Source organism: Limosilactobacillus avistercoris, from assembly GCF_014836425.1.
Taxonomy (GTDB): domain Bacteria; phylum Bacillota; class Bacilli; order Lactobacillales; family Lactobacillaceae; genus Limosilactobacillus; species Limosilactobacillus agrestimuris.
In genome coordinates this window covers 57,464-115,134 of record NZ_JACSQW010000002.1, presented here as the reverse complement: position 1 = coordinate 115,134, position 57,671 = coordinate 57,464, and the positions used below count along the sequence as shown (strand labels likewise).

General features: G+C 40.9%; 60 protein-coding genes, 1 tRNA gene and 1 riboswitch (2 of these 62 running past the window's edge). Of the genes, 9 read left to right on the top strand and 52 right to left on the bottom strand.

What is annotated here, in order from left to right; all coding sequences use genetic code 11:
* The 3 genes in view from dnaK to hrcA are tightly spaced (at most 21 nt apart) and all read right to left on the bottom strand, a layout consistent with a single transcriptional unit that may run on beyond the window.
* Positions 1 to 233, bottom strand: the 5' portion of a protein-coding gene (gene dnaK, locus H9564_RS01300) for a molecular chaperone DnaK (RefSeq protein WP_191683771.1). It extends 1,639 nt beyond the left edge of the window; only the first 233 of its 1,872 coding nucleotides appear in the window; the start codon lies at positions 231 to 233; its stop codon lies off the left edge, out of view.
* Positions 234 to 254: 21 nt separating this feature from the next.
* On the bottom strand, positions 255 to 827 hold the full coding sequence (grpE, locus tag H9564_RS01295; RefSeq protein WP_191683770.1) for a nucleotide exchange factor GrpE: 573 nt from the start codon (positions 825 to 827) through the stop codon (positions 255 to 257).
* A gap of 12 nt (positions 828 to 839) precedes the next feature.
* Positions 840 to 1,889: a heat-inducible transcriptional repressor HrcA gene (gene hrcA / locus H9564_RS01290; protein ID WP_191683769.1), complete on the bottom strand. Its 1,050-nt coding sequence runs from the start codon at positions 1,887 to 1,889 to the stop codon at positions 840 to 842.
* Between the two features lie 115 nt (positions 1,890 to 2,004).
* Here hrcA and H9564_RS01285 point away from each other — a divergent pair, with 115 nt between their 5' ends.
* Positions 2,005 to 2,376, top strand: coding sequence for a hypothetical protein (locus H9564_RS01285; protein WP_191683768.1), 372 nt, complete (start codon positions 2,005 to 2,007; stop codon positions 2,374 to 2,376).
* Between the two features lie 54 nt (positions 2,377 to 2,430).
* Here H9564_RS01285 and ribF read toward each other — a convergent pair whose 3' ends face one another.
* The 19 genes from ribF to H9564_RS01190 form a co-directional block, all read right to left on the bottom strand.
* Positions 2,431 to 3,396: a riboflavin biosynthesis protein RibF gene (ribF, locus tag H9564_RS01280; RefSeq protein WP_191683767.1), complete on the bottom strand. Its 966-nt coding sequence runs from the start codon at positions 3,394 to 3,396 to the stop codon at positions 2,431 to 2,433.
* A gap of 14 nt (positions 3,397 to 3,410) precedes the next feature.
* Positions 3,411 to 4,310 carry a tRNA pseudouridine(55) synthase TruB gene (gene truB / locus H9564_RS01275; protein WP_191683766.1) on the bottom strand — a complete coding sequence of 300 codons (900 nt, stop codon included), beginning with the start codon at positions 4,308 to 4,310 and terminating at the stop codon, positions 3,411 to 3,413.
* 61 nt (positions 4,311 to 4,371) lie between these two features.
* Positions 4,372 to 4,737 carry a 30S ribosome-binding factor RbfA gene (gene rbfA / locus H9564_RS01270; protein ID WP_191683765.1) on the bottom strand — a complete coding sequence of 122 codons (366 nt, stop codon included), beginning with the start codon at positions 4,735 to 4,737 and terminating at the stop codon, positions 4,372 to 4,374.
* 15 nt (positions 4,738 to 4,752) lie between these two features.
* A complete protein-coding gene (gene infB, locus H9564_RS01265) occupies positions 4,753 to 7,041 on the bottom strand; it encodes a translation initiation factor IF-2 (protein ID WP_191683764.1) in 2,289 nt (762 codons plus the stop codon).
* 13 nt (positions 7,042 to 7,054) lie between these two features.
* Positions 7,055 to 7,366 (bottom strand): L7Ae/L30e/S12e/Gadd45 family ribosomal protein, encoded by a 312-nt coding sequence (locus tag H9564_RS01260; RefSeq protein ID WP_191683763.1) that lies wholly within the window; start codon positions 7,364 to 7,366, stop codon positions 7,055 to 7,057.
* Positions 7,356 to 7,658: an RNase P modulator RnpM gene (rnpM, locus tag H9564_RS01255; protein ID WP_191683762.1), complete on the bottom strand. Its 303-nt coding sequence runs from the start codon at positions 7,656 to 7,658 to the stop codon at positions 7,356 to 7,358. Before rnpM ends, H9564_RS01260 begins: the two co-directional genes overlap by 11 nt.
* An 18-nt stretch (positions 7,659 to 7,676) precedes the next feature.
* Positions 7,677 to 8,909: a transcription termination factor NusA gene (nusA, locus tag H9564_RS01250; protein ID WP_191683761.1), complete on the bottom strand. Its 1,233-nt coding sequence runs from the start codon at positions 8,907 to 8,909 to the stop codon at positions 7,677 to 7,679.
* A gap of 15 nt (positions 8,910 to 8,924) precedes the next feature.
* Entirely contained in the window at positions 8,925 to 9,407 is a 483-nt protein-coding gene (gene rimP / locus H9564_RS01245; protein ID WP_191683760.1) for a ribosome maturation factor RimP, read from the bottom strand.
* 113 nt (positions 9,408 to 9,520) lie between these two features.
* A complete protein-coding gene (locus H9564_RS01240; protein WP_191683759.1) occupies positions 9,521 to 13,849 on the bottom strand; it encodes a PolC-type DNA polymerase III in 4,329 nt (1,442 codons plus the stop codon).
* Between the two features lie 81 nt (positions 13,850 to 13,930).
* On the bottom strand, positions 13,931 to 15,673 hold the full coding sequence (locus H9564_RS01235; protein WP_191683758.1) for a proline--tRNA ligase: 1,743 nt from the start codon (positions 15,671 to 15,673) through the stop codon (positions 13,931 to 13,933).
* A gap of 18 nt (positions 15,674 to 15,691) precedes the next feature.
* On the bottom strand, positions 15,692 to 16,969 hold the full coding sequence (gene rseP, locus H9564_RS01230; protein WP_191683757.1) for an RIP metalloprotease RseP: 1,278 nt from the start codon (positions 16,967 to 16,969) through the stop codon (positions 15,692 to 15,694).
* A 22-nt stretch (positions 16,970 to 16,991) separates the two neighbouring features.
* On the bottom strand, positions 16,992 to 17,777 hold the full coding sequence (locus H9564_RS01225; protein WP_191683756.1) for a phosphatidate cytidylyltransferase: 786 nt from the start codon (positions 17,775 to 17,777) through the stop codon (positions 16,992 to 16,994).
* 17 nt (positions 17,778 to 17,794) lie between these two features.
* The gene (locus H9564_RS01220; RefSeq protein WP_191683755.1) at positions 17,795 to 18,562 is read right to left on the bottom strand and encodes an isoprenyl transferase; all 768 of its coding nucleotides are present in this window, start codon (positions 18,560 to 18,562) and stop codon (positions 17,795 to 17,797) included.
* A gap of 157 nt (positions 18,563 to 18,719) precedes the next feature.
* On the bottom strand, positions 18,720 to 19,280 hold the full coding sequence (frr, locus tag H9564_RS01215) for a ribosome recycling factor (protein ID WP_191683754.1): 561 nt from the start codon (positions 19,278 to 19,280) through the stop codon (positions 18,720 to 18,722).
* 3 nt (positions 19,281 to 19,283) lie between these two features.
* The gene (gene pyrH, locus H9564_RS01210) at positions 19,284 to 20,006 is read right to left on the bottom strand and encodes a UMP kinase (RefSeq protein ID WP_191683753.1); all 723 of its coding nucleotides are present in this window, start codon (positions 20,004 to 20,006) and stop codon (positions 19,284 to 19,286) included.
* A 76-nt stretch (positions 20,007 to 20,082) separates the two neighbouring features.
* Positions 20,083 to 20,958: a translation elongation factor Ts gene (gene tsf, locus H9564_RS01205; protein WP_191683752.1), complete on the bottom strand. Its 876-nt coding sequence runs from the start codon at positions 20,956 to 20,958 to the stop codon at positions 20,083 to 20,085.
* Positions 20,959 to 21,068: 110 nt separating this feature from the next.
* Positions 21,069 to 21,854 carry a 30S ribosomal protein S2 gene (gene rpsB / locus H9564_RS01200; RefSeq protein WP_191683751.1) on the bottom strand — a complete coding sequence of 262 codons (786 nt, stop codon included), beginning with the start codon at positions 21,852 to 21,854 and terminating at the stop codon, positions 21,069 to 21,071.
* 174 nt (positions 21,855 to 22,028) lie between these two features.
* On the bottom strand, positions 22,029 to 22,301 hold the full coding sequence (locus H9564_RS01195) for a GIY-YIG nuclease family protein (protein ID WP_191683788.1): 273 nt from the start codon (positions 22,299 to 22,301) through the stop codon (positions 22,029 to 22,031).
* Positions 22,291 to 23,052, bottom strand: coding sequence for a tRNA1(Val) (adenine(37)-N6)-methyltransferase (locus H9564_RS01190; RefSeq protein WP_191683750.1), 762 nt, complete (start codon positions 23,050 to 23,052; stop codon positions 22,291 to 22,293). The genes H9564_RS01195 and H9564_RS01190 overlap by 11 nt, the downstream gene beginning before the upstream one ends.
* A 90-nt stretch (positions 23,053 to 23,142) precedes the next feature.
* On the opposite strand from H9564_RS01190, the gene H9564_RS01185 reads away from it, so the two are divergent.
* Complete coding sequence (locus H9564_RS01185; protein ID WP_191683749.1) at positions 23,143 to 23,781, top strand: lysophospholipid acyltransferase family protein; 639 nt, start codon at positions 23,143 to 23,145, stop codon at positions 23,779 to 23,781.
* Positions 23,782 to 23,985: 204 nt separating this feature from the next.
* On the opposite strand, the gene H9564_RS01180 is transcribed toward H9564_RS01185, so the two are convergent.
* Positions 23,986 to 24,210, bottom strand: coding sequence for a YneF family protein (locus H9564_RS01180; RefSeq protein WP_003716917.1), 225 nt, complete (start codon positions 24,208 to 24,210; stop codon positions 23,986 to 23,988).
* A gap of 74 nt (positions 24,211 to 24,284) precedes the next feature.
* Positions 24,285 to 24,536 (bottom strand): DUF896 domain-containing protein, encoded by a 252-nt coding sequence (locus H9564_RS01175; protein WP_003716916.1) that lies wholly within the window; start codon positions 24,534 to 24,536, stop codon positions 24,285 to 24,287.
* A gap of 171 nt (positions 24,537 to 24,707) precedes the next feature.
* Between H9564_RS01175 and lexA the strand changes: the two genes are divergently transcribed.
* The gene (lexA, locus tag H9564_RS01170) at positions 24,708 to 25,340 is read left to right on the top strand and encodes a transcriptional repressor LexA (RefSeq protein WP_191683748.1); all 633 of its coding nucleotides are present in this window, start codon (positions 24,708 to 24,710) and stop codon (positions 25,338 to 25,340) included.
* Between the two features lie 32 nt (positions 25,341 to 25,372).
* Here lexA and cytX read toward each other — a convergent pair whose 3' ends face one another.
* The 3 genes from cytX to H9564_RS01155 form a co-directional block, all read right to left on the bottom strand.
* On the bottom strand, positions 25,373 to 26,545 hold the full coding sequence (cytX, locus tag H9564_RS01165) for a putative hydroxymethylpyrimidine transporter CytX (RefSeq protein WP_191683747.1): 1,173 nt from the start codon (positions 26,543 to 26,545) through the stop codon (positions 25,373 to 25,375).
* 81 nt (positions 26,546 to 26,626) lie between these two features.
* Positions 26,627 to 26,735, bottom strand: a riboswitch (TPP riboswitch).
* Between the two features lie 27 nt (positions 26,736 to 26,762).
* Entirely contained in the window at positions 26,763 to 27,926 is a 1,164-nt protein-coding gene (locus H9564_RS01160) for a hydroxymethylglutaryl-CoA synthase (protein ID WP_191683746.1), read from the bottom strand.
* Positions 27,923 to 28,600, bottom strand: coding sequence for a ribonuclease H family protein (locus tag H9564_RS01155; protein WP_191683787.1), 678 nt, complete (start codon positions 28,598 to 28,600; stop codon positions 27,923 to 27,925). Before H9564_RS01155 ends, H9564_RS01160 begins: the two co-directional genes overlap by 4 nt.
* A gap of 236 nt (positions 28,601 to 28,836) precedes the next feature.
* On the opposite strand from H9564_RS01155, the gene H9564_RS01150 reads away from it, so the two are divergent.
* The 4 genes from H9564_RS01150 to H9564_RS09070 all read left to right on the top strand — a co-directional run bounded on the left by H9564_RS01150 (position 28,837) and on the right by H9564_RS09070 (position 31,867).
* The gene (locus H9564_RS01150) at positions 28,837 to 29,574 is read left to right on the top strand and encodes a glucose 1-dehydrogenase (protein WP_191683745.1); all 738 of its coding nucleotides are present in this window, start codon (positions 28,837 to 28,839) and stop codon (positions 29,572 to 29,574) included.
* A 331-nt stretch (positions 29,575 to 29,905) separates the two neighbouring features.
* Positions 29,906 to 30,199 carry a DUF805 domain-containing protein gene (locus tag H9564_RS01145; RefSeq protein WP_191683744.1) on the top strand — a complete coding sequence of 98 codons (294 nt, stop codon included), beginning with the start codon at positions 29,906 to 29,908 and terminating at the stop codon, positions 30,197 to 30,199.
* A gap of 290 nt (positions 30,200 to 30,489) precedes the next feature.
* Positions 30,490 to 30,813 carry a hypothetical protein gene (locus H9564_RS09075; RefSeq protein ID WP_225209491.1) on the top strand — a complete coding sequence of 108 codons (324 nt, stop codon included), beginning with the start codon at positions 30,490 to 30,492 and terminating at the stop codon, positions 30,811 to 30,813.
* 142 nt (positions 30,814 to 30,955) lie between these two features.
* Entirely contained in the window at positions 30,956 to 31,867 is a 912-nt protein-coding gene (locus H9564_RS09070; protein WP_318241059.1) for an IS3 family transposase, read from the top strand.
* 216 nt (positions 31,868 to 32,083) lie between these two features.
* Here H9564_RS09070 and H9564_RS01135 read toward each other — a convergent pair.
* The 8 genes from H9564_RS01135 to uvrC form a co-directional block, all read right to left on the bottom strand.
* Positions 32,084 to 32,172: transfer RNA gene (locus tag H9564_RS01135), tRNA-Ser, on the bottom strand.
* A gap of 69 nt (positions 32,173 to 32,241) precedes the next feature.
* Positions 32,242 to 32,847 carry a DUF308 domain-containing protein gene (locus H9564_RS01130; protein ID WP_191683743.1) on the bottom strand — a complete coding sequence of 202 codons (606 nt, stop codon included), beginning with the start codon at positions 32,845 to 32,847 and terminating at the stop codon, positions 32,242 to 32,244.
* 25 nt (positions 32,848 to 32,872) lie between these two features.
* Positions 32,873 to 33,391, bottom strand: coding sequence for an adenine phosphoribosyltransferase (locus tag H9564_RS01125; protein ID WP_191683742.1), 519 nt, complete (start codon positions 33,389 to 33,391; stop codon positions 32,873 to 32,875).
* Between the two features lie 18 nt (positions 33,392 to 33,409).
* On the bottom strand, positions 33,410 to 35,734 hold the full coding sequence (gene recJ, locus H9564_RS01120; RefSeq protein WP_191683741.1) for a single-stranded-DNA-specific exonuclease RecJ: 2,325 nt from the start codon (positions 35,732 to 35,734) through the stop codon (positions 33,410 to 33,412).
* 86 nt (positions 35,735 to 35,820) lie between these two features.
* Positions 35,821 to 36,654 (bottom strand): SDR family NAD(P)-dependent oxidoreductase, encoded by an 834-nt coding sequence (locus tag H9564_RS01115; RefSeq protein WP_191683740.1) that lies wholly within the window; start codon positions 36,652 to 36,654, stop codon positions 35,821 to 35,823.
* Positions 36,655 to 36,678: 24 nt separating this feature from the next.
* Positions 36,679 to 37,608, bottom strand: a complete 930-nt coding sequence (gene rnz / locus H9564_RS01110) for a ribonuclease Z (RefSeq protein ID WP_191683739.1) — start codon at positions 37,606 to 37,608, stop codon at positions 36,679 to 36,681.
* A 33-nt stretch (positions 37,609 to 37,641) separates the two neighbouring features.
* Positions 37,642 to 38,955, bottom strand: coding sequence for a GTPase ObgE (gene obgE, locus H9564_RS01105; protein WP_191683738.1), 1,314 nt, complete (start codon positions 38,953 to 38,955; stop codon positions 37,642 to 37,644).
* 65 nt (positions 38,956 to 39,020) lie between these two features.
* Positions 39,021 to 40,832, bottom strand: coding sequence for an excinuclease ABC subunit UvrC (gene uvrC / locus H9564_RS01100; RefSeq protein ID WP_191683737.1), 1,812 nt, complete (start codon positions 40,830 to 40,832; stop codon positions 39,021 to 39,023).
* Between the two features lie 136 nt (positions 40,833 to 40,968).
* Here uvrC and H9564_RS01095 point away from each other — a divergent pair, with 136 nt between their 5' ends.
* Positions 40,969 to 41,112 carry an SPJ_0845 family protein gene (locus H9564_RS01095; RefSeq protein ID WP_191683736.1) on the top strand — a complete coding sequence of 48 codons (144 nt, stop codon included), beginning with the start codon at positions 40,969 to 40,971 and terminating at the stop codon, positions 41,110 to 41,112.
* 63 nt (positions 41,113 to 41,175) lie between these two features.
* On the opposite strand, the gene H9564_RS01090 is transcribed toward H9564_RS01095, so the two are convergent.
* From H9564_RS01090 to rpsO, 8 genes are all read right to left on the bottom strand, one after another.
* Positions 41,176 to 41,475: a nucleoside triphosphate pyrophosphohydrolase family protein gene (locus H9564_RS01090; protein WP_191683735.1), complete on the bottom strand. Its 300-nt coding sequence runs from the start codon at positions 41,473 to 41,475 to the stop codon at positions 41,176 to 41,178.
* Between the two features lie 6 nt (positions 41,476 to 41,481).
* A complete protein-coding gene (gene yihA / locus H9564_RS01085) occupies positions 41,482 to 42,072 on the bottom strand; it encodes a ribosome biogenesis GTP-binding protein YihA/YsxC (RefSeq protein WP_191683734.1) in 591 nt (196 codons plus the stop codon).
* 25 nt (positions 42,073 to 42,097) lie between these two features.
* A complete protein-coding gene (gene clpX / locus H9564_RS01080) occupies positions 42,098 to 43,351 on the bottom strand; it encodes an ATP-dependent Clp protease ATP-binding subunit ClpX (protein ID WP_191683733.1) in 1,254 nt (417 codons plus the stop codon).
* A gap of 162 nt (positions 43,352 to 43,513) precedes the next feature.
* Positions 43,514 to 44,830 (bottom strand): trigger factor, encoded by a 1,317-nt coding sequence (gene tig, locus H9564_RS01075; RefSeq protein WP_191683732.1) that lies wholly within the window; start codon positions 44,828 to 44,830, stop codon positions 43,514 to 43,516.
* A gap of 183 nt (positions 44,831 to 45,013) precedes the next feature.
* Positions 45,014 to 46,204 (bottom strand): elongation factor Tu, encoded by a 1,191-nt coding sequence (gene tuf, locus H9564_RS01070; RefSeq protein ID WP_191683731.1) that lies wholly within the window; start codon positions 46,202 to 46,204, stop codon positions 45,014 to 45,016.
* 186 nt (positions 46,205 to 46,390) lie between these two features.
* A complete protein-coding gene (locus H9564_RS01065; RefSeq protein ID WP_191683730.1) occupies positions 46,391 to 47,284 on the bottom strand; it encodes a hypothetical protein in 894 nt (297 codons plus the stop codon).
* Positions 47,285 to 47,360: 76 nt separating this feature from the next.
* Positions 47,361 to 49,154, bottom strand: a complete 1,794-nt coding sequence (locus H9564_RS01060) for a ribonuclease J (protein WP_191683729.1) — start codon at positions 49,152 to 49,154, stop codon at positions 47,361 to 47,363.
* Between the two features lie 165 nt (positions 49,155 to 49,319).
* Positions 49,320 to 49,589 carry a 30S ribosomal protein S15 gene (rpsO, locus tag H9564_RS01055; protein ID WP_102169068.1) on the bottom strand — a complete coding sequence of 90 codons (270 nt, stop codon included), beginning with the start codon at positions 49,587 to 49,589 and terminating at the stop codon, positions 49,320 to 49,322.
* 242 nt (positions 49,590 to 49,831) lie between these two features.
* Between rpsO and rpsT the strand changes: the two genes are divergently transcribed.
* Entirely contained in the window at positions 49,832 to 50,086 is a 255-nt protein-coding gene (gene rpsT, locus H9564_RS01050; RefSeq protein WP_003716879.1) for a 30S ribosomal protein S20, read from the top strand.
* A 99-nt stretch (positions 50,087 to 50,185) separates the two neighbouring features.
* Here rpsT and holA read toward each other — a convergent pair whose 3' ends face one another.
* From holA to H9564_RS01005, 9 genes are all read right to left on the bottom strand, one after another.
* Positions 50,186 to 51,223 (bottom strand): DNA polymerase III subunit delta, encoded by a 1,038-nt coding sequence (holA, locus tag H9564_RS01045; protein ID WP_191683728.1) that lies wholly within the window; start codon positions 51,221 to 51,223, stop codon positions 50,186 to 50,188.
* Positions 51,193 to 53,247, bottom strand: a complete 2,055-nt coding sequence (locus H9564_RS01040; RefSeq protein ID WP_318241058.1) for a DNA internalization-related competence protein ComEC/Rec2 — start codon at positions 53,245 to 53,247, stop codon at positions 51,193 to 51,195. Before H9564_RS01040 ends, holA begins: the two co-directional genes overlap by 31 nt.
* Positions 53,248 to 53,462: 215 nt before the next feature.
* Positions 53,463 to 53,948, bottom strand: coding sequence for a ComE operon protein 2 (locus H9564_RS01035; protein ID WP_191683726.1), 486 nt, complete (start codon positions 53,946 to 53,948; stop codon positions 53,463 to 53,465).
* Positions 53,949 to 54,011: 63 nt separating this feature from the next.
* Positions 54,012 to 54,656 carry a helix-hairpin-helix domain-containing protein gene (locus H9564_RS01030; RefSeq protein WP_191683725.1) on the bottom strand — a complete coding sequence of 215 codons (645 nt, stop codon included), beginning with the start codon at positions 54,654 to 54,656 and terminating at the stop codon, positions 54,012 to 54,014.
* A 105-nt stretch (positions 54,657 to 54,761) separates the two neighbouring features.
* Entirely contained in the window at positions 54,762 to 55,811 is a 1,050-nt protein-coding gene (locus tag H9564_RS01025) for a SepM family pheromone-processing serine protease (RefSeq protein WP_191683724.1), read from the bottom strand.
* Positions 55,795 to 56,316, bottom strand: coding sequence for a pantetheine-phosphate adenylyltransferase (gene coaD / locus H9564_RS01020; RefSeq protein WP_191683723.1), 522 nt, complete (start codon positions 56,314 to 56,316; stop codon positions 55,795 to 55,797). Before coaD ends, H9564_RS01025 begins: the two co-directional genes overlap by 17 nt.
* A gap of 5 nt (positions 56,317 to 56,321) precedes the next feature.
* The gene (gene rsmD / locus H9564_RS01015; RefSeq protein WP_191683722.1) at positions 56,322 to 56,879 is read right to left on the bottom strand and encodes a 16S rRNA (guanine(966)-N(2))-methyltransferase RsmD; all 558 of its coding nucleotides are present in this window, start codon (positions 56,877 to 56,879) and stop codon (positions 56,322 to 56,324) included.
* Positions 56,880 to 56,881: 2 nt separating this feature from the next.
* Positions 56,882 to 57,160, bottom strand: coding sequence for a DUF2129 domain-containing protein (locus H9564_RS01010; protein WP_191683721.1), 279 nt, complete (start codon positions 57,158 to 57,160; stop codon positions 56,882 to 56,884).
* Positions 57,153 to 57,671, bottom strand: the 3' portion of a protein-coding gene (locus H9564_RS01005; RefSeq protein ID WP_404804667.1) for an FtsW/RodA/SpoVE family cell cycle protein. It continues 690 nt past the right edge of the window; 519 of the gene's 1,209 nt are visible here — the last part of the coding sequence; its start codon lies off the right edge, out of view; it ends in the stop codon at positions 57,153 to 57,155. Before H9564_RS01005 ends, H9564_RS01010 begins: the two co-directional genes overlap by 8 nt.

Here is a 57,671-nt window from a genome sequence, read left to right as displayed (position 1 = left end):
TATCCTGCTTCACCCATGTGACTCTTGATTGATGAAATGGTGTTAGGGTTAGTAATCGCTTGACGCTTTGCGACTTCACCAACTTGAGTTTCACCATTCTTAAATGAGACAACAGATGGAGTTGTCCGACTACCTTCCGGATTTGTAATAATCTTTGGCTCGTTACCTTCCATAACGGCAACGGCGGAGTTAGTAGTACCTAAATCAATACCAATAATCTTGTTACTTGCCATTGTTTATTCCCTCTCTTATTTTTATTGTGCAACTACAACCATTGCGGGACGAAGAATCCGGTCCTTTAATTGATAACCGGCCTGCAGTACTTTAACTACTGTTTCAGCCTTCTGATCACCTTCAACCGGAACAGTTTGCACTGCCTGGTGGAGGGTCGGATCAAACGGCTTACCGTCAGCTTCAATCTCCGTAATTCCATGATCCTTTAACGCACTAATCAAGTGATCGTGAACCATTTGGATCCCCTTCTTTAGCTGTTGACCATTTTCATCATGAACTTCAATTGTCAACGCCCGCTTAAGGTTATCTAAAACCGGTAAAACAGATTTTGCTAAATCTTGACCATCGTACTTTAATAACTGAGCACGTTCTTTTTTAAAGTGAGTGTTCATATTTTGAATCTCTGCTTCAGCTCGTAAGTACTGATCATCCTTATCACTTAATTGTTGTTGTAGATCTTTAACTTGGTCTTTTAATTTCGTTACTTGACTTTGTAACTCTTTAGCATCAAGTTTATCATTCTTTTCAGGAGCAGCACTCTTAGATGCTTGCTTTTCATCCTTACTTTGCTTTGCAGCTTTGTCTTCTGCCAATCGACTCGCCTCCTATGAATCGTAATAGTGACGGTAAAAGTCCAAAAGTCGTTTGGCTAGTTCCTGACGAAATGCATTCACTAACCCAATTGTCCGTGAATAAGACATTCGTGTAGGACCTAGCACCGCAATAATACCCTTACCATATTGGTCAACATCATAGGTTGCCGTGATCAAACTATAGTTATCCAAGGCCTTATCCTTAGAAATCTCAGAGCCGATCTTAACGCTTACCTTATCACCAGAAACGTTTGAATCTAGTAAGTGTGATAATTGATCATTATGATCGAGCAGACTATACAATGTTTGCAAGTCTACAGCATCATGCTTTTCTGAGAAATCTAACAGGTTTAATCGGCCGCCAACAAAGAATTGTTCACGTGCTGCCCTTGACACGACACTATCAAAAAGATCCAAGAAGCCATCCGCACTTTGCATATAATGCATTACCCGCAGCGGAATATCATCATTCAACCGCTTCATTACATCAGCCAATGGTTGACCAACTAATTGATCATTAATCATTCGGATAACTGCTTGAAGTGCATCAGTATCATAATTTCGCGGTAACGTAAATGCCTGACTTTCAACATCCCCACTATCGGTAACCAGAATAGCAATAACTTTCCTATTACCTAACGGGACAACCCGAAACCCGCTTAAACGGACATCCGCTTGTTCGGGTTTCAAGGTAAAAGTAGTGTAGGAAGTAAGATCGGATAAAATATCAGCCGAGTGCGAAATGATCTCATCGATCTTTTGGAAACTTGTTCCTAACGAGTTTTGAATTACCACTAAATCATTGTTAGTAATTGCTTCTGAATCAAGCAAGTGGTCAACATAATAACGGTAACCTTTTTTTGATGGAACACGTCCAGAAGACGAATGTTCCTTAGCAACGAAACCCTTATCTTCAAGAATACTCATCTCGTTACGAACCGTAGCTGGGCTTACCTTAAATGGTAATTCCTCAGCCAAGTGTTTTGAACCAACGGGTTGACCGGTTGAGGTATATTGACGTACAATCGCTTGCAGGATCTTGTTTTGACGCTGTGTTAGCATTTTTATCACTTCCCCTTTTAGCACTCTATAGGGTTAAGTGCTAAACACATGTATAATATACCAATCTGGTTAGTAAAAGTCAAGAAACGTCAAATGAAAATTTAGGAGTTTTTCAATGAAGCATAAAAAGCAACGATATATTCAACCAAGTGGTCCTGAAGACGCCATGCGAATTATCCAGAAGCTCTTTAACAGTTACCGGAATGCTCCGTTAACTAAAGAGCTCTTGGACTACCACAATAATTTAATTAGTCGCCTTCAATCTGACATTCGTGAAGCAGCGGTTAAGAGCGATGACGAACATCTGCTCAAGCAACTTGACGGGATGACAGATATCCTACGACGTTGGGTTTCTATCCGCCTATCAAACCGTCCATTTAATGCTAAAATGCGTCATTTTAGGTTAATTTCTGATGGTGGAACAAAATTCAAACGCCATGTTCATAAGATTAACCAAACCAGTGGTCACCGTTCAAGTCGCCATTAATAGAATAGGGCTCCAAAGCTCGGGAAAAAGGCCGAATTTTGGAACCCTATTTTTCTATATTAAAGAATACTTTTTAGTATCCATCTTTTTAAGGTACTCGCGTGACGCTTGCTCATCACGATTCATCTGAGCAACCAATTCATCGGCACCGTTAAACTTTACCTCACCACGTTGGTAGTAAAGCCAACGTACTTGTACCTCTTCACCATAGACCATTTGGTTAAAATCAAAGAGGAAAATTTCAACTGTAAGCTTATTCTGATCACCAAAAGTAATATTGTGGCCAACACTTGCCATTCCGCCATACCACTTTGAGTCGATTTTTACCTGAACCGTATATACACCAATTCCGGGAATACGCTCAGCCTCTGGCGTTTCTACATTAATCGTCGGAAAACCTAAACTTCTCCCTCGCGCTAATCCATGCACAACAATCCCCGTTGTCATATATCGGTATCCAAGCATCCGGTTAGCTACTTCGATATTACCGTTATCAATTGTCTTACGAATAGTACTTGAACCAATCTTTTGTTCACCTTTACCGGTAAATTTAGGGACAGTCACCACATTAAAACGTCCCTTGGCATACTCCGGTAATTTTTCCATGGTTGCAACTGCTGCTTTACCATAAGTATGATCAAAGCCTGCTACCACTGTATCGGCATGAAAGCCAATCAAATATTGGTCAACAAATTCCTGGGGTGAAAGACTAGCGAAAGCAGAAGTAAAGCTAACGAGATATACTAAGTCAACACCAAGCTGTCTTAATAGAGACAATTTTCGGGTGGTTGTCGACAAGTATTTAAAGCCACCGGGATACTGTCGATAAACAATTCCAGGAGCGTGATCGTAAGTTAAGACAGCTAAAGGAAGGCCTTCTTTATTAGCAATTTCTTTGGCAGTTTCAATTACTTGCTGGTGGCCCCGGTGAACACCGTCAAAAAAGCCCATTGCTAGAACTACTTGTCCTGTAGGAACTAAATTTTTTTGCAATGGATGGTGGATTTTTACAACTTCCACTAGTCCTTCCTCCTTTATTTTACTGAGAACATTTTTGTTGGTTTATACCCTTGAGAGGTCAAATGATATAAGGCCTTAGTTGAACCATTATATTTTAAAACAACTTCATTGGCAGTCGTTGATAATTCATCCTTTTTCAACCATCCACCATGCTGAACAGCTTGCCATTGATCTTCGGTTAATTCCACCGATGGATACTCCTTCAAGGCATAGTCGATCGGGTAAAGGTGCCGATCAATTGTCTGGTGAGCAACTGCATCTTGGACATCGTTTAAACTCATGGTTTGGTCAAGCGTAAAGCCACCACTTTCTAGCCGCGTCAACCACTTCATTGCGCCGGGATAGCCAAGAGCACGGGCTAAATCAGCAACAAGCGTCCTGATGTAGGTTCCTTTGCTACATTTTACTTTGAAGTAAACATGTTGCTCTTGAGCCATATCATCATACTCATTCCGGCACATTGCAAATTCACTAATTGTTGCTTTCCTGCGAGGTCGCTCAACTTTTTCACCAGCACGGGCATATTCATAAAGGCGTTTCCCGTTAACCTTTACAGCTGAATACATCGGGGGGATTTGAATAATCTCCCCCGTCATTTTCTCCATCGCAGCCTTAACTTTTTCATCACTAATTGGCGCTTCAACTGGCTTTGTTTCTACAACATCACCATCAAAATCTTCGGTTGTCGTTGCTTTACCGATTACTAATTCACCCTGATATTCTTTTCCAGACTGCATCAGGTATTCTACTACTTTAGTTGTATTTCCCACACAGATTGGCAAAACACCATCAACTGAGGGATCCAACGTTCCGGAATGACCAATTTTTTTAGTTTTTAAAATTCGTCGTAATCGACTTACGCAATCAAAGCTTGTCATTCCCCGTTCTTTGTATAAAGGAATAATTCCGTCCATCCGCTTTCACTCCATAAAAAACGGGCCAAGGAGTCGTTCCTCCCAGCCCGTTCATCCTTAATTACTTATCTTGTTCTTGCTGGTGAAGCTTGTTGATCAATTGATCAATTCGACTTCCATAAGCAATTGACTTGTCTCGTTCAAATTTGATTTCGGGTGTCTTAAAGATGTTTAACCGTGCACCTAATTCACTCCGAATCAAACCGGTTGCCTTGTCTAAACCAGCTTGAGTCTTTTCCATATCAGAAGCCTTGTCAGACAAGATACTGTAGTAAATAGTTGCCTGTTGAAGATCTCCAGTAACATCTACTCCAGTAATGGTTACTCCTTGTACACGAGGATCGCGAACCCGTTTCAAAAGAATTTCGTCAACGTCTCGTTGAATTTCTTGAGATAACCGATCAACACGATATTGTTTGTTAGGCATTTTATTCACCTCGGTTTACTTAACTGGTACTTCCTTCATTTGGTAAGCTTCAATAACATCATTTTCCTTGATGTCATTGTAGTTTTGAATTGTCAAACCACATTCAAAGCCAGACTTAACTTCCTTAACGTCATCCTTAAACCGCTTCAAGCTACCAAGTTCACCACTGTAAACAACGATTCCATCACGAACTAACCGTACTTTTGCGTCACGGGTAATCTTACCGGATGTAACCATTCCACCAGCAATTGTTCCAACTTTAGATGCCTTATAGATTTGCCGTACTTCAACCTGACCAATTGTTTCTTCTTTGTAGACAGGTTCAAGCATCCCCTTCATAGCATCTTCAACTTCTTCAATTGCATTGTAGATAACTTGGTGAAGACGGATATCAATCTTATTGGAATCTGCTAATGACTTAGCAAGGGATGTTGGGCGAACATTGAAACCAATAATAACCGCATTTGAAGCTTCGGCCAATGTAACATCAGATTCATTAATTGCACCAACGGCTTGGTGAATAATATCAACCCGAACACCATCGACCTTAATCTTTTGGAGACTTTGGCTTAATGCTTCAACTGATCCTTGAACATCAGCCTTAATGATCAATGGGAGAGTCTTCATTTGCCCCTTCTTCATCGTATCAAATAAGTTGTCCAAAGTAACGTGAGAAGTCCGTTTCCGCTCTTCTTCTTGTGCTTGTTCGGCACGTTTTTCACCAGCAGCCCGGGCAGTCTTTTCATCATCAAAGACAACAAACCGGTCCCCAGCTTCTGGGACAGAATTTAGACCAGTAATTTCCACTGGGGTTGATGGTGTTGCTTCCTTGATCCGTCGACCATTTTCATTTGTCATGGTCCGAACACGCCCATAGGTATTCCCAACAACAATTGGATCACCGACATGCAAGGTTCCTTGTTGGACAAGGACAGTAGCAACTGAACCCTTACCTTGGTCAAGACGAGCTTCAACTACAGAACCAGCAGCATTTTGTTCTGGGTTAGCCTTCAATTCCATCATTTCAGCTTGAAGTTGAATCATATCAAGTAATTCATCAATATTCTTACCAAACTTAGCTGAAATGTTAACAAAGATGGTGTCACCACCCCAGTCTTCTGGGATTAAGTTATACTTAGCTAATTCTTCAATTACTCGTTCTGGATTAGCACCCGGCTTATCAATCTTGTTAACAGCAACAATGATTGGTGTCTTAGCAGCTTGAGCGTGGTGGATTGCTTCAACAGTTTGTGGCATAACCCCATCATCAGCGGCAACAACCAATACAGTAATATCAGTAATGTTAGCACCACGCGCACGCATTTCGGTGAAGGCCGCGTGTCCTGGGGTATCCAAGAATGTGATCAAGTTATCCTTGTAGTGAACTTGGTAGGCACCAATTTCCTGGGTAATTCCACCGGCTTCATGTTCAGTAACGTGGGAATGACGAAGCTTATCTAGTAACGTGGTCTTACCATGGTCAACGTGCCCCATAACTGTAACAACTGGTGGCCGACTAACTAGGTGATCCGTGTTGTTCTGTTCTTCTTCGAACATCTTATCGATATCAGAAATATCTTCTTCAACCTTTTCCTTAGCGTCGATTCCATAATCTGTTGCTAACAGTTCAATTGTATCTTTATCCAAGGATTGGTTTTGGTTAATCATTACACCAAGCATAAAGAGCTTCTTAATAATTTCAGCTGGTGAACGGTGTAAAATCTTACCAAGATCTTGAGCATTCATCCCTTCGGTGTACTCAAGAACATCTGGTAACGGCTTATCCTTCCGTTGAGTTGGTTGTTGGTGCTTAACCTCACGAAGTCGACCATTGTTATTGTGCTTCTTATTCCGCTTCTTGTTCTTCTTATTGAATCGTTTACCCTTTCGACCAGATTCATTTAAGCTACCGCCAAAGCGACCGTTGTTGTCATTTTGGTGACGGTTATTGTTTTGATTATTTTGCTTTGAAGAATAGTTATTATTCTCATGATGTTTCTTATTGTGATCATGATGTTCATTCTTCTTGTTGTTATGGTTATTAGGCTTGCTAGTTGGACGTTGGTTATCTTTATGACTAGCCTTAGCTTGAGAATTCTTCTCGTGCTTTTGAGACTGGTGCTTAGATTGGCCGCTGCTATTATTGTTTCCCTTAACAACTTGACGCAGCTTTTGAGCTTGATCTGGAGTTACGGATGACATGTGGCTCTTAATATCCATTCCTTGATCCTTAGCTACCTTTACTAAGCTCTTGCTTGGCATCTTGAGTTCTTTGGCTAATTCATAAATTCGTTCTTTGGCCATGTACTCACGCTCCTTAATTCATTGTTAGTAATTCCTCAAACTTTCTTGCAAATCCAGATTGCGTTACACAAATAACAGTTCTTGACTGTCCGATTGCTTGGCTTAGCTGTTGCTTTGTAAATGATTCACACAACGAAACCTGATAAAAGCTACATTTATCTGTAAACTTTTTTATCGTTGCTGAACCAGCATCCTTTGCTAAGAAAACAAACTGGGCTTTTCCTGTTTGAATTGATTTTAATACACTACCTTCGCCACTTTGAATTTGTTTGGCGCGACGTGCTAACCCGAGTAAATTTAAAACGGATTGTTGATTATTTTTCATTGTTACCAAATAATGCTTGCCGCGCTTGCAAATGATCTGTGTATTGGATCAACTCATCGTAGAATGAATCATCCATTTTAACATGAAAGGCTTTTTCAAAGGTTTTTTCATCCTTTGCGCGCTTTGCAATCTCAACATCAACTGCGATGTATGCACCCCGACCGGACTTCTTACCGGTTGGGTCGATTGAGACTTCACCTTCCTTGTTCTTTACTACCCGGATCAATTGTCGTTTAGGCATCATTTCACCAGTAACAATATCTTTTCGCATCGGTACTTTTCTCTTTTTCATTTATTTCACCCCGCTGCTTTATTCTTCTGAAGCGTCAGTTTCGTCTTCGTCTACATCGGCACTATCTTCCATTTCAGAAGCTGGCTTAATGTCGATCTTGTACTTTGTCAAACGTGCAGCTAACCGAGCATTTTGTCCCCGCTTACCAATTGCAAGAGAAAGTTGACTGTCAGGAACAACAACGGTACAAGAGCGTTCTACAGAAGTAATTGTTGCTGGTGCTTCTGAATTTTCTTCACTTGATACTTCACTACTTTCAGTAGCTGCTGAATCATCACTTGCTTCTTCTGCAGGTTGTTCTTCAGTTGTTGGTGATTCTGGTTCGTTAAAGATCACATCGAGAACTTCTGCTGGATTAAGTGCATTAGCAATAAATTGTGCTGGATCCTTAACATATTCAACAATATCCATGTTTTCACCATCAAGTTCATTAACAATGGCTTGAACACGTGAACCTCGAGGGCCTACACAAGTACCAACAGGATCAACGTTTGGATCATTTGAGTACACGGCAACCTTAGCTCGATCTCCAGCTTCCCGCGCAATATTTTCAATTAAAACAGTTCCATCCTTAATTTCAGGAACTTCACGTTCAAATAGCCGCTTTAATAATTCTGGGGCTGTCCGACTAACGAAGATTTGTGGACCACGACGATCATCATTTACCTTTGAAACATAAACCTGGATCCGGTCATGGATGTGGTAGTGTTCATTTGGCATCTTGTCACGATAACCCATTGCACCTTCAACACCATCACCAAGATCAACCCACGTAAAGCGCTTATCCTCACGGGAAACTTCACCAGTGATGATTTCGTTTTCGTAAGTCTTGTACTTGTTGTAAATGATCTTCCGTTCTTCTTCACGCAACCGTTGCATAACTACTTGCTTGGCAGTTTGTGCAGCAATTCGACCGAAATCACGTGGGGTAACTTCTTCACGGATTTCGTCACCAACATCGTATCCTTGACCGTGAGGCAACTTTCGTGCATCAGCAAGGCTCATGTATTCGTTATCGTCTTCTTCGACCAGGTCTTCATTATCGGTAATAGTCTTAACGGCATAAACCTTAATGTTACCGGTAACTCCGTCAAAGTCTACTTCAACGTTCTTTTCACCGTAGTTTTGCTTATAAGCTAATTCTAGAGCTTGTTCCAAAGCCTCAACTACAACATCCTTCTTGATCCCTTTTTCCTTTTCAAGGTAATCAAGAGCGGCGATCATTTCAGTGTTTACTTTTGTTTTGCTCACCTTTTAACACTCCCTTTAAATCTTACTAAAGTCGATTGCTAACCGTGCTTGTGCGATCACTTTACGGTCAATTTTTACTTGGCGCCGACGGGTCTTATCCATGTATTCCAATGTTAATTCATCCGGCTTAAGGTCAACTAATGTTCCTTCATAAGCCTTCTTCCCTTCAACTTGTTGGTAAAGGGAAACGTGAATATAATCATTCACTGCTCGCTCATAGTCGGCTTCCTTCTTCAATGGCCGTTCGGCACCTGGTGAAGAAACCTCAAGGAAATATGCTTGAGGGATCGGATCCGGTTCAGTATTGTCGAGTGCTTCACTCAATTCATCACTAATATCCGCACAGTCTTCTAGAGTTACTCCCCCATCCTTATCAACATAAACCCGTAAGTACCAGCTTTTACCTTCCTTAACGAATTCAAGATCATAAAGGTAGCAACCATGCTTTGCTAAGATTGGTTTTGCTAATTCAGTTACTGTTTCAACGACACTGCTCAACTGCGTCACCTCCATTGTTTGCAATAAAAAGAGCGAGCATCTCTGCTCACTCCAACGAGTTATTTACCATGTATATTATAGCATGAACAATTACAACTAGCAAGCCGCAATGCTTAGAAGAGGCTTAGCTGGTTTTCATCAGGTAGACCATCCAGAACATGATTCTGTGTTAGGAAGTCAATAATTGTTTGTGAAACCTTTCCCCGTTCAGCAAGGTCCTGCTTGGACAAGAATTTCTTTTCTTCCCGTGCAGCAACAATTTGCTTAGCAACGTTTAACCCTAAACCAGGGACTGCCCGGAATGGCGCAATTAATGAATCACCATCAATTAACCAGTCACTTGCATCTGACCGTTCGAGATCAACCATCTTGAACTTAAAGCCCCGCTCTAGCATTTCATTTGCCAATTCAAGGATTGTTAATAAACTCTTATCCTTTGCACTAGCATCATTCCCTTGGTCGTTGATTTCTTTCATCCGTGTCTTAACCGCATCCTTACCGTGAGACATGGCAACGACATCGAAATCATCAGCTCGAACAGAGAAGAATGCACAGTAATAAACTAGCGGGAAGTAAACCTTAAAGTAGGCAATTCGTAATGCCATTAAGACATAGGCTGCCGCGTGAGCCCGCGGGAACATGTACTTAATCTTCAGGCAAGAATCCATGTACCATTGTGGAACATTTACGTCCCGCATCTTCTTTTGCCATTCATCTGGAATACCGCGTCCGTGCCGCACTGATTCCATCACCTGGAAGGACGTTTCAGAATCAAGGCCATAGTGAATCAAGTCGGTCATAATGTTATCACGACATCCGATCACGTTGGCAATCGTTGCGACTCCTTGTTTAATCAGCTCTTGTGCATTATCCAACCACACACCTGTCCCATGAGAAAGTCCAGAAATCTGTAATAACTGAGAATAATTTTTCGGGTGGGTATCTTCAAGCATCCCCCGCACAAAACGGGTCCCGAACTCTGGCAATCCAAGTGTCCCTGTCTTACTTTGGATTTGTTCTTCGGTAACTCCTAAGGCTTTAGGACTAGAGAAGAGGCTCATCACACCAGGGTCATTCATTGGAATGGTTTGTGGATCAACACCAGATAAATCCTGGAGCGCACGAATCATCGTTGGGTCATCATGTCCCAGGATATCCATCTTCAAAATATTATCGTGGATTGAGTGGAAATCAAAGTGGGTTGTTTCCCAGGCAGCATTTTGATCATCTGCTGGGTACTGAACCGGTGTAAAATCATAGATCTCCATATCATCGGGAACAATAATAATTCCCGCTGGGTGCTGACCAGTCGTCCGTTTTACCCCAGTGGCACCGTGGGAAAGACGATCCTCTTCTGCCCCCCGGAACTGCTTATCGGTGTCTCGTTCGTAAGCTTTAACGTACCCGTAAGCAGTCTTATCAGCGACCGTACCAATCGTTCCCGCACGGAATACGTTCTTTTCACCGAACAGAACCTTCATGTAATTATGGGCAATCGGTTGGTAATCTCCGGAGAAGTTCAAATCAATATCCGGAACCTTATTCCCTTTAAACCCTAAGAAAGTTTGGAATGGGATATCATGACCATCTTTAACCAATAATGTCCCACAACGCGGACAATTCTTTTCAGGAAGGTCAAAGCCAGAACTATATTCCCCCTTAGTGTAGAAGTGAGAATAGTGACACTTTGGACACCGGTAATGTGGTGGCAACGGGTTAACTTCCGTAATTCCAGAAAGGGTTGCAACCACACTCGAACCAACAGAACCACGAGAACCTACCAGGTATCCGTCCTTATTCGACTTTGCTACCAACCTCTGGGCAATTAAGTAGATAACTGAGAACCCGTTTTTAACGATACTATTTAGCTCAAGTTCAACCCGGTCCTTGACAATTCTTGGCAACGGATCGCCATACCACCTTTTAGCGGTATCCCAGGTCCGGTCCTGGATTTCTTGTTCTGCACCCTTCATGTGTGGCGTATAAAGTTTATCCTTGACTGGACTGATATCATCATCAATCATATTCGCAACTTTATGGGTATTCGTAACAACAATTTGGTGTGCCAGATCATCACCAAGGAAGCTAAATTCATTTAGCATTTCGTCGGTTGTCCTGAAATGAACATCCGGCCGACTCGTTCTGTTTAGTGGATTTGCACCCCCCTGGGAATTAATTAAAATCTTCCGGTAAATTGCATCATGGGCATCCAAATAATGGACATCCCCCGTTGCAACAACTGGCTTATCTAGGTTCTCACCAAGTTTAACCATGTTCTTCAAAATATCTTCAAGGTGAGCATCATCAGCAATCACCTTTTGTTCCATCAACGGAAGGTAATTGGGCTTCGGTTGAACTTCAATAAAGTCATAGTATTTCGCCTTTTGTTCGGCCTCCGTGAAGCCCTTTTCCATCATTGCGGTAAACACTTCACCAGATGAACACGCAGTACCCAAAAGCAAGCCTTCCCGGTACTTAGTTAGAACACTCCGGGGAATCCGTGGCACCCGGGCAAAGTATTTAACATTCGACATCGAAACTAACTTATAGAGGTTCTTCAACCCCGCTTGAGTCTGGGCCAAAATAGTAACATGGAATGGTCGCGCATGGCGGTAAGCATCATTATCTGCCATATGCTTATTTAGTTCACTAATTTTCTTAATCCCATAACGCTTTTCTGCATCCTTCAAGAAAATGTGGAGCAGTTTTCCGGTCGCTTCAGCATCGTAATTTGCCCGGTGGTGGTGTTCAAGCGCAACCTTAAACTTTTTACTCAGAGTATTTAACCGGTAACCCCGCATGTGAGGGTAAAGAAAGCGCGCAAGAGGAAGAGTATCAATAACTGGTGCTGTAATTTCCTCCATATTGTGCCGTCGATATCCGGTATTCATGAACCCCATATCAAAGGAAACGTTATGTCCGGCAATGATGCAGCCCTTACAGAAGTCTTTAAACATTTTAAAGACCTCTTCCTCACTTTTCGATCCTTTGACCATTTCATCGGTAATTGATGTTAAATTGGTAGTTTCTTCAGAAAGTGGGAAACCAGGATCAATAAATTCATCGAACCGCTCTAAGACTTCACCATCTTTCATCTTTGAAGCAGAAAGTTCAATTACTTTATCATAAATTGCGGAAAGACCCGTTGTTTCCACGTCAAAGATAACGTATGTTTGACCATCAAGAGGGGTGTCATTTTCGTTATAAACTAACGGAATCCCATCATCAACAACGTTGGCCTCAACACCATAGAGCATCTTTATTCCAAACTTTTTGGCCGCCTTAAATGCTTCCGGAAAGGCCTGAACGTCGGCGTGATCCGTAATTGCGATTGCAGGATGTCCCCATGAATGAGCTCGACCAGCCAGTTCGGTAATTGAATTAGTGGCATCCATTTGGCTCATTTCAGAGTGAGCATGAAGTTCGATCCGCTTATCGTCAGCAGGAGCCTTATCTTGACGTTCCTCATGTTTAATTTCATTCACGTCAAATGCATTAATAACTAAATCATGCATCCAGGTATCCTCTTGGACAGGTCCGCGAACCTTAAGCCACATGCCAGCTTTAATATTAGCAAATTGGGCCTCATCTGCCTCATTCCGGGAGAACTTCTTTACGGCAAATGATGAAGTATAATCGGTAATTTCAAAAGTAAGCAGTTGTCTTCCCGAACGTAATTCACGGACCTCGGTATTGAAAACATATCCTTCAACAACGACCGAGCGTTCTTCTTCAACGATGTCCTTCATCTGCTTAACTTCTTGAGAATCATTTATTAGCCGACCAAGTTGAACTGGCCCGTCGGCAGGAGCAACCGCCTTTTGCTGCTTTTTCTTTTTGGCAACATTATTCTTTTTAATCTGCTCCATTGCCTTAGCCGCCAGTTTAGCATCCGCAGCTTCATGCTTAGCCTTTAGCTCCTTAATCCGTGCTTCAGAAGCTGACTCGTCAACAAAGGGGTGAATCCGAAACTTAGGAAAACCAAGCTCAACGTAGTACTCTTCAATTTTTCCAAGAACGTTCTTAGTAAGGAATTCCTTCATCATTTCGTTTTCAATAACAAGGGTAACCCGACCATCTTTTACTTCTGGTGCAGTCTGGGTGCAAACTTGCTGGGTCATTGGTGAATCAGGAGCAGTATGACGAACTACATATTCCCAGTAATCTCCAATTAACTTAGAATCAAGGTCAGTCATCGGACTACTAATTTTTACCTGTGTATTGGCAATGTCACGAAAACCCATTTTTAAGGCATTTCCAAAATCATTAAAGAGGTTAAACGGTAATGGTTGGCGTATCATTAAATGAAATTCCCATAGTCGTGAATCCTTATGCACCACAACTGATTGAACCTTTGCATCACGAAAGGCCGGATTATCTTTTTCTGGAAAGTGAATTTGTTCAAGTAACTTTTGAAATAATTCTTGTCGCGATAAGCTCACTTGTATCCTCCTACAATAAAAAAGTGGTGCGTTGATAAGTTAAACTTTACCATCGCTACCACAAATTAATGATTAGACTAATTATTTAGCTTCATTAGCATCTTGTCCACTAAGTTGCTTAAGCAAAATACCAACAGTATCAGCAACTTCTTCGGTCTTAACTTCGACTGTTTCACCAGTCTTCCGAATCTTAATTTCAACAATCCCGTCGGCAGCCTTTTTACCAACAGTAACCCGAATTGGTAACCCAATCAAGTCAGAATCAGCAAACTTGACACCGGCACGCTCTTTACGATCATCTAACAGAACCTCATAACCAGCTTTTTCTAAGTTAGCAGTGATTTCATTAGCCATTTCCATTTGGTCAGCCTTCTTGGCATTTACAGGAATAACGTGAACATCAAATGGGGCAATACTATCAGGCCAAACCAAACCATTTTCGTCAGCAGTTTGTTCCGCAACCGCAGAAAGTAACCGACTAACACCGATTCCGTAACTTCCCATAATAACGTCCACTAAGCGACCGTTATTATCAAGGACTTGAGCGCCAAGCTTATGGGAGTAGTGAGTCCCTAATTTAAAGATGTGACCAATTTCGATTCCGGGAGTGAACTTAATTGGGTGGCCGTCTGGGGCAATTTCACCTTCCTTAACGTTCCGGAAATCACCAAATTTATCAACACGGAAGTCCCGGTCAATATTAGCGTTAATGTAGTGGTAACCATCCTCATTTGCACCACAAGCCATGTTAACCATTACCTTAACGTAATTATCAGCATAAACCTTAATGTTGTCATCAACATTAACTGGTCCAAGTGAACCTGGATGTGCACCAAGGTACTTCACAGCATCTTCTTCACTAGCCAGAGTTAATTCCTCACAACCCAGTTCATCCTTCAACTTTGCTTCGTTAACTTCATCGTTACCACGCATTAAAACGAGAACTGGTTCTGATTCTTCTTCACTCATCTTAGCAATGTAGAACATTGTCTTAATGATTTGGTTTGAATCAATCCCAAGGCTTTCTGCCGCTTCATCTACACTGTGAGCGCCAGGAGTTGGCTTCTTTTCAAGTTCCTTGGGTTCATCAGTTTGTTGAACCCCAGTGAACTTGCTAGTAGCCTTTTCCAAGTTTGCAGCGTAGTCACCGTCAGTATAAGCAATAATATCTTCCCCAACTTCGGCTGGAGCGGAGAATTCTTGAGAGTTCTTACCACCCATTGTACCTGAATCAGCCAAGATTACCTTATAGTTCAAGCCAATCCGGTCAAAGATGTTCCGGTAAGCCTTAGCTTGAAGATCATATGCTTGATCCAATCCTGCTTGGTCAGCAGAGAATGAGTAACCATCAAGCATTTCAAATTCTTTACCACGGAGGATTCCATAACGTGGACGATCTTCATCACGGAACTTATCTTGCAATTGGTAAACAACAAGGGGTAACTTCTTGTAAGACTTAATGCTATCCCGGATAACTTCAGTAAAGGTTTCTTCATGAGTTGGTCCCATAATGAAATCGCGATCACGACGATCCTTTAGTTTAAAGAGGTTATCGCCATAGCTTTCGTACCGACCAGATTCCTTCCATAAGTCAGCAGGAAGTAATGCTGGCATCATCATTTCAACGGCACCTGCTTTATCCATTTCTTGGCGAATAATATTTTCAACTTTCCGAATAACCCGGTAAGCCATTGGCAAGTAAGCCCAGACACCAGCGGAAACTTGGTAAATATACCCAGCCCGAACCATCATCTTATGACTAAGTGCCTCTGCATCACTTGGTGCTTCCTTTTTTGTTGGAATTAAAATCTTTGATTGTAGCATACAAATACTCCTTTTCCCTTATCGAATGAAATAACGTTGAATGTCATTCCACGTAACCAAAATCATTAATACTAATAGCAAGAAAAAGCCGATCATCGTCACAATTCCTTCAGCCTTTTCTGGAATTGGGCGCCGGATAATCGCTTCGATGATGTTTAGTAATAATTTCCCACCATCAAGAGCTGGAATTGGCAACAAGTTAACAATCCCCAAGTTAATCGAAAGTAATGCTAAGAAGTTCAATACTCCCGTAAAACCAAGTGATGTTGCCTGTGATGCTCCAGCATAAATAGCAACTGGTCCCCCAAGATCATTTAATGAGAAACCATGGGTAAACATATGACCGAGGACACTAAAGATTAATGTTCCGGCTTCAACAAATCGTTGCCAGCCGAAATTAATTCGGGCTGAGAAACTCTTATCCGTTTCTTCAAGGATCCCAATTTGACCAATCTTTTGATTTGATTGTTTAACAGTCTTAGGAACCATTGAAGTGGTGTGCTGTTTACCATTGTGCTCATAATTTACCGTAATCTTTTTTCCAGGATGAGTTGAAATTGCGGTCGAAAGATCTGTCCAGTTCTCAATTTTAGTATGATTAACACGGGTAATTCGATCACCACTTGCAAGCCCTTCACGAGCTGCAATTGAGTTTGAATTAACGTGGCCAATCTTATTGCTATTTACCGGAACACCCCCGCTGAGAAGGAAACCAAGAATAATGAAAACGACAAGAGATAAGATAAAGTTATTCATCGGTCCCGCAAAGTTGGTCATCATCCGGGCTGGCAAACTAGCTGAGTTAAACTGAACATCCTTTGGCGCAATTTGGACAACAGTCCCATCGTGTTCCGTAATCAAAGCATCATGAGCAATATTATACGTCTTAAGATCATTCTCATCACTATTAACATATCCCTTAATCCACAAGCCATTGACTAAATCAGAATCAACAACTTGTAGTGGGATTCCTTGAAAAAGGGTTGTCTTTTGACTTGCGTTAATGTTAGTAACAAGGTCTTGATCGTTTAATTGAATTGTTACTGGCGTCCCAGGACGTAATTCATCTTCATCCTCGTCATCTGCACCAGCAAGGCGAACATAACCACCTAATGGTAAAATCCGGATCGTGTAAGTTGTTCCACCGGATTGTTTCCACCAGATCTTGGGCCCCATCCCAATTGAAAATTCACGGACGAGGATTCCCGCACGTTTTGCAAAATAATAGTGTCCAAATTCATGAACTAAGACTAATATTCCGAAAACGATTATAAAGGTGATGATTGTTATTATCACAAAATCCCTTCTTCTTTCAGAATTAAATAATACCTAAGAGGTGCATCATCGGCATAACGATTAACATACTATCAAACCGGTCAAGAATACCACCATGTCCTGGTAGAATCTTTCCGGAATCCTTCACACCATAAAAGCGCTTGAGTGATGATTCAATCAGATCACCAAATTGTCCCATAATTGATAAGACTAACGTCAAGCAAACCATTGGGATAAATGAACCACCAACCGGAATAAAGTATAGGTAAATAGCAAGAATGATTGTTGCGGCAACCGTTCCGCCAATTGAACCTTCCCAAGTCTTATTAGGACTAATCTTTGGTGCCAACTTATTCTTTCCGATTTTTCGTCCAATAAGGTAAGCCCCACTATCGGTAATCCAGACAATTAACATCCCATACAACAATGTTTGGAAGTTTATGGCCCGTGCTTCTACAAAGTAACGAAAACCAAGGCCAATGTAAAGCATCGCTAACGTTAATACCCCAGCATCATCAAAGGTAAAACGCTGTTTACGAATTACGGTATGTAATAGCAACAAGATTACTAAAAAGTAAAATGCAAACCACCGGGTAGCGACACTAGGTAAGAAATCTAGCCAACCATCAGGAAGGACTAATAATGCCACTCCTAAGTAAGAGACAATGGCCTCAAACGAAATCAGAAACATTTTCTTCATTGCCAGGATTTCACTCATTGCAACAATGCCCAGCACAATTGCGGCAATTGTTAATGGCCAATGACCATAAACAATTAGCGGAATGAAGATCGCTAAACCAACAACAGCAGTAATTATCCGTGTTTTCAATGTTTTTCTCCCCAAACTTAATTATTTTTTAAGCCGCCATAACGACGATGACGTCCTTGAAACTCAATAATGGCATCTTCCAAAGAAGCGCGATTAAAGTCGGGCCAGTAGACATCAGTAAATTCAAATTCACTGTAAGCAATCTGCCAGAGCATAAAATTACTAATTCGTTCTTCACCACTAGTTCGAATTAGGAGATCAGGATCAGCTAAATCACCTAACTTTGCTGACATCATATTCTGCGAAAGTAGCTGTTCATCAATCTGTTCACTACTAATCTCGCCAGCGGCTACCTTTTCGGCAATGTGTTTAGTGGCCCGAATAATTTCATCGCGACTGCCATAATTCAAAGCAAAATTCAAAATCATCCCATCACAATCGGCAGTATCTTTAATCGCATCGTTAACCGCCTTTTGAGTCCCAGCAGGTAACTTGGTGATATCTCCCATCACCATTACCCGGACGTTATGTTTAACTAGATCCGGAACAAAGGTTGAAAAGAACTTGATTGGTAATTGCATTAAATAATTAACTTCACTCGATGGTCGCTTCCAATTCTCAGTTGAAAAAGCATAGAGTGAAAGAACTTTTACCCCTAATTCACTAGCAGCAATCGTCACGGTCTTCACAGTCTGCATTCCCTGCTTATGACCAGCGACCCGTGGCAAGTGACGCTTTTGCGCCCACCGGCCATTTCCATCCATAATAATTGCAATATGGTTAGGAATTCGTGTTGGATCTAACTTTGCATTACTAGCTGAGGATACTTCTTTTTTGCCAAACAAAACAGTTCCTCCAGACAAAATTTTGGATTTAAAGTAAAAACTACTTGTCAATTATAAATGTATTGGGGCGAAAAGCCAACCCTAACTAAAAAAAGAGCGAAAACGAACTAGTTTCCCAACTCGCTTTTCGCTCTTCTAAAATAACGGGGATATTAAATTAACCCATTAATTCCTTTTCCTTATCGGCGGCAATGTCTTCAAGGTTCTTAATTCCATTATCGGTTTCTGCTTGAACCTTCTTTTCAAGATCATGGAATTCGTCATCATTGAAGTCACCATCTTTGTTACCCTTCTTCAAGTCGTCCATTGCTTCACGACGGACGTTTCGAACGGCAACCTTAGCCTTTTCGAGTTCAGCTTTAACATCCTTAACGAGTTCTTTCCGACGCTCTTCAGTGAGTTGTGGAATCAAAATTCGGATAGCTGAACCATCATTTTGTGGTGTCAAACCAAGATTAGCAGCATAAATTGCCTTTTCAATGTTGTCCAATGAACTTTCGTCATATGGAGTAACAAGCAATTGCCGTGCTTCAGGGATGGTAATTGATGCCACTTGGTTTAATGGAGTAGGTGCACCGTAGTAGTCCACCTTAACACCATTAAGCAAGCTTGCGTTTGCCCGTCCGGCACGGATATCAGCTAAGGTACGACGTAATGCATCGCCTGACTTGGCCATTTTATCCTTTGCTTCGTTTAAAATTTGCTTTCCTGTAGCCATAAGTTAATCCCCCTCAATTGTGGTTCCAACTTCTTGTCCCTTAACAACCTTCATAATATTGCCGGGAGTATTCAGGTTAAATACAACTAATGGAATATGGTTATCCATTGAAAGTGAACTTGCAGTGGTATCCATAACATGTAAGTTCTTTTCGATTAATTCCATGTGGGTTAAGTGATCAAATTTAACGGCGCTTGAATCCTTATTTGGATCTGCACTATAAACACCATCGACACCATTCTTACCCATAAGAATAGCATCGGCATTAATTTCAGCAGCACGCAATGCAGCGGTAGTATCAGTTGAGAAGTAAGGACTTCCAGTACCACCAGCAAAGATCACGATCCGATCCTTTTCAAGGTGACGAATTGCCTTCCGCCGGATGTAAGGTTCAGCGATTTGACGCATTTCAATAGAAGTTTGGACCCGTGTTGGAACATCAAGTGATTCCAATGCATCTTGAAGTGATAATGCGTTCATAATTGTTGCTAACATTCCAATGTAGTCAGCCTGTGCACGTTCCATTCCAAGTTCTGCACCTGTAACACCACGCCACATGTTTCCACCACCAACAACAATGGCAATTTGAACACCTAAATCATGGACTTCCTTTAATTCCTTAGCGACATCTTTAAGCACTGGTGGGTTAATTCCAAAGCCCTTTTCACCTGCAAGAGCTTCACCACTAAGCTTTAAAATGACACGATTGTATTTAATGTCTGACATAAACCTGCCTCCTAATGGTATTGTTTTCAAAAAAAGGCGCACTTCAAAGAGTACGCCCTTTCTAGCCGAACGTTGTTTAGTTCATTTGGTCCTTAACTTCTTGAGCAAAGTCATCTTGCTTCTTTTCGATTCCTTCACCAACTTCGTAACGAACAAATGACTTCAACTTACCATCGTTAGCAGATACGAATTCAGCAACGGTTTGGTCTGGGTTCTTAACAAAGTCTTGGTCAGCCAAGCAAATTTGTGAAAGGAACTTGTTTAAACGACCTTCAACAATCTTGTCAACAATCTTAGCAGGCTTGCCTTCGTTCAAGGTTTCTTCCTTGAAGACTTCACGTTCATGGTCAAGACGATCTTGGGATACATCGTCACGAGTCATGAATTCAGGGTTGATAGCAGCAACGTGCATAGCAACATCCTTAGCTGCATCTTCATTTCCGCCTTCAAGAACAACAAGGGCAGCAATTTGGCCACCTTGGTGAAGGTAGGCACCGAAACTGTCGCCGTCTTCCTTTTCAACAACTTCAAAACGACGAAGACTAATCTTTTCACCGGTCTTTTGAGTAGTGCTGATCAAGTCATCGTTTAAAGTACCGTTTTCAGTCTTCATAGCAAGAGCTTCTTCAACGTTAGCTGGCTTGTTTTCACTGATTAACTTAGTAACCTTCTTCAATAAATCCTTGAATGGGTCACTTGCAGCAACAAAGTCAGTTTCTGAGTTTAATTCAACGATAGCAGCTGTGTTACCACTAACAGCAATGTCAGCTAAACCTTCAGCAGCAACGCGGTCACTCTTCTTAGCAGCCTTTGCAATACCCTTTTCACGTAAGTAGTCCATTGCCTTATCCATGTCACCATCACTAGCAACTAATGCCTTCTTGGCATCCATGATACCGGCACCAGATTTCTTACGTAATTCCATAACTTGAGCAGCTTTAATTTCAGCCATGATTAGATCTCTCCTTCGTTAACTTTTTAATAAAAAAGGCCATTTGGTACTCAGGCCACAATGGTCCGTACGCAAACAGCCCAAGTATTTAATACTTAATTATCGTTTAATTACTTACCTTCAACACTGTTCTTAAGGTTCTTTAATGAATCTTCAGAAACTTCTTCGTGTTCTTCAGCAGCGTCGTTAGTATCAGCTTGCTTGTTGTCATCTTGACCTTGCTTACCTTCGATAACAGCATCAGCCATCTTTGAAGTGATAAGACGAACGGCACGAATAGCATCATCGTTTGATGGAATTACGTAGTCGATGTCGTCTGGGTCAGTGTTAGTATCAACCATGGCAACGATTGGAATGTGAAGCTTTTGTGCTTCCTTAACAGCAATTTGTTCCTTGTGTGGATCCACGATGAACATTACATCAGGAATCTTTGGCATATCTTCAATACCACCTAAGAAACGTTCAAGCTTTTCACGTTGCTTAGTCAAAACAGCAACTTCCTTCTTTGGAAGAACATCAAAAGTGCCGTCTTCAGACATCTTCTTCAATTCCTTCAAACGAGCAATCCGTGATTGGATAGTCTTCCAGTTGGTCAAAGTACCACCTAACCAACGGTGGTTAACGTAGTATTGACCTGCACGGGTAGCTTCTTCTTCGATTGAGTCTTGAGCTTGCTTCTTAGTACCAACAAAAAGAACAACACCGCCATTAGCAGCAACATCCTTCATGTAGTTGTAAGCAGTATCAATCAACTTAACAGTCTTTTGTAAGTCAATGATGTAGATACCGTTACGTTCAGTGAAGATGTATTCTTCCATCTTTGGGTTCCAACGGCGAGTTTGGTGACCGAAGTGAACACCGGCTTCAAGCAATTGCTTCATAGTAACAACAGACATAAAATATGTACCTCCAAAATGTTTTTTCCTCCCCAATAATCCTCTGGCAGTCAAACTGAATTAGCACATTGCCACCATCCTATTGGGTGTGAAATTGGCGTTTAACACCGAAATATAGTATACAAAAAAGCGGCTCATCTGACAAGCTTTTATCCATAACTTCACAGAATTAATTTAAATACTAATTCCTCTCAAGTGTAAGTAGTGTTCTTTTTGCTGTCTACTTTGGTGTTTGAAATGGTATTCAGCACTTAATGCATCATGTTTGGTTGGATATTCGCACCAGTAGATCAGCTTAAGTGGGTGGCGTGATTTTACCCGCGTATATTTTGCTCCCTTATATGTTTGATGAGTGTGAAAACGTCGGAGCACATTGGTAGTAAAACCACAATAAAGGCTTTGGTCGGCACAATGTAAAACATACATGTAATAATGTTTACTTTTTATCGCCATAAAGCAACCGTTGTACCTCAGTTCCGTACTCACCGTTAGCTTGATTAACCACTAATGGGGGAACGACCCGGATGCCACCATCCCCACCATCTTTAATTGCCTCAATCAATACGATATTTGCTTCCCGATCCGGTTTTGGATGGATAAAGCGGATCCGTTTAGGAGCAAGACGGTGACTTGTTAATGTCGTTAAAATTTCAGCTAAGCGATCTGGACGGTGGACTAGGTATCCCCGACCATTCATCTTTAAGAGGCCACTCATCTTTTCGACAACCATTGTTAAATTAGTTTTAATTTCATGACGAGCAATCGCTAAAGCTTGGTTAGGGTTCTTTTGACTATGCTCATTATTTGGAAAGTATGGTGGATTACACAAAACGATATCTGCTGAATCCTTTGGTATCTTCTCGTAAACGTCCTTAATATCCATATTTAAAACATCATAACGTTCTTCTAAATGGTTTAACTTGACGGTTCGCTCTGCCATATCTGCAATCGGCTGTTGAAGTTCTACCTCTGTGAAGTGACCACCAAGCTTCTGATGGAGAAAAAGGCCAATCGCCCCATTGCCAGCACACAGATCAACAATTTTTGCTTGGCGCTTCTTATTTGGCCGAACAAAATCAGCTAAGAGAACTGCATCTAGTGAAAACGCAAAGCAGTTTGGATTTTGAATAATTTGAACATCCTGGCTGTATAGTTGATCAATTCGTTCATTTGTTTTTAGTAATTTATCATTGTCCATTTACCACTCACCTCTTTTAAAACTTGCAAGGAGTTGATTTTTTCGTCATAATAATGCCAGTTATTATTCAGATTAAGATTGGATGATTTTATGCTATATTCATTTCTCGTTGCCATTGTTCAACCATTTTTAAACTTAATTAATGGCAAAGCTAAAATTTATAATAAGGAAAATATACCCGACGGCAATTATATCATTATTGCCCCCCACCGGACATGGATGGATCCGGTCCTAATTGCTCTAGCGATCTACCCAAAGAAGTTTAGTTTTATGGCAAAAAAGGAGTTATTCAAAAATCCTTTAGACGCCTTCTTCTTAAAACGGCTCCATGCTTTCCCAGTTGACCGTAAAAATCCCGGTCCATCTGTTATTAAGAAGCCAGTCCAGATCCTGCGGAAGACCGATCTATCAACAATTATTTTTCCATCAGGTTCCCGCTATTCAAGCAAGTTAAAGGGTGGTGCTACTTTAATTGCCAAATTAGCGAATGTTCCTCTCGTTCCGGTTGTTTATCAAGGGCCACTCAAGTTTGGTGAAATGTTTAAGCGACAACCTCGCCACATTGCCTTTGGTAAGCCAATCTATGTTGACCGCAAAAACAAATTAGATGATGAAAGCCAGGCAAAACTAGAAGATGAAATGCAAAAGGCTTTTGATGAACTAGACCACCAAATTAATCCAAATTACAAATACATTGTTCCACCAAAGCCAAAAGATGACGACTTTTAATTATAAATTGAAAGAAATCTGGGAATTAACCTTCTTGAGAGACAAATAGGCTTGCACCGCTGCATTAAGCTCTAAGGCCCTGGTTACGACGCAAAGCTAGCCTTTAGGATTCCCGTAATTAGACTTTATAAATTTGAAACTATTAAGAATAGATTAAGGGTGAGAAAAACAAAACGTTTTTCTCACCCTCTTATCTTTTAAAAATTACTTATTTGCTTTTTTGGCTTGCGCCTTCATGGTTTGCATCATTTGATGTAACTTTCGGCTAGATGGCTTCTGGCCCATTTGTAACATCATTGTCCGCAACATTTCTTCACTAATAGGTGGATTATTGCGAAGGTAGTTTTCCATGTAACGACGAGCACCAAAGAAACCGCCAACTAAACCGATTAGTAAGGCGAGGATTACCAATGAAATTGTTAATGCCACAACTACTTTCCTCCTTTTTTAGTTACTGTTCAATAGTACACGAAAGTAGTCGACTTGAAAAGGGCTAAACAATTTTAGTCATCCCGTAATCCCTTTTTCCGTTGAATTTCACGAACCTTTTCCGGAGTAACTTCCTTACCGTTATCATCAAAGATCCGCATCATTTCAATATTACTCCGCATTGCTTCACGGAAATTCTTAAGATATTCTTTTCTTAACTTTGCCCGTTCTTTTGTTTCGGCTTCCGTTAAACCTTCTTCTTTATTTTTGTGGGCAAGTTCATTAATTCGCTTTAATAACTTTTCCTGGTCTGTAGATTCAGCCATAATTATCTCCTCACATTCCATATATTCTTAAATTACTACCTTGATCTTAGCTAAATTGGTAGCTATTTTCAAGATATCTACTAATTAGCTTTTATCGCGAACGTACGTTTGAAAATCGTCATTCACTATGATATTCTAAGAATAATATCAATAGCCAAATGAGGTGTCAAAATGGCAAAAGCTGCAAGTCAAAAACAAATTGCCGTATTAAATTGCATTTACAAACACGTTAAGGATCACGGTTACCCACCAACAGTCCGCGAAATTTGCGGAACCGTTGGCCTCTCTTCCACCTCAACCGTCCATGCTCACTTAACTAACTTAATTAAGGAAGGCTACCTCCAAAAGGATCCTTCCAAACCACGGGCATTAGAAATCACTAAGCAAGGGCTTGATCTTCTCGGAATCGAGCCAGAGCAAAAGGAGATTCCAATGCTCGGTGTAGTCACAGCTGGTCAACCGATTTTAGCCGTTCAAGATACCACTGACTACTTCCCTCTCCCTCCTTCGATTAAGGATGCTTCTGGATTATTTATGTTAAAGATTCACGGGACAAGTATGATCAAGGCAGGAATCCTTGACGGGGATGACGTCATCGTCCGCAAGCAATCAACTGCAAAAGACGGTGAAATTGTGATCGCCATGACGAGTGATAATGAGGCCACTTGCAAGCGTTTCTACCGCGAACCAGAAAATAAACGCTACCGTCTTCAGCCCGAAAACGATACGATGGCACCGATTTACTTAGATAACGTTACAATTCTTGGGAAAGTGATTGGTTTATACCGTGATCATATATTCTAATAGATATATCACCATTAAAGCATAGCAGAAACTTAAAGTAGTTCTGTTGTGCTTTTTCTTTTGCGCTCAACTAACCATACCAGAAGCATCACAATCATAACATCTGGCAAGGTATTCCCGACCGGTAAGTCGATCAGCATCAAGCACCGGTAAACGATGAAGCCAATCAACCATAGATTGAAGTTTCGCCAATTAACCTGTTGATTACGATTATCAAAATGGAAAACAAAGCGGTCCATAATCTGAATTGTAATCATTGGAGTAAACACGGAACCAATAATATAGAGAAAGTTACTGAAATTATCCATCGGCAAAATAATCGCTCCCAGAACGCCAAAGACCGTTACCAAGATCCCAGTTGAGCGGGATGACCACTTAACTTTTAGTGTCTGGGCAGAAACACCAGCAGAATAAGCATCCATAAAGGTCGTGGTGACTGTCGAGAGGAGAACAATGGCTAAGCCACTGAGACCCACTCCAGCACCAAGCATTATTTTAGCGATGTTCGTTTCACCGGTTAAGAGGGTTGCACCTAAGCCAACGATTGCCATCCAACAACTAATCACCCCATACATAACCGCACTAACACCGCTCGCTTGTGCCGGCTTCTGGGCTACCGAAGTATAGTCTGAAATTAAAGGTAACCACGAAAGAGGCATCGAAATGGCTAATTCTAGTCCTTGACCAAACGACAGGCTGCCTAGACGACTGTTGACATGTGGCTCCGTAAAGATGAGGTAGCAAAGGCCAACCGTTAGTAGCAGCAAAGCAGCTAGTGCAACCAAATTAAGCCATTTTAGTCGTCGAATCCCAATAACCAACCATAAAATGATCAAAATCCCAATTAACAGGCACCATGTCGGTTGACCAAGTTGCCAGAGTCCATCAGCCGCTAATGAACCATCATAAATCATAATCCCGGTCCAACCGACTAGCTGGAGGACATTCAATAATGCAAAAAACAACGCCCCAATTTGACCAAAGCTAAGTTTAACGGATTCCATTGCACTAATCCGTAACTGACCACCAATTACTCCCGAAAGGAAAAGAAGGCTACAACCAATAAGGTGGCCTAAAATAATCGCGATAATTCCTTTCGTCATTCCTAATGGTGCCAAATACGTTCCTGTCAGGATCTCGGCAATTGAGATTCCTGCTCCACACCAAATCATTCCATTTTCAAACAGTGATGTCCTATGTTGCATCAGTTCCACCATCCTTTACATGATTAGCGGAACTTGATCCTGATAAAGAAAAGTTGACCAGGTTTAAAACCTGATCGACTTTAAAATTCTTAATTGAATTCCCTCCGTTGGCATTATCCAAATCAGGTCCCATGGGTCGAAGATCACATCTTCCTCTCAGCCTGTTATACAAGCTCCCCGTTTATTGTTAATTACAGTATAACACTTTTATCTAAGATTAATTTTCGCCCTTGCCATAAATCCGCTTGTAATCTTTTTGTCCCTTAAGAACAAACGGTGCTGGATCCTTTTCCCAGTCAAGCTCTACATCATCAGGATTCATCCCTAATTGAGAATTAAATTGCTGTTCGTATTCTTCAATTGATACCTGGTGACGATCAGCTAAGTCCGCGTTAACGTTACTGAGGTATTTTTCAAAACCAGCTTGTAAAATTCCACTGTAGAATTCACCTTCAGCTCCGGAACCATAGCTAAAGAGGCCAATCCGGTCACCAGCTTTAACCTGGCCATTTTGCAATAGCGACATCAAGCCAAGGTAAAGTGAACCGGTATACAAGTTACCTACTTCACGACAATACTTTTGACTTGCGGTTAATTGCTCCCGCATCTTCTCCGCAATTGGGGAATGATCATCCTGGAGTAATCCTTCAAGAGCCTTCTTCCCCATCTTGGTAAAGGGAAGGTGAAATGCAAGCGCAGCAAAATCATCGAGTTGGCGCCCCGTTAATTGACGATAGCGTTGCCAGCATTGGAGGAAAAATTCAATGTAGACGTTAGTCGAGTACTTCCCATCAACATGCGCTTCAGTGGCATATAGTGGCCGCCAGAAGTCCATTAAGTCCTTGGTGTATGAAACTGTAGTATCTTCAAGAGCCAAAACATGTGGGTTAGCAGTAACCAACATTGCGACTGCACCAGCACCCTGGGTCACTTCTCCGGATGTTTCCAAACCGTACCGGGCGATATCAGCAGCAATCACTAAGACAGCTGATTGCGGATTCATGGCAACTAATCCCTTGGCAAATTGGATCCCGGCTGTTGCGGAGTAGCAGGCTTCCTTTAACTCTACAGTCCGTACAAAGTCATCCAGGCCTAATAGATGCTTTACATAAATTGCACTAGCCTTTGAATTATCAATTCCTGATTCCGTGGCTACAATGACAGTCGACAAGTGTTTCTTATCCTCACTTGTCAGTAGCTTTTCAGCCGCCGTAGCGCCTAGTGTTACGATATCTTGACTCATTGGCACAACGACTTGACGATCTTGGCCAATTCCAATCGTGTACTTGTCTGGTTCATCTCCCCGCTTCCGGGCCAATTCCCGTAAGTCAATGTATTCATCGGTTGTAGCAAACGCCATTTTATCAATTCCAATTTTCATTTTTCTTCCCCCATCTTATCCATCGTTTCATTTAAGAGGTGGTCAACAATAATATTCCCATCATTATCAGCGTGACCCTTTGTCCACTGAAATTCGAGCCGGCTAAATTGTGGCAACAGTTTGACAACCTCCTGCCATAACTCCTTGTTAGCGACTGCCGAACCGCTACTTGTTTTCCAGCCCCGTTTTCGCCAACCATTTAACCAGTGCTTCATAATTGGATCCAAAACGTAATGAGAATCAAGGATTGCAATAATTGGGCTATCCTGCTTCTTATTTTTCAACAGGATTTGAAGAGCATTCCGCAATGCCATTAGCTCCATCCGGTTATTCGTTGCCCCAAATTCCCCACCAGTTTTGGTAAAGGACTTGTCACCTTTCTTAATCAATAATGCCCAGGCAGCTTTATCCGTCTTTTTAACGTGTTGGCCTAACTTATTTCCGTGGTTCCGCGATCCACCATCTGTAAAAAGGTAAATCGCATCAGGGTTATTTTTATTTATTTTTTTCTGATCGGTATCCCATCCATCAAGCCACTCGGTTGCGGTTTGCATATCCAAAAAGCTTTTATATACCGCACCAGGATAACCGCTAATTTCCCGCTGACACTCAGGCCAGGTTTGGTAGATCCCGGAGTGCCGCCCCTTCTTTACTGCATAGTACTTACTCATAATCAACCTCTTTAGAAACTAATACTCTAATTATAACGGAAAAGCTGAAGAATTTTAACCAGGCTACATTAGCAAAGCATTAAACACCGATCGGGTTAGCAACAATTAACTCAAATATTATTTACTAATATTAGTTGTTTTATCTATTTATTAGTGCTATTCTAAACATGTAAGCGTTATCAACTAGATGGTATGTTTTATTTTTTCTCCTGTTTTATTTTTAGAAAGGATGTTTCTTTATGGGTGAACTAGACGGTAAAATTGCAATCGTAACTGGTGCAGCAAAAGGGTTCGGTCTTGCAAGTACCAAGGCATTTATCAACGAAGGCGCCAAAGTTGTAATGACTGACGTTGACGATGCTGAAGGGCAAAAGCAAGCGGACAAACTAGGCGACAAGGCAATCTTTATCAAGCAAGACGTTTCAGACGAAAACTCTTGGCCAGAAGTATTCAAGAAGGCTGAAGAAACTTTCGGTCCAGTAAATGTGCTATTAAACAATGCCGGAATTCTCCTCTTCGATAATGCCGAAGACGTCAAGATGGAAGACTTCCACAAGATTCTTTCCGTTGACCTGGACGGGGTTATGCTTGGGCAAAAGTATGCCATTAAGCACATGAAAGAAAACGGTGGTTCAATTATTAACCTTTGTTCAATTGCCGGCCTAATTGGGATTCCAAACCTCTTCTCTTACAACGCTGCGAAGGGTGCCGTTCGTCTGATCACTAAGTCAGCCGCCCTCTACTGTTGCGATAAGAAGTACCCAATCCGAATTAACTCTGTTCACCCTGGTTACGCTCATACCCCAATGGTTGATGCTTACCCAGAAATGCGGACTGATTTGGAAGCATTGCACCCAATGGGCCGTCTTGGGGACGCAGATGAAATTGCCAACATGTGTGTCTTCCTTGCTTCTGACCGTTCCTCCTTCAGTACCGGTTCAGAATTCGTCACTGACGGTGGATACACTGCTCAATAATTAGTCAACTAATTTTTAAACCATTAATATCAAAATAAACTGCCGCTCGAGTTAATTCGAACGGCAGTTTAATTATGTTGTTATTAGGAATTACTTTCCGTGAACCTTTGCAAAAATGCAAATTGGTAAAGCAATTGCACCGGTAATTAAACTAACAGCAGCAACTTTTTGCTTCTTTGAAAGTGGCTTGTCAACTATTTTCATTTGAAACAACTCCTTTGCATAAACAACCATCTAATCCTTTCCACACCCTTATTTTACTGGGGATTAACAATAATATAAAATGATATGCATTCTAAGTATGGTATAGTAGAATTGGAGGAGTTAAACTATGTTTAAAGCTTATAAATATTATTGGGAAAACTCATTTAAATACCAGGCTACCTCTACGCGAGCTGATTACTGGTGGCCCGTGTTAGCTAACTTAATTATTTACGCAATTCTATGGCTATTGCTCGTTGCTTGCGGTGTCTCATCATTTAGTTCATTAATTAACGGGAGCACTCAGGGATTAGGAGCAATCCTAATTATCGCGGTCTTAATGGCAGTCTTTGGGATCGCTAACATCTTCTCCGGAATCGCAATTACTGTTCGTCGGCTTCGGGATGTTGGCATCTCCAGTTGATTCTTATTTGCAGCTTGGTTGCTTTCAATCATCTTAGGCAATGTTGACAACGAATTCTGCAACGGCTTAATGGCCATCCTAGAAATCGTTATCTTGGTTTTTATGTGCCTACCAACCAACTCCATCAGTAAGCAAGGCTGATGGAGCCCAAACAAGAGTGAGGATAAAGAAATCCCTAGTTTGCGGAATGAAAATGAATAAAATTTGAATAGTATAACCAAAATAGCCACCTAGTTATTAAGTCTTGACGTGTACCCCCAGAGTTGGAAATCAACTCTGGGGGTATTTTTATGACTAAAATTAGTATTAACACTAAGATTAAAGCCGTTGAGGAGTATGCCAATGGAACAGCTAGCTTAACTGCTATAAGGAGCAAATACGGAATCTCTAAACTAGAATTTCAAATTTGCGTGGGAATTTATGCAAAATTTGGTAAACAGGCACTGCTCAATCCACCTAAAGTGACTGGGGATTTCCGGCTGAATCTGGTAAAGTGGAAACAAGAAAATTTGGCATCAATTTCTGAAACTTGTATTCACTTTGCCTTTCGATCGCCCGGTTCAATATTTAAATGGGAAGCTCTTTATAATAAGCAAGGCCGCAAGCTTTATTAGAATTACGCCGCGGAAGGAAACCTAAAAATGGTCACACAACACGACAAGGATCGAGACCAACAACTACTTCAACTCCAAAAACAGAATCAAGCTCTACAAAGAGAAAACTTATTATTAAAGATACAACTCGACGCCTCAAAAAATTGACAGCCTTGAGAAAGCATCCAAAAAAGAACTTGCGCAAGTAATTAATGAACTCAAGGCTAAATACCTGTTAAAGGACTTAATTGATGCGCTCCCAATTTCGATGTCGACTTACCAATACTGGCAGAAACAGTTTAAGTACCCTAACGAAGATGAACTTGAGCTTAAAGCGGTAATCAAAGGGCTGTTTAACTACTATGAAGCCGAGTATGGAGTGCGACGACTTAGCGCCCAAGTGCGCGCTTATTATCAGCTAATCGGTAAAACAGCTCCTAATCACAAGCGAATCCAACGCCTCATGCATGAGATGAATCTTAAATGTACTAAATACAATCAGCGGCGGCGCAAATACGATTCTTCCAAGGGTCCTAACGGTAAGAAGGCCAAGAACAAGCTTAATCGTCGCTTTATGAGTAATCGTAAATATCAGAAAATGGTCTGTGACATTACTGAATTTAAGGCATATAACGGCCAAAAAGTCTATCTGGAAGTCATTAAAGATCTCGCCACTAAGCAGATTTTAACTTGGGCCATCGGTCAAAGCCCTACACTCCATTTTGCCTTAACACCACTGCAAAAGTTACTAGATCAGTTACCATATACTGGTTATCAATTAACTCTTCACACCGATCAAGGATGGCACTACCAACATCACGCTTGGCGAAAGCTTTTGCGTGAAGGACACATTCGACAAAGCATGTCTCATCGAGCAACCTGTTTAGATAACGCCGCTTGTGAAACGGTCTTTAGCAAACTTAAAGCTGAGATTGGCCAGGATACTAGTTATCGAAGTCGCGATGAATTAATCCAGGCAATTGAAGAATGGCTTCATTTCTATAATGAACGACGAATACAGACAAAACTAGGCAACCAAACACCACTCCAATACGAGCAGAATTTAGTTGCCTAAGAAAAATAATTATTCAATTTACAAGTAAGAACATACAAGTTCCAACTTTAAGGGTACACGTCATTTCCGTACTAATAAAATAAGGAACCTTTATATTTGAGAACATTTTGAGAACACTTACTTTGTCTTTCTTAAAGTTAAATAAAAAAGAAAATCCTCAAAACGCTATTATATCAACGTATTTGAGGTTCCTTAAACTTACATAGAATTTAAATAAGGAGAGTACAGGATTTGAACCTGCGCGCCCGCTCTACACGGGTTCGCCGGATTTCGAGTCCGGTGCATTACCACTCTGCCAACTCTCCATAATTGGTTATTCAAAATAACTCCGAACAACCAAATTGTATCAAAATTGTGTCCCACAGTAAAGGTAATTATTGGTTTGCAATGTCGTAAGTTGTCTTACCATTCTTTGCTGTATACATAGCTTGACTATCATCGCCTGGATTCATGATACTGATTGAGTAATCAGTCCCAATTGCCTTGTCGATGTCCTTTGAGTTCTTCTTGAAGGAATCAGTCAACTTACTCCAACCCATCTGCTCTGCCTGGCTTGGATCCTGGGCCAACTGCTTAAGCGCATTGACAGTATTACCATCGGTTGGTGTTACCTTGTAGGTCTTAGTCTTACTATCAAAAGAAACATCCCCAAGCTTAGCATATCCCTTTTGTAATTGTCGCAAGATTGCCATTTCCTTATTTTCTTGAGAAGCTGAACCATTTCCAGAGCCGATATTTGCTTTGTTAGAAAAGGCTGCGCTCCCGCTAGTAGTCGTTACTTGAGAAGAGCGGGCTTCAGAAGAGTGCTGCTTATTATGGTTAAATGCTGGCAAATTAATTACCCCATAGATAACCGCAGCTAAACTAAGGGCAACGATGATCGTTCCACCTTTCCACTCACGGTATTGTTGCCATGAATTAGCAAGGTAAAAGCCACCCAAGATTAACATTAAGCCACCAAAAACAATCAAGAAAATCATTAATAATTACCCCTATTTTTTGACACTAGAATTCCATTAAGGCCTTCATATCATAGTCCTTGATCTTTTCTCGACCATGAAGATCCTTTAATTCAATCAAGAAGGCACATCCAACAACAATTCCACCCATTTCTTCCACCATCTTAATGGTTGCAGAAATAGTACCACCAGTAGCCAAAAGGTCATCTACGACCAAAACACGTTGGCCTGGTTTAATTGAATCGGCTTCCATTTGAAGGGTTGCTTGACCGTATTCCAGATCATAACTTGCACTAACGGCCTTCCGTGGTAGTTTGCCCTTCTTTCGGGCTGGAGCAAACCCAACCTGCAACTCACGGGCAATTGGGCAACCAACAATAAAGCCCCGTGCTTCAGGACCAACAACCATATCAACTTGCTTATCCTTTGCGTAGTCACAAAGTTCATCAGTTGCCTGCTTAAAAGCTGCTCCATTAGCCATTAACGGTAAAATATCCCGAAAAGTTACTCCCTTTTCTGGAAAATCTGGAACACTCGCAACGTACTTGTAGAGGTCTAAAGTCATAAGAAAAAATTGTCTCCTTTAATGTATGTTTAGACAGTTTAATACCCACTTTGCCAGGGACTTACTATCGCTAAATAATAATACTTGTTCAGCTTTATACTGAGCGATGCGCCGCTGATATGGGCTTGTTTCTTTAATGTCAGTTTTATCCACATCACTGACTGGTTTTAAAATACCATCTTTTATTGTAACAAATCCAGCCGCAGAAAACACTCTTAACATAAAAATTAATCGTTCTGCATTAATCCTTAACCGCGTACTTAATTGGTTCAACTGGCGGTTTAAATCAATCTGCGGTACCTGGACTACAAGCCGATATAATCGGGCAAATTCATCCCGAACTGGCATCCCGTTTAGGTAGACGCTGTGCGGTTGAAATAGAAATAAGCGGATCAATGACGGGGCATGCTGATCATTACTAAATAGTTTTTCAAATTCTTTCAAACTTGGCGGACAGTCCACCAATGTTACCTGTTGTCCAGAGAAATCGGTCCCCACTGCTTCTTCTGGTGATAATGCCTGCCCGTTTGGAAGGTGGGGCTGGATATTATCTCGTAATTTTTTATCAAACGCAATGTAATAGCCTTGTTCATTAAAAAGTTGGGGATTCAGTTTATTGGTTCGTTGATCAAGGATTACCGGACCATCAACACAAATATCCGCAAGCATTAATTGGACCGTCCGCTTCCCCCGCCACTCATTAATTGAAAGCTTAACTGCCAGATTAACTTGGCTTGCGACTGCTGATTTTAGGATTGGCGCTAATTGTCCCTTTCCAAAGGCAATCACCGTAACTTTCGTCTGACCATCACTTACCGTAAATTTTAGGTGTAAATTATCCTTCCCCATGGTCACAATATCACCAATTTGGTCAGGAGCTAATTCAAAAATTGGTTGTTCATTTCCCGGTCCAAATGGCGAAAGAGCTACCAATTGTTCATACAACTGCATATTAATCTCTGCTGGATTAATCGAGCTAGCAATCTCTAATGGCTGTTTTTCCCGATCATCAAATCCCTGCTTCTGTGCTTCTTCAACTAGCACATTCCGCAGAGCTTCAAGATTACTAACATCAAAGCTCAAACCGCACGCAGCCGGGTGACCACCAAATGACGTCATCAATCCCCGATGACCATCCAATGCCGCAAATAGGTTAAAGCCATCAACACTCCGACCGGAACCCTTGGCAATTGATTGATCATCATTGGAACTAGCAACAATTACCGGCTTACCAGTTTGATCCATCAAGCGACTAGCAACAATTCCTAGTACTCCTTGATGCCAGTCATGACCGACGATTAAGAATACTGGTTGAGCTTGGTCTAATTGACTTAACTGCTGCTGAGCCTCAGCCATAATTTCATTTACTAATTCCTGGCGCTTATTATTCGCCTGATCAACCATCTTGGCTAATTTTCCCGCCTGGTCTTCATCAAGAGTCGTTAAGAGCTTAACGCCATCGTTAGCATCCGCGATCCGGCCTAATGCATTTAGCCGAGGAGCAATCACAAAGCCAATATCCTGGTCGGTCAAATATTGCTCACTGACCCCGGCTTCCTTGATCAAGGCATGTAGTCCCGGTCGCATCCCCTGACGAAGCTCTTGGATCCCAGCCATAATCAATGGCCGATTTTCATCAGTCACACTAACCACGTCGGCGATTTCACCAATGGCAACTAGGTCAAGAAAGTCTTCAGGGAATTCATCCATCAGCGCCCAAGCAACCTTAAATGCTACCCCAACTCCAGATAGATCAGCAAATGGGTAATCACTACCTGGGTAACGAGGGTGCACAATTGCATAAGCATCGGGTAATTCTTCTGGCATTTCGTGGTGATCTGTTACAATCACATCAATTCCCTGCTTCATTACTGGGTCAATCACCGCTTTACCACTGACACCATTATCAACAGTGATAATCAACTTGGTCCCCTGCTCGACAATTCGTTGGTATGCATCCGCATTGGGACCATATCCATCACGAAAGCGGTTAGGAACATAATAATTAACATTTGCTCCGGCATCCCGGAGGACCTCATACATCAAAGCGGTACTGGTGATGCCATCCGCATCGTAGTCACCATAAACAGTAATCTGTTCTTCATTTTCCACTGCTTCCCGGATCCGTTTAACTGCCTTATCCATATCATGAAGCTGGTGTGGATCATGGATCATCTCCATTGACGGCTGAAGATAACTATGAGCCGTATCTAAACTAGTAATCCCCCGCTCAACTAATAAGCGGGCAATCACAGGACTTACCGAGAGTTCTTGACTCAGTTGGCTAACTACCTGCTTATCCGGTGCCTTTACCCGTTGCCAATCATACTGTGCTTTTACCATTCAAACCACCATTCATTTTTAAAATCAAGAAAGAAGCTGGGAAAAACAAGCCATTTTTCCTAGCCTCCCATTACCACGAGAGTCAATTATAGTTCTCGCTTATTTTGTTGAAAATCAAAGAACTTTTTAATCGCCCAGTCACCAAGTCCTGGAATGATACTGTAGATCCAGCTGAGACAACCCATGTAACCCGGCAGGTTAATTTCGCGTGTCTTATAGCCAACATTATTCCAAATCTGTTCAGCAAGTTCAGTTGGTGAAACAAACATCCATCTTGGCAAGTGTGCACGGTATTTCCCTTGGACATCAGCTTTCTCGAAGAATGGTGTATCAATTGGACCAGGATTAACAGTTAAGACCTGGACTCCATAATCAGCTACTTCCATTCGTAAAACATTATCAAATTGGTTTACACCTGCTTTGGTTGCAGAATATGCAGCACTGTTAGGGGTTGGAATTTTTCCAGCAATTGAACCCAGATTAATAATTGCTCCATAACCTTGATCCATCATTTGCCGGGCAACACAACGACTAATGTACATGAGGGCAAGGAGGTTCACATCAGTCATTCTTTTAAGAGTGGTAAATGATTCGCCGGTTGCTGGTGCAAAATCACCCAATCCCGCAGAATTAACAAGGGCATCAATCCCACCAACCTCATGTTGGATTTGGGATAATACCGCATCAATCTGGTCAGGATCAGTAACGTCTAATTCATAAGAAAATGCTGGACGACCAGACAAAATCAAGCATTGGTTAGCAACCTTTTCTAGACGCTTCTTGTTACGTGCGACCACAATAACAATCGCACCCCGACGAGCAGCTTCAAGGGCTAATGCTTTACCAATCCCACTATCGCCACCAGTGATCAATACAACCTTATTTTTTAGGAATCGCAGTTGTTTGAACCTCTTTTTCATCTTAAAGGCCTCCTTGCCAATTACCTATTTTTTAAATGGTATATCAATAACATCAAAATCATTTACTACCCTGGTATCCCGAACAACGTCACGTACCTGGTATGCCAACTGGTAAGCGGCCTTCCCGGTATAACGTGCTGAAATATGTGTTAGCAATAATTTCTTTGCGCCTGCTTGCTTAGCAACTTCTGCCGCTTGAAGACTAGTTGAGTGGTAGTAGTTATGAGCCATCTTCGCCTCGTTCTTAGCAAATGTTGCTTCATGAACAAGGACATCTGCCTGATGGGCAAGCACAACTGCATTTGGTGTCTGCCGAGTATCACCGAGGATGGCAACAATCCGTCCTGGTTGCGGCTTGCCAATATAGTCTTTTCCGTCAACCACTCTACCATCATCGAGTTTTACTGTCCTACCAGCTTTCAACTGACCATAAACTGGTCCAGAAGGAATATGAGCTTGACGTAATTTTTCAACCTGTAATTCACCAGGGTGGTCTGCTTCTTCGATCCGGTAACCATAACAAGCGATCTTATGGTCAAGTGACATGGTAGTCACTTTAAATCCCCGTTCGTTAAATAACTCCTGGTTATGATCAATTTCCACAAATCTTAGTGGGTAACTTAACCGTGATTCACTTACCTGAAGGGACGTTGTAACAAAGCGCTTAATCCCAACAGGTCCGTAAATCGTGAGTGGCTCATTTCCGCCTTGGAACGACCGTGAGCTTAAAAAACCTGGTAGTCCAAAGATATGATCCCCATGAAGGTGGGTAATAAAGATCTTTGTAACCTTTCGTGGCCGAATGGTTGTATGGAGAATTTGGTGTTGGGTTGCTTCTCCAGCATCAAATAACCAAATCTCATTTAGTTCTTCCAAAAGTTTTAAGGCAACACTAGTAACATTTCGCTGTTTACTCGGTGAGCCGGCTCCAGTTCCTAAAAATTCAAGCTGCATGCTCTTTCCTCAATTCCTTCTGATTTTTATTTATTATTGTACAAATTCAAAAACAAACTTATCAATTCGAACGGTATCGCCATCCTTGATCCCCTTAGCCCGTAATGCTTCATCAACACCCATATGACGGAGTTGACGGGCAAACCGTAATTGACTTTCTTCGTGGGTCAAGTCGGTCATCTTAAACAACCGTAGAAGCTTTTCCCCACCAAGGACCCACGTACCGTCTTCATCACGACTAATCGTAAAGTCGGCTTGATCCTTCTCTGGTGCTTCAGCCTTGTAGACCGCTTCAAGTTGTTCGTCATGACTCTCACTATCAAACGCTGGCGTCTTATCTAACAAGTCAGCCGTTAATTGCATTAACTGTTGAACCCCTTGGTGAGTAACCGCAGAGATTGGGAAAATCTCAGGTTGCTTTTCAAGAGTATCATCAGCAGCAAGATCCTTTTTAAAGGCTGCCAAATTCTTCTCAGCATTCGGCAAATCCATCTTCGTCGCAACAACAATTTGTGGACGCTTTAATAGTTCAGGATCATAGTTAGCTAATTCATGGTTAATCTTCTTAAACCGTTCAATTGCTTGCTTAGGATCATCACTGCTCATGTCTACTAAGTGAAGGAGGACCCGGGTCCGTTCAATATGCCGGAGGAACTTTAATCCAAGGCCAACACCCTTAGATGCTCCTTCAATCAATCCTGGCATATCAGCCATTGCAAAGTCACGGCCATCAGGCAACAGCACCATCCCCAAATTAGGGACCAATGTCGTAAATTCATACGCCGCAATCTTTGGCTTAGCACCCGTGACAACAGATAACAGGGTAGACTTCCCAACAGATGGGAATCCAACCAGTCCAACGTCTGCTAACATCTTTAATTCAAGTTCAAGGTAACGATCTTGTCCAGGTTCACCATTTTCCGCAATTTCTGGTGCCGGATTCTTCGCACTTGCAAAGTGAATGTTACCACGACCACCACGGCCACCCTTAGCCACAACTAAGGTCTGACCGTTTTCAACGAGATCACCAATGATTTTACCAGTGTCCAGATCGCGAACCGTCGTCCCTTGAGGAACACTGATTACGGTATCTTCAGCACTTGGGCCAGTCATCTGCTTGCTCATCCCGTTTCCACCATTCTTTGCCTTAAAAATTCGGTGGTAGCGGAAGTCCATCAGGGTTCGTAATCCCTCATCGACTTTTAAAACAATATTGCCTCCATGGCCACCATCACCACCGGATGGTCCACCATTAGGTACGTATTTTTCACGCCGGAAGGAAACCATTCCGTTTCCACCCTTTCCAGCGTGAGCTTCAATTTTAATTTGATCAACAAAAGTGTTCATAAGTTGATTTCTCCGTTCCTATGTTCTAAATACAAGTATATTGGAAAAAATTACCAGCGTCAAAATCAATCGTGACTACTGCCCTTGGCCACGTCCGCATTTCCTTGAAGTGAAACTTTAATTAGTTGCGCAGTCTTCATGTTAATTCCTAATGAATGGATCTCTTCTACTGAAGCCGCAGCAATTTTAGGAATTGAACCGTAATTCTGCAGTAACTTGGTCCGTGTTCGTGGTCCAACACCCTTAATTGCATCGAGCCGTGAAGCCATCGAATGTCGAGCATGAACGCGCCGGTGGAAGGTAATTGCAAAGCGGTGAACCTCATCCTGAATCCGCTGAACTAGGTAAAATCCCTGGCTTCGTGGATCAAGGTTAATATGTTCATCGTGCTCACCAAAAAGAAGATCAGCCGTCTTGTGCTTATCATTCTTAACCATTCCAACTACCGGAATATCGAGACCTAGTTCATTTTCCAAGACGTCCTTAACGGCATTCATTTGAATTTCGCCACCATCCATAAAAATCATATCCGGCATTGGCTTATTTTCCTTCAACAGACGCGAATAGCGACGACGAATTACCTCGCGAGTACTTGCGGCTTCGTCCGCGTGGTTAATCACACTTTTCAGTTTATACTTCCGGTAAAGTTTCTTTGCTGGTTCACCATCGACAAAAACAACCATTGCACTAACCGGATCCGCCCCTTGAATGTGCGAATGATCAAATGCTTCAATCTTGTGACCCTCTGGTAAGCCAAGGGCATCCGTAATCTCTTTCATCGCCCCGGTTGTTTTTCGGGTATCCAATTCAAGAAGGCGGAACTTTTCATCAAGAGACAGCTGGGCATTTTCACGAGCCATTTCCATTAGATCACGCTTTTCACCGCGTTCTGGCGTTCTTACTGGCACCCCTAAGATTTCACTAATTTCCTTATTTGGCAATCCCTTGGGGAGTAAAATTTCCTTGGGCAAAACATTATTCCGTCGGTTATAAAACTGAAGAATAAAACTGGTCATTTCTTCTACGTCCGTATCAACTACCGGGAATAACCTTTTTTCTCTTTTCATGAGCCGGGCCTGGCGGATAAAGAATACTTGGATTGAAAGCCAACCCTTATCCATATAGAAATTAAAGAGGTCGCGGGGCGTTTGATCGTTAGAAATAATCTTTTGTTTTTCAACAGTTACCTTAATGTAATGAAGTTGGTCGCGAATTTCAGCTGCTCGTTCAAACTCTAACTTTGCAGCAGCATCATTCATTCGTTTTGTTAACTGCCGCTTTACATTTGCAGTATTTCCATTTAAGAAGGATTTGATCCGTTTAATCTGCTCATCATATTTTTCTTTGGGAACCGTCTTAAAGCAGGCACCTAAACACTGCCCCATATGGTAATACAAACATGGACGGTTTTGAAAACCATTGCACCGCCGTAATGGATAAACCTTTTGGATAAAATGCAAGGTCTCTTCAGCCGCATATACATTTGGGTATGGTCCAAAGTAATAGGCACCATCCTTTTTTACTTGACCAGTAATCATTGTTCGCGGATCACGTTCATTTGTGATCTTAATATACGGATAGCCGGTTCCTCGCTTTAACTTGATATTAAAATAAGGCTGGTGCTTTTGGATTAGCGTGATTTCAAGCAAAAATGATTCCTTATTTGTTGAGGTAACAATCGTTTCAAAATCTGCCACCTCAGAAACCATCTTGGCAACTTTTCCCGTATGTGAACTCTTAAAGTAAGAGCGAACCCGATTTTTTAAGTTTTTGGCTTTGCCGACATAGATAATCTGATCATTGATGTTTTTCATTAAATAACAACCAGGTTTATCTGGTAATAATGCCAGTTTATGTTCAAGATGTTCACTTGCCATAAAGATTCCTCCACTTAAATTGCTAGGTATTAATTATACGTTAAATTACGGAGGCAACGCAAAGGATCTGTCCACATAATTGTACTTTCCTGACTTTTTATGCTAGAGTATGAAAAAACTAGAGGAAGTGTTAATAATGGGACTTGTTACTCGCCGAAGTATGCAGCTAGATAAACTTTTTGATCAGTTTGCGGTTGACCCCAAAAAGACGAAGAAACAACCAAAAGATTCTGCAAAGGATAAAGATAAAGCTGACAAAAAGGACGGTAAGAAGGATTAAATTAAACATTACTATTAATAATTAGAGGCCAGAAAACAAATTGTTTTCCGGCCTCTTTCTTTGTTAATCCTGCTTTTTAAACCCTTGCGGATAACGCTTATTTAATTCTTCAATATTTGTCGTTGCAACTTCATCAAATGGAATGTCAGCCCATTCTGCGACCTGTGAAAGGTACCAGAGGACATCGCCCATTTCATGGATCAGTTGCCGACGATCAAGCTTCCGTCCACGGAAAGTATAGTTTTTTACTAGATCAACGACCTGACCAGATTCACCAGCTAGTCCCAAAGCACAATTAGTTAATACTTGTTCATTACCGTAGAGCGTTCGCTTTGCCGCATTTTGATATTGATTAAAATCCATTTGGCATTATTCCTCCCCAATTCGCTGTTCGATCCAATTCCAAACTTGATCTTTACCCTGTTTTTTTACCGCAGAGAAAAGAACCAATGATGTTTCAGGCGCCAGATCTAATGTTTTAACAATATCATTTTTTACCCGATTTCGAGCATTTGGCTTAACCTTATCAATCTTCGTTCCCACGATTAGGGTCGGAATATTATAATAGGCAAGCCATTGATACATTGAAACATCATCAGCTGTAGGCTTATGGCGACCGTCAACTAACTGAATTACTCCCCGCAATTGCTGCCGTGTTGTCAAATACTCTTCAATCATCTTTCCGAAACGTTCCCGTTCTTTCTTGGAAACTTTGGCATAACCATAGCCAGGAACATCCACAAAGTATAGTTGATCTTCAACGTTATAGAAGTTCAAAGTTTGGGTTTTACCCGGTTGACTGGACGTATGAGCAAAGTTACGGCGATTAATAAGGACGTTTGTTAGTGACGATTTACCAACGTTAGAACGGCCCACAAGCGCAATTTCTGGGTAATCAGTTGCGGGATACTGTTTTGGTTCAACGGCACTAATTGTTAAATCAACATTATTGACTTGCACTAGCTTGCACTCACCTTTCTCTAAATTATGAAGCTTCCTTTTCACCCTTCATAATATAACGTGGTTCTGTGTGTTGAGTTACGCAACGTTTGTCGATAATTACCTTTTCAACATCTTTACGACTTGGTAAATCAAACATGACATCACGCATTACATCTTCAATAATTGAACGAAGGCCCCGAGCACCCGTATTACGCTTGATTGCTAATTGAGCCATTGCCCGTAAAGCACCATCAGTAAAGCTTAATTCACTTCCATCCAAACGAATTAACTCTTGGTACTGCTTAACAAGGGCATTCTTTGGTTCGGTTAAGATCCGAACAAGATCATCTTCATCAAGCTTTTGCAATGCCGTCATTACCGGGAGCCGTCCAATAAATTCTGGAATTAAACCAAACTTTAACAGATCCTCAGGGATAACATGTTGCAAAATGTTCTTTTCGGTAACATTGGCTGCTTCGTCTGAGTTAGTACCAAATCCGATTGTCTTATCCCCAAGACGTTCTTTGACGATTGTCTCAATCCCGTCAAAGGCCCCACCAACAATAAAGAGGATATTCTTAGTGTCGACCTGGATAAATTCTTGTTGTGGGTGCTTCCGTCCCCCTTGAGGCGGAACATTAGCAATTGTCCCTTCAAGAATCTTTAATAGGGCTTGTTGAACCCCTTCACCGGAAACATCACGGGTAATTGAAACATTCTCGCTCTTCTTGGCGATCTTATCAATTTCATCAATATAAATGATACCCTTTTCAGCAGCTTCAACATCAAAGTTTGCAGCTTGAAGGAGCTTCAAAATAATGTTTTCAACATCTTCACCAACGTACCCCGCTTCAGTAAGAGTGGTAGCATCCGCAATTGCAAAGGGAACATTCAAAATCCGCGCTAATGATTGAGCCAAGTAAGTCTTCCCCGAACCAGTAGGCCCGATCACTGCAATGTTACTCTTTTGTAACTCAGTATCATTATTATCACCAGTTGTCATTGCATTAACCCGCTTATAGTGGTTGTAAACCGCAACTGATAATGTTTTCTTGGCGTCAGATTGACCAATTACGTAATCATCCAACTTACTCATAATTTCTTCAGGAGTTGGCACCTTGAATGTACTATTTTTCCGGTCCTCTTCAAGTTCCTGATCAATAATTTCTTGGCACAGAGCAACACATTCATTACAAATGTATACCCCAGGCCCTGCAACAATTTTCTTTACTTCATCCTGTGACTTCCCACAAAATGAACAGTGGACTGAATCCATACCACTAGTATCTTCAAACATGGATTGTAGCCTCCTATTAAATCTACTGGTCTTATAATAACAAACTTATATGATTAATTCGAATTATTAGTTTACGAAAATAATCAAAGTTAGAAGAAGGGACTGTAATGGAGTACTCCACTACGGTCCCTTTTCTAAAAGTATTTAGCTGATAAGAAGAGATTACTTATCTTCCTTCTTGTCGTCAGCCTTTTCAACTTGCTTTGCAGAATCAGCAACCAAGTCAACGGCCTTACGAATCTTAATATCATGTGTAAGCATGTCTTCAGACAAGGCATTCTTAACTTGGTCTTCCTTCATGCCGTATTGCTTAGCAAGATCACTGATTTCGTTCTTAATTTCGTCATCAGTAGCAGTTAACTTAGCATCGTCAACGATTGCTTCAAGAACAAGGTTAGTCTTAACACGTTGTTCAGCATCAGCAGCAAATTGCTTCTTCAAATTATCTTCCTTAGTACCAGTGATTTGGAAGTACATTTGTGGGCTGATACCTTGTTGTTGCATACCAGCTAAGTATTGTTGCATTTGACGGTTGGTGTCTTCATCCAACATTGATTGTGGAATGTCTTGGATTTCAGCATTTTCAACCGCTGCGTTAATAGCTGCGTCTTCAATAGCAGCCTTAGCTTGGTTATCCTTATTTTCTTGTAATTGCTTCTTAGTCTTGTCCTTTAATTCGGCAAGAGTATCAACGTCTTCATCAACGTCTTTAGCAAAGTCATCGTCAAGTTCTGGCAATTGCTTTTCCTTGATTTCGTGAACCTTTACCTTGAAAATAGCATCCTTACCAGCTAATTCCTTAGCGTGGTAGTCTTCTGGGAAGGTTACCTTAACAGCAACATCATCATCGGTGTTGTGGCCGATTAATTGATCTTCGAAACCAGGAATAAATGAGCCTGAACCTAATTCAAGGGAGTAGTTGTCAGCAGATCCGCCGTCAAACTTCTTACCATCAACGCTACCTTCGTAGTCGATAACAACAGTGTCACCCTTTTCAGCTGGCTTGCCTTCCTTCAATACAAGTTCAGCTTGTTGTTGACGCTTCTTTTCAAGTTCAGCGTCAACATCAGCATCACTAACAGTGGTATCTTGCTTTGGAACTTCCATACCCTTGTAGTCGCCAAGCTTTACTTCAGGCTTAACGTCAACAGTAGCAGTCAATACCCAAGGTTGATCCTTTTCCATGCTCTTAATGTTAATTTGTGGTTGAGCAACTGGTTCAATCCCAGCTTCCTTAACTGCATCACTGTAAGCTTGTGGCAATACCTTGTTCAAAGCATCTTGGTAAAGAGATTCTTCACCGTACATTTGGTCAAAGATTTGACGAGGTACACGACCCTTACGGAAACCTGGAACAGTAATCTTCTTCTTGGTTTCTACGAAGGCTTCGTCAAGTCCCTTCTTAATAGTGTCGACATCAATTTCAAATGTCAAAGTACCTTTGCTGGCGTCGCTATCGCGTTCCCATTTTGCTGACATTTTATTTCCTCCAATATACATCAGATTGACCAAACACTAATCAGGCTGGTCTTTACATACTCTACTAGTTTACCGTACGTAAGTAGTAATTGCAACTAATCAAAGAATTCGATCAGATTAAAATTTAAAAAAGAAAAAGGTCCGGAAAACCGAACCTTTTTCTCACTGAAACTAATAATTAAATTAGTCTAAGACGTCGGATACAACACCTGCACCAACAGTGTGTCCACCTTCACGAATAGTGAACTTAAGACCCTTTTCAAGGGCAACTGGCTTTTGTAATTCAACAGTGAATGTAACGTTATCACCAGGCATAACCATTTCTACACCATCTGGCAATTCGATAGTACCAGTAACATCAGTTGTGTGGAAGTAGAATTGTGGACGGTAGTTTGAGAAGAATGGAGTGTGACGACCCCCTTCTTCCTTGGTCATAACATAAACTTCACCCTTGAACTTCTTGTGAGTTTGGATGGAACCTGGTTCAGCAAGAACTTGACCACGTTCGATTTGGTCGTGTGAAATACCACGAAGCAATACACCAACGTTGTCCCCGGCTTCACCAAGATCAAGAGTCTTGTGGAACATTTCCAAACCAGTAACAGTTGACTTAAGAACGTCTTCAGTCAAACCAACGATTTCAACTTCGTCACCGATCTTAACAGTACCACGGTCGATACGACCAGAAGCAACAGTACCACGACCAGTGATAGTGAATACGTCTTCGACAGGCATCATGAATGGCTTGTCAGTAGGACGCTTTGGAGTTGGGATGTAGTCATCGATAACATCCATCAAGTGAAGGATAACCTTTTCTTGTTCTGGGTCACCTTCAAGTGCCTTAAGAGCAGAACCACGAACAACTGGAACATCGTCACCAGGGAAATCGTATTCACTAAGTAAGTCACGAACTTCCATTTCAACCAAGTCAACCAATTCATCATCGTCAACCAAGTCAGTCTTGTTCAAGAATACAACGATGTATTGAACACCAACCTGACGGGCAAGAAGAATGTGTTCACGAGTTTGTGGCATAGGACCATCAGTTGCGGCAACAACAAGGATAGCACCATCCATTTGTGCGGCACCGGTGATCATGTTCTTAACGTAGTCCGCGTGACCTGGAGCGTCGATGTGAGCATAGTGACGCTTTTCAGTTTCGTATTCAACGTGGGCAGTGTTAATAGTGATACCACGTTCCTTTTCTTCTGGAGCTGCATCGATATCAGCGTAGTCTTCAGCCTTAGCCAAGCCCTTTTCTGATAATACCTTAGTGATAGCAGCAGTTAAAGTAGTCTTCCCATGGTCAACGTGGCCAATAGTACCAATGTTTACATGGGGCTTTGTACGTTCATAATGTTCTTTTTCAGCCATTAATGAAAACCTCCTGTGAATTTACAAGTATAATGCCAGTCATTTCAAAAAAATAACTGACACACCCTTATGGATATTGTACTACTTCTTTTCGCCAATGAAAAGATTAATCAAATGGCTCTCAAGAAGAATTCTATAACATAATATCAACTATCCGTCGATTTGTAAATAATTTAAATCATGTTTTTATTGTAATTTATCAATGAATTGGTTTAATTTCTCTTGCCAATGAATAATATGCTTGTTTTCACTAGAATATTCACCGGTTGTCGCTCGTTTTAACATTACGCTGACCCATTCCTTAGGATCAGTAATCACTTCATCGATCAACGGATTCAAAAGAATTGCCTGAAGATCTAACTGGATTAATAAGGCCCGGAGAATCTGCGGATCGGTTTGCTCTAGTTGATCTTTTAATATTTTTTGACACTCAGCTATCAGTGGATTTTGATAGGCTATTGGTAATTTAGCTGGGACAATTTGGTGTTCTTTTTCATCAATACAGAGCATTGCGATTTCTTCTTGACACTTAATTTGTTGCAGAATATTCAAAATATCCGCCTTAACAAATTGCTGGGTAAACGGATCACGAAGTAAAAACTTAGCACCAACCATAAAATCAGCCAGCGAAAGTTGATCCGCTGCTAATAATCGTTTTCGTTGTTCTACCAGTGGATAGTCGCCAAGATGGTAAAAAGCACGCAACTGGTTTTGAACTGTCGTCTTAAACTCTTGACGATACTTCGCTTCAGCATCTTGAACTAATGGGAGCAACTTATTAGCAACTTCCCCAGGCTGGCGTAAAATCATCGCCCGAGTGGAAATAAAATGTTGGGCCTTCAGACAAACTTGCACAAGAAAATCTAAATCGTTTGCAAATACCTGTGGAGATTGAACAGCGACCTGGTATGCGAGCTTAAACTGATTTGAATTGTAAAGTGCCTTGGTTGCCCATATCATTATTTCTTCATCATCTACCTGGTTACGCAGATCAAGAAAAATCGCTGCAGCATCTCGCCACTTGTTTTCTGCTGACAATTTTTTTGCTTTTTCAAATTGTTTCATTTGTTCAGAATTCATACTGTTTTCTCACCTTTAAATTAAGAAATCAGGGAATCCAGCCACTGCTGCCCAACTCCCTGATTTCAAGTTTTACCTATTCATTATTTTTATTTGCTTGGTGCTTTCGTCCACGGCCACGACTTGAACGTCTCTTAGCCTTTTTCTTGTTCTCTTGTTGGTTGGAACTATTCTCTTCGGCTTTTTGAGTTCCATTCTTCTTTCGTGAGTGTTGGTTAACTTCCATAATCACTGGAAGAATTACTGGATGACGTTTAGTTTGGTCAAATAAGAACCGGTTTAACTTTTCACGCACATCTTGTTTTAAGTGTCCCCAATCAAACTCTTTTTGGTCAAGGTTTTCTTGAACAACCTTTTCAACTAGATCAGCGCTTTGCTTCATCAGTTGACGGTTTGTTTTAACGAAAACAAAGCCACGGGACGTAATTTGCGGACGGGCAACAATTTTCTTATTCTTCCGGTCAATGGTTGCCACCACAACAAATATCCCATCTTCTGACAAGACTCGACGATCCCGCAAAACAATGTTACCAATATCACCAATTCCAGTACCATCAATCATAGTATTGGCAACATCAATATGTTCACCAACATGGAACTTACCGTTCTTGTAGGTTAAAACATCCCCCTTATTAACAATAAAGATGTTTTCTGCCGGAATTCCAACTTCTTCAGCTAATTCAGCATGCCGAGCTAATAGCCGGTATTCACCTTGAATTGGGATAAAGAACTTTGGCTTCATAAAGTTAAGCATCAACTGTTCATCATTTTGGTTAGCGTGACCAGACGGGTTAAGGTCATCTGAAATAAACTTAACTTCTGCCCCAGTACGATAAATCATGTCTTTAGTCTTTTGTACTTCTGTTTCCTGTGCATATGAAGGAGTAGTTGTAACAAAGACTAAATCACTATCTGACAGGTGAAGCTTAAGATTATCACCATTAGCAATCTGTTGAAGTGACTTGATTGGCTCACCCATTTTCCCAGTTTCTAAAATGACAACCTGGTTTGGTTCAAGTTCATCAGCCTTTTCCATGCTAATTAACAGATCCTTAGGTAACTTTAATTTACCTAGCTGCATTGCAGTATCAATAATCTGCTCGATATCTTTACCCGAAAGTACTAATTTACGACCGACCTTAACTGCAGCATCAATAATCTGTTGTACACGCATAATGTTAGAAGCAACACTTGCAACAATAATGCGGCCCTTTTGATATTTGAAAGTCTCAAGAATATATTCGCCGATATCCTTTTCTCGTGCTGAAGCACCAGTAATTCCAGCACCAGCTGAATCACTTAATAGTGCTAATACTCCTTGAGAACCAATTTCAGCTAGCCGTGCCAAATCAGTTTGATATCCCGTACTAGCAGTCTGGTCAAACTTAAAGTCACCAGTATAAACAATGTTACCTTCAGGTGCCTCTAAGACAATCCCCAAAGTTTCTGGGATCGTGTGAGTTGTAGAGAAGAAAGAAACGGTAACATCATTAAAGTCAATTGCTGTCGATTCGTCTACCACATGGAAGTCGTTAAACTTTTTAACTTCCTTGTGATTCTTTACCGCTAACTTAGCTAAGGCAATTGTCATTTCACTACCAAAGACCGGAACATTAAAGTCCATTAAGAAGTATGGCAATGCACCAATTGCATCAGCATGACCGTGGGTAAGGAAAACACCTACAATATCGTCTTTCCGCTTCTTGAGGTATTCCCAATCAGGAATAACTACATCAATCCCCATTAATTCGTTTTCGGGGTATTTTAGACCAGCGTCAAGAATGAAAATTTGATTTTCAACCTCAACAGCATACATATTTTTTCCATTTTCGCGTACTCCACCAAATGGAATCATTTTTATACTACTCATTTAGCGAGCTCCTTTGTTTAGTTTTACCCTTATTAGGCATTTTATCGTACAAAATCACTATGTAATATCTTACCACAGAATCAATAAAAATTGGAACACGAGTAACTGGAGCAAAATTTTAAAAAGAAAAAAGCCAGGGAATTAACCCTAGCCTTTCTTGATGAATTACCGACGAAGACCTAACTTTTGGATAAGTTCACGGTAAGCGTTCAAATCAGTCCGACGTAAGTAAGCCAAAAGGTTACGACGGTGACCAATCTTCTTCATCAAACCACGTTGTGAGTGGTAATCATGCTTGTGTGTACGCAAGTGGTCGTTTAATTCGTTGATATCAGCAGTTAAAACAGCAACTTGTACTTGGGTAGAACCAGTGTCACCTTCGTGAGTTGCGAATTCCTTGATAATTTGATCCTTACGTTCTTTAGAAATAGCCATGCTATTTTCCCACCTTTCAATTATTAATGCGCCAAGTTCTAAGTATTACGTCGGTGAGGATCGTAAAACTGAGAAGAGGCATAGTTTAAGTAAACCTTTAATAATATAACTAATTTCCCACCAAGATGCAAGTCAATTGTTCGAAATTCCTCTTTACTATTGCATTGAGCACCAGTCTTTTGTATAATGACAAATGTTGAAAATTCTGGTCAACTGAATATTGGGTAACGGAGGTGAAACTCATGCCAATTATTAAATCAGCAATTGAACGTGTTCGTACTAGCGAAAAGGCTGAAGCACGTAACGCATCCCAATTAAGCAAAATGCGTACTGCTATCAAGAAGTTTGACAAGGCAAAGCTTGCTGGCGCAGACAACCTTGATGATCTTTACAAGGCTGCTATCTCAGCAATTGACCGTGCCCACTCAAAGGGTCTTATCAAGGCTAACAAGGCTGCTCGTGACAAGTCACGTCTTTCAGCACGTTACGCTAAGTAATTAGTAAAATGAGAAGCGGGATATATATCCTGCTTCTCATTTTTTATACTCAAAAAACTCCTGAGCTTTCAAAAGCACCAGGAGTTTTTTTGATCTTAATTAAACCATGCTAATCTTCTGCTGTTGGCCATATTGGAGCATAAACAATTGAAACAGTAATCTAGGATCCCGTTGGGTTGTCTTTAATGCTTTTTCAATGTTGACTAATCCTAAGTAAGCATTCTCTAAGGCAAGCAAGCTAAATTGACGAACAGTTCGCAGTCCTAACTTTACCCTGTAAGGATGGACCCTTAATTTTTGTGCTAAACTCCCCTGACTTAAGCCACGAGAACTTAGTACTTTAATTTGTAACAATAACCGGAACTGACTAATCAAGACCGCATTAATTCTCAACGGTGGTTGTTGACCAGCAATTAGCTGATCATATAAATCAATCGACTTGGTTTGATCATGTCGAAGAACCGCATTAACTAAATCAAATACGTTCTCATCGAGAGATTGTGGCACTAGGTCCTGAACCGCTTGCTTAGTGATATGGCGGTCTTGATATGTTAATAATTTCAACTTACTTAAATTAGCATTCATTAATTCATAATCAGCATTAGTTCGCTGGACAAGTTCATCAATTGCTTCGTTATCAATCGTATACTTATCATCAGCCAAACTATTTTGAACCTGTCGCCGGGCATGAGCCTCATCTAAGGGAGCGGTATCAATCATTACCGCTGCTTTTTTTAATTCTTTAACAATTTTTTTACGACCATCTAGTTTTTCATACGGTGCTAGAAAAACCAAGATAGTCGAAGGTTCGGGATGCTGTAAATAATTACTTAAGGATTCCAGATCGTGATCAATTTTTGCGGGCCCCTTCTCTCCGGTAAAGAAATATGGCTTATTAACCAAAACCAACCGTCGTTCACCAAAAAACGGGGTAGCCATTGCATCATCAAGTGCTACAGCAAGCGGTGTAGTTTCCATATCATAACTACCAACATTCATCACACGTTCTTCTTTAGGAATTAAATTAATAAACATTTCCCGTACTTGTTGTAAAAGCACTTGCTGTGTTCCTAATGCAAGATAAACCATCGCAGGTGTCTTACTCGTTATTTGTTGTTTAAGTGTGGTAACATCCACCTGTATTCATCTCCTTTTAACTTTGTCTGCCAATGACCGTTAATCTTAAAATAACGATACCGAATCATTCCGTATTGCTGAGTCGAAATCGCCTTAATATCATTTTCGCGTAAAGTGGTTAACGTCTCCTGGTTGGGGTGACCATAACGATTTTGGCGACCAGCAGAAATAATCCCTATCTTTGGTGCTATTCGTTTTATAAATTGGGGATCACTTGACGTTTTACTACCATGATGACCTAATTTTAAAATATCTACTTGTAGATTAGGGTAATTACGAATTATTTCTCGTTCACCCTGACGATCAAGATCCCCCATAAACATAAACTTTAATCGACCAAAAGTTCCAGCTAAAACCATCGAATCTTCATTCTTTCCTTCTCCCTTATTAAAGGGATGAAGAACATAGAGCTTTGACTTTGGAATCATATCACCATTTTTTACCGAAATTATCTGGGGAACCTGCAAGCAGTCCGGGGAAAACAGTTTAAGCAAAGCTCGTTGACGCTCCATTCCACTTGCTACCACAACTTTTTGAACCTTAAAGTTCCGCAAAATCGTTGTCAGGTAACCAATATGGTCTACATCATGGTGACTAAGGTAAATTGTATCAATCTTACTAATCCCGCAGCTTTTCAAATAATTAACACTGGTCCTCGTCGCATAATCACTTCGGGATCGAGCAATCGGCCTACCGAACTGTAGTTTTCCGCCCGTATCAATCATCTCTACCCGATTACTAACTGGATAGCGAATAATTGCACTATCTCCCTGACCAATATCTACAAAGGTGACCTCACCAGATAGTGGGATATGGATACCCATAAACACAATCAGATACAAACTACCAAGAATTAATAGTGATTTTCCACGATAATGATCAATCAAAAAGAGTGTCGCAATAAATAGTAGCCAGGTAGCGGTAATTGTTGGCTTACCAAAACTAATCATCCCCGGCCAGCAACTAAGCTCACCCAACAGCCATTCAAATCCTCTCAAGACACTATTAATTAATAACGGAAAAAAAGGCAACCAATTAAATAAAAGTGCACTAATAATTACTGCTGGAAAAATAAAATTTGAAAAGACAGGGATAATTAGGAAACTACAAACAAACGTTAAGAGGTGCACTTCATAAACAAATGTCAGAATGGACGGTAAACTAATTAAATTTAGCAATAACGACTGACGAAAACCACGGATATTATCCGGAATAACTTGCAAGGCGAATGACAGTAAATAACTTAACTGTCCACCAAGAGTTAACAGAAGCCACGGATCCACTATTAACCCACCAAGAAGACTGGTTGCCCAACCATCAAGTGAGCTTAGGTGCATCATCCGTTGAATCAGTCCCATTTCAGCCATAATGACCGCCCGAACCAAGCTAACGGAACCACCACCAATAATTAAGTAAAGGGGTAGTGCAACAATTAGGATCCATTCAATATCCTCACGATTAAAATGTAATCGGATTAAGGCTTTCCTTAAGCAATCGGTTAGTAATACTACATGCATTCCTGAAATACAGAACAAATGTAACAGTCCCAGCCGTTTAACATTTTGCATTAACTCCGCAGTTTGTGTATTTTTCATCCCCAGAATTAATTGCTGACAATAGCCAGCAAGCGGGTGCGGAAAAGATTCAAAATAGTGATATAAACGAGCACGTAAAATATGACATTTTTGAAGGATATTCGGTTGCTGCTCAATTTTAATTTGGAGTTTTTTACACCTTACCTGGTTATAGATACGAAACTGACGATAATAACATTGTGAATCAAACTGGTTAAAATTCGTCGCTGGTTCAATCGGTTGCTCATTACCAGAAATTATCCATTTCATCACGTTCGAGTTCTGACAAATCTTTTGGGCTTCTCGATTACTTCGCGGAAAGTAAACTAAATTTACCCTCTCACCAGTTTGGCAATCCGTCGCCCGAGCATTAATTAGGTTTGTGTTGAACGTTACTTGATCGGGCAAAATCGTATAAGCCTTACCGGTTACCTCCCTTTGCTGAGCCACGGTCGTCACGGTGCCCTTATGTAATTCATAAAAACACAGTAGAGACATTAGTGCTATAACCAAACAAGTCACAATCACTACTAGCCGTTCATTCAAGCTAATAATTCGATATAAACATAAACAAAGAAGGAGCAACAACCAATAATAATGGTTAAGGATAATCACCGTTACTAATCCAGCAGTAATTGCCGGAAAAATAATTCGGTTATAAATCGTTACTTTTGCTCTGGATGAATATATTGATCCAGGGCAACCTGTTCAAGGATATTATCGTCTAATTTAATTTGATTAAGGCGGATATTCTTTAGCTTAATTAGTTGCTTAGCATACTCATCATTATGGTAATTACGAATGTAGTTAATCTCTTTTATTCCCGCTTGTAAGAGACTCTTTGTGCATTGCAGACAAGGAAAATCAGTAACATACAGGCTCGCGCCATCAGTAGAGATCCCAAATTTAGCACACTGCAAGATCGCATTCATTTCGGCATGAATTGTTCGTACACAATGACCATTACGTAAGTAGCAACCATCATCAATGCAGTGAGTATCACCAGAAACGGAACCATTATACCCACCAGCAATTATCCGTTTGTCACGAACTAAAACCGCACCAACAGATAAGCGATTACATGTACTCCTTGATGCCAGTAAAGCTGCCTGGATCATAAAATACTGATCCCAATCAATCCTCTTCTTCATTCTATCCACACTTTCCAAATACTTTTGATGACTAGTATAACAAAATTAAAATCAAACTAAAAATTAGACTGCCAACATTGGCTTTAATTTAGCAACAGTTTTTTCGCCAAAACCATTAATATTTTTCAAATCATCAACAGAATTAAAATTACCGTGTTCCTGCCGATATTGGAGGATCAGGTCTGCTTTTTTGTCACCGATTCCCGTAATTTTACAGAGTTGTTCTTTCGTCGCTGTGTTAAGGTTGGTAATTTCTTGACTAGCACTATTCCCACCATTATTTACTGGTGCGGCAGTAGCCATTCCTCCTGCTAAGGTTGGTGGGACCTGCTCCCCCTTTCTCGGAATGTAAATAACCTGAGCATCCACCAGCTGTTTAGCCAAGTTTACTTGGTTCATATCTGCATCCGATGTCTCACGACCTGCTGCGGCTAAAGCTTCGTTCACTCGTGATCCACCTGGCAAACGATAGACTCCCGGATGAGTAACAGCTCCCTTAATATCGACGCAAACAGCCTTCTTTCCCCTTACCGGCGATTCTTTTTGAGTCGATGAAGATTTTTTATTGGTAGTTGTAAAGGGATCATCAATCTTATTTGGCTGAGGCTGGTAAAACTTTCCGCCAACGATTACAATGCCCACCAGGATAACTACTGCAATAATGATTTGCTTTCGATAATTAAGCCAGATTTCCTCTAAGCGTTCCATAATAACCTCCTAATAATAAAGAACGCAAAAAATGATCTTTTGCACTTTATAAATTAAAAAAGCAGGAAAGAACTTATTCAAAAGCTCTTTTCTGCTTTTCGCAATTTATGGATGTGTCTCTAAATACTTAACTGCATCAGTAAACGATGATACTGGAACAACTTTCATTCCTGGTGCAGCTTTCTTAGCTGTCTTCTTTGCCATTTGGTAATTAGTCATATGCTGCTCTTCATATTTAAGGAGCAACTTTGATGGTTTAACATACGGGGCAAAGAAAATTTTTGCACCAGCTTTGTGAGCAGCAATAACTTTCTTATCAATCCCACCAATTTCACCAACAGAGCCATCTGGGTTGATCGTTCCTGTCCCGGCAATCTTTCGACCGTGACGTAAATCCTGCCCCGTTAATTGTTGGTATATTTGTAAAGTAAACATCAAACCGCCAGAAGGTCCACCGAGCTGCCCGGGATTTACCTTAACTGGAATCTTAGTATGAACTTTGACATTATCAGTTAAAACAATCCCGATTCCCGCCCGAGAACTAGCAATCTTTACTAAGGGTTTAGTAACCGTGTGCTGGTGCCCATCATGAAGATAGGTAACCGTTAACGGAGTACCAATTTTTCGTTTAGCAATGTACTTCTGGAATCCTTGAGCAGTATCGAAGTGGTGACCATTCACCTTTGTAATTGTGTCGCCAACCTTAATATCATTCTTGAATTTTGAATTTTTTTCAACTTCAAGAACATAAATTCCCAAGTAGCGTTTACTTACTTCTTGGTGAGCAGCCTTATAGGCATTCGCGATCGCTTCATTAATCGCACTTTGCATATAAAAATCTTGAACCTTATTAAAAGTAGCATTATTTTGACCGCCAGTAACATCTTGCTTATTTTCAATTGTGGTATATGGTGTTATCTTAGCCCAAAGGTAGGTTATTGGACGTGCTTGCTGAAGGTAAACGGAGGTAATCATAAAGCTCCCTTTCTGCTTATCAGGATGCCCCTTTACCTTAACATAAGAACGTAAACTATCAGCAGTTCCCGGGCTCTCAATATACTTATTAAGGGGCCAAAATAAGAACCAGCCAATAAATAAAACGGCAAATAGTGTAACCAGTATTCGCCGCATAATTAACTTATCTTGTTTTTTCATTATGCTCCTTAACCCGCTTTAATTTTTCTTCCTTAATTCGTTGCTTTAATGCTTCGTTAATATTCTTCGGGAGGTAAGCAGAAATGTCACCACCAGAAGACGTTACTTCTTTTAAGATACTACTAGAAAGGTGTTGATATTCTGGTTTTGCAAGGAAGAAGACCGTTTCACACTGATCATCCAAGAAATTGTTCATTGCGGCAATGTCTCGTTCATATTGAAAATCAGTGCTATTTCTCAAACCACGCATTAAATAATCGGCACCAATCTTATTCATTAAGTCGACCGTCAACCCATCAGTTGTAATTACTGAAACATTATCTAAGCCAGAAACAGCCTCCTTAATTTGTTCAACCCGTTCCTCTACGGTAAATAATGGTTTCTTATTTTGGTTTGTCATTACGGCAACGGCCAATTGATCAAACAGGGCACTTCCCCGCTTAATTAAATCTAAATGACCTAATGTTAATGGATCAAATGTCCCAGGAAATACTGCAACTTTCATCTTATTTACCCTCTTTCAAATCGATAGAAATTTAAAACTGTAATACCATAACTTTGTTTTTTAATAAATTTAAACGAATCAATATCATTTGACAAATCTGCTTCTTGATTAGTTTCAGCAACTATTAACGCATTGTCATTCAAAAGGTCAAGTTCGACCATTCGATTCATGTCCTTAACAATTTGCTGCTTAGCATAAGGGGGATCAAGGTAAATCAAGTCAAACTTTTTCCCTTGCTTTTGAAGAACCGTGAGCGCCTTTCGTGAATCCATTTTTAAAACGGTAAACTTTTCAGGGTGCTTGGTTACCTCAATGTTACTCTTAATAGTCTTAATTGCTGGATAAGCGCGATCAACCAAAACCGCATGTTCGATCCCTCGTGAGACTCCTTCGATACTTAAGCCTCCACTACCACCATATAAGTCAAGACTAATTCCACCCTTAAAGTAAGGACCAATAATATTGAACAATGCCTCTTTCACTTTATCAGTTGTTGGTCGGGTTGCCATTCCAGGAACAGCACTTAGTCGACGACCACCGAAATCACCAGCAACAATTCTCATTTCTAATCATCCTCATCATGTTGTTTATATAGTCCAGTTTGTTCTAAATCGGTCAATGTTGGATCAAGATCAGGCCGTGCAGAATCAATCACCCGCTTTACCGAACGAAGGTGTTGAACTTTTTTCTTCACGTCATCATAAGACTCCTGGTTAACATACAAAACCACATAGTGAAAATGTTTTGATGTATACCTTAATTGACCATAGTGATGGAGGGTTCGTATTACTCGATATCCATTGTAGTAAACGATCAAGGCTCGTCGCTTAGTTAAATTAAACACTCACTTTCCCTCCTTGACGGACATTTTTCTGCAATGCTCGACGTTTATTTTGACGAATACTAATATTCATGATTAATCCAACAGTAAATGACAGGATCAACATACTTGAACCACCATAACTAATAAAAGGAAATGTCACACCGGTAATTGGCAATAGACCGAGGACCCCACCAATATTAAAAAATGTTTCAATTAAAATAAACGTTGCTGAACCATAACATAATAGCATTTCATACATGGAATTACTACGAACGCCCACCTGGATCATTCGACAAATAATTACCATTAACAATATCAAAATTACACTGACACCAACTAAGCCTAGCTCCTCACTCGTAATCGACATAATGAAGTCAGTGTTTGGCTCAGGAAGATACCCCATTTTCTGGACACTATTACCTAAACCAGAACCAAAAATTCCACCATTACTAATAGCGTAATAAGAATTAACTAACTGGCTTCCTGAACCGGAAGCATTCCCAAATGGATTTAAAAAGGCAACAAACCGTGC

What these genes read in the sequence shown, in the direction of transcription:
- hrcA (WP_191683769.1), bottom strand. Translation starts at nt 1,889, where the DNA reads ATGCTAACACAGCGTCAAAACAAGATCCTGCAAGCGATTGTACGTCAA.
- H9564_RS01285 (WP_191683768.1), top strand. Translation starts at nt 2,005, where the DNA reads ATGAAGCATAAAAAGCAACGATATATTCAACCAAGTGGTCCTGAAGAC.
- truB (WP_191683766.1), bottom strand. Translation starts at nt 4,310, where the DNA reads ATGGACGGAATTATTCCTTTATACAAAGAACGGGGAATGACAAGCTTT.
- rbfA (WP_191683765.1), bottom strand. Translation starts at nt 4,737, where the DNA reads ATGCCTAACAAACAATATCGTGTTGATCGGTTATCTCAAGAAATTCAA.
- infB (WP_191683764.1), bottom strand. Translation starts at nt 7,041, where the DNA reads ATGGCCAAAGAACGAATTTATGAATTAGCCAAAGAACTCAAGATGCCA.
- H9564_RS01260 (WP_191683763.1), bottom strand. Translation starts at nt 7,366, where the DNA reads ATGAAAAATAATCAACAATCCGTTTTAAATTTACTCGGGTTAGCACGT.
- rnpM (WP_191683762.1), bottom strand. Translation starts at nt 7,658, where the DNA reads ATGAAAAAGAGAAAAGTACCGATGCGAAAAGATATTGTTACTGGTGAA.
- H9564_RS01235 (WP_191683758.1), bottom strand. Translation starts at nt 15,673, where the DNA reads ATGCTACAATCAAAGATTTTAATTCCAACAAAAAAGGAAGCACCAAGT.
- frr (WP_191683754.1), bottom strand. Translation starts at nt 19,280, where the DNA reads ATGGCTACAGGAAAGCAAATTTTAAACGAAGCAAAGGATAAAATGGCC.
- pyrH (WP_191683753.1), bottom strand. Translation starts at nt 20,006, where the DNA reads ATGTCAGACATTAAATACAATCGTGTCATTTTAAAGCTTAGTGGTGAA.
- tsf (WP_191683752.1), bottom strand. Translation starts at nt 20,958, where the DNA reads ATGGCTGAAATTAAAGCTGCTCAAGTTATGGAATTACGTAAGAAATCT.
- rpsB (WP_191683751.1), bottom strand. Translation starts at nt 21,854, where the DNA reads ATGTCTGTTGTTACTATGAAGCAATTGCTTGAAGCCGGTGTTCACTTC.
- H9564_RS01190 (WP_191683750.1), bottom strand. Translation starts at nt 23,052, where the DNA reads ATGGACAATGATAAATTACTAAAAACAAATGAACGAATTGATCAACTA.
- H9564_RS01185 (WP_191683749.1), top strand. Translation starts at nt 23,143, where the DNA reads ATGCTATATTCATTTCTCGTTGCCATTGTTCAACCATTTTTAAACTTA.
- H9564_RS01175 (WP_003716916.1), bottom strand. Translation starts at nt 24,536, where the DNA reads ATGGCTGAATCTACAGACCAGGAAAAGTTATTAAAGCGAATTAATGAA.
- lexA (WP_191683748.1), top strand. Translation starts at nt 24,708, where the DNA reads ATGGCAAAAGCTGCAAGTCAAAAACAAATTGCCGTATTAAATTGCATT.
- cytX (WP_191683747.1), bottom strand. Translation starts at nt 26,545, where the DNA reads ATGCAACATAGGACATCACTGTTTGAAAATGGAATGATTTGGTGTGGA.
- H9564_RS01160 (WP_191683746.1), bottom strand. Translation starts at nt 27,926, where the DNA reads ATGAAAATTGGAATTGATAAAATGGCGTTTGCTACAACCGATGAATAC.
- H9564_RS01150 (WP_191683745.1), top strand. Translation starts at nt 28,837, where the DNA reads ATGGGTGAACTAGACGGTAAAATTGCAATCGTAACTGGTGCAGCAAAA.
- H9564_RS01145 (WP_191683744.1), top strand. Translation starts at nt 29,906, where the DNA reads ATGTTTAAAGCTTATAAATATTATTGGGAAAACTCATTTAAATACCAG.
- H9564_RS09075 (WP_225209491.1), top strand. Translation starts at nt 30,490, where the DNA reads ATGACTAAAATTAGTATTAACACTAAGATTAAAGCCGTTGAGGAGTAT.
- H9564_RS01130 (WP_191683743.1), bottom strand. Translation starts at nt 32,847, where the DNA reads ATGATTTTCTTGATTGTTTTTGGTGGCTTAATGTTAATCTTGGGTGGC.
- H9564_RS01125 (WP_191683742.1), bottom strand. Translation starts at nt 33,391, where the DNA reads ATGACTTTAGACCTCTACAAGTACGTTGCGAGTGTTCCAGATTTTCCA.
- recJ (WP_191683741.1), bottom strand. Translation starts at nt 35,734, where the DNA reads ATGGTAAAAGCACAGTATGATTGGCAACGGGTAAAGGCACCGGATAAG.
- H9564_RS01115 (WP_191683740.1), bottom strand. Translation starts at nt 36,654, where the DNA reads ATGAAAAAGAGGTTCAAACAACTGCGATTCCTAAAAAATAAGGTTGTA.
- rnz (WP_191683739.1), bottom strand. Translation starts at nt 37,608, where the DNA reads ATGCAGCTTGAATTTTTAGGAACTGGAGCCGGCTCACCGAGTAAACAG.
- obgE (WP_191683738.1), bottom strand. Translation starts at nt 38,955, where the DNA reads ATGAACACTTTTGTTGATCAAATTAAAATTGAAGCTCACGCTGGAAAG.
- uvrC (WP_191683737.1), bottom strand. Translation starts at nt 40,832, where the DNA reads ATGGCAAGTGAACATCTTGAACATAAACTGGCATTATTACCAGATAAA.
- H9564_RS01095 (WP_191683736.1), top strand. Translation starts at nt 40,969, where the DNA reads ATGGGACTTGTTACTCGCCGAAGTATGCAGCTAGATAAACTTTTTGAT.
- H9564_RS01090 (WP_191683735.1), bottom strand. Translation starts at nt 41,475, where the DNA reads ATGGATTTTAATCAATATCAAAATGCGGCAAAGCGAACGCTCTACGGT.
- clpX (WP_191683733.1), bottom strand. Translation starts at nt 43,351, where the DNA reads ATGTTTGAAGATACTAGTGGTATGGATTCAGTCCACTGTTCATTTTGT.
- tig (WP_191683732.1), bottom strand. Translation starts at nt 44,830, where the DNA reads ATGTCAGCAAAATGGGAACGCGATAGCGACGCCAGCAAAGGTACTTTG.
- tuf (WP_191683731.1), bottom strand. Translation starts at nt 46,204, where the DNA reads ATGGCTGAAAAAGAACATTATGAACGTACAAAGCCCCATGTAAACATT.
- H9564_RS01065 (WP_191683730.1), bottom strand. Translation starts at nt 47,284, where the DNA reads ATGAATTCTGAACAAATGAAACAATTTGAAAAAGCAAAAAAATTGTCA.
- H9564_RS01060 (WP_191683729.1), bottom strand. Translation starts at nt 49,154, where the DNA reads ATGAGTAGTATAAAAATGATTCCATTTGGTGGAGTACGCGAAAATGGA.
- rpsO (WP_102169068.1), bottom strand. Translation starts at nt 49,589, where the DNA reads ATGGCTATTTCTAAAGAACGTAAGGATCAAATTATCAAGGAATTCGCA.
- rpsT (WP_003716879.1), top strand. Translation starts at nt 49,832, where the DNA reads ATGCCAATTATTAAATCAGCAATTGAACGTGTTCGTACTAGCGAAAAG.
- H9564_RS01035 (WP_191683726.1), bottom strand. Translation starts at nt 53,948, where the DNA reads ATGAAGAAGAGGATTGATTGGGATCAGTATTTTATGATCCAGGCAGCT.
- H9564_RS01030 (WP_191683725.1), bottom strand. Translation starts at nt 54,656, where the DNA reads ATGGAACGCTTAGAGGAAATCTGGCTTAATTATCGAAAGCAAATCATT.
- H9564_RS01025 (WP_191683724.1), bottom strand. Translation starts at nt 55,811, where the DNA reads ATGAAAAAACAAGATAAGTTAATTATGCGGCGAATACTGGTTACACTA.
- coaD (WP_191683723.1), bottom strand. Translation starts at nt 56,316, where the DNA reads ATGAAAGTTGCAGTATTTCCTGGGACATTTGATCCATTAACATTAGGT.
- rsmD (WP_191683722.1), bottom strand. Translation starts at nt 56,879, where the DNA reads ATGAGAATTGTTGCTGGTGATTTCGGTGGTCGTCGACTAAGTGCTGTT.